This window comes from Pseudoalteromonas sp. CNC9-20, from assembly GCF_022347875.1.
GTDB classification, from domain to species: domain Bacteria; phylum Pseudomonadota; class Gammaproteobacteria; order Enterobacterales; family Alteromonadaceae; genus Pseudoalteromonas; species Pseudoalteromonas ruthenica.
In genome coordinates this window covers 173,015-230,685 of the sequence record NZ_JAKRFS010000003.1, presented here as the reverse complement: position 1 = coordinate 230,685, position 57,671 = coordinate 173,015, and the positions used below count along the sequence as shown (strand labels likewise).

Annotated in this window: 54 protein-coding genes and 1 tRNA gene (2 of these 55 running past the window's edge); 11 read left to right on the top strand and 44 right to left on the bottom strand. The window is 45.2% G+C overall.

The genetic code is table 11. The annotated features are described in order from the left end of the window. The 3 genes from MHM89_RS08210 to MHM89_RS08200 all read right to left on the bottom strand — a co-directional run. A protein-coding gene (locus MHM89_RS08210) for a class II aldolase/adducin family protein (protein ID WP_239408730.1) crosses the window boundary here: on the bottom strand, window positions 1-8 show its 5' end (the start). Its footprint begins 760 nt before the window's first position; 8 of the gene's 768 nt are visible here — the first part of the coding sequence; its start codon is at window positions 6-8; its stop codon lies off the left edge, out of view. A 120-nt stretch (window positions 9-128) separates the two neighbouring features. Continuing rightward, window positions 129-452, bottom strand: a complete 324-nt coding sequence (locus MHM89_RS08205) for a cytochrome c (RefSeq protein ID WP_045980550.1) — start codon at window positions 450-452, stop codon at window positions 129-131. A 131-nt stretch (window positions 453-583) separates the two neighbouring features. Then, the gene (locus MHM89_RS08200; RefSeq protein WP_045980549.1) at window positions 584-1,126 is read right to left on the bottom strand and encodes a DUF2058 domain-containing protein; all 543 of its coding nucleotides are present in this window, start codon (window positions 1,124-1,126) and stop codon (window positions 584-586) included. A gap of 169 nt (window positions 1,127-1,295) precedes the next feature. On the opposite strand from MHM89_RS08200, the gene MHM89_RS08195 reads away from it, so the two are divergent. Further along, complete coding sequence (locus MHM89_RS08195) at window positions 1,296-2,438, top strand: MFS transporter (RefSeq protein WP_239408573.1); 1,143 nt, start codon at window positions 1,296-1,298, stop codon at window positions 2,436-2,438. Here the strand turns inward: MHM89_RS08195 and MHM89_RS08190 are convergent. Continuing rightward, window positions 2,384-2,917, bottom strand: a complete 534-nt coding sequence (locus MHM89_RS08190) for a prolyl-tRNA synthetase associated domain-containing protein (protein ID WP_045980547.1) — start codon at window positions 2,915-2,917, stop codon at window positions 2,384-2,386. The two genes, MHM89_RS08195 and MHM89_RS08190, sit on opposite strands and share 55 nt — an antisense overlap. Then, window positions 2,917-3,309 (bottom strand): hypothetical protein, encoded by a 393-nt coding sequence (locus MHM89_RS08185; protein ID WP_053910070.1) that lies wholly within the window; start codon window positions 3,307-3,309, stop codon window positions 2,917-2,919. Before MHM89_RS08185 ends, MHM89_RS08190 begins: the two co-directional genes overlap by 1 nt. 212 nt (window positions 3,310-3,521) lie before the next feature. Between MHM89_RS08185 and MHM89_RS08180 the strand changes: the two genes are divergently transcribed. Next, window positions 3,522-3,597, top strand: a tRNA-Ala gene (locus MHM89_RS08180). Between the two features lie 454 nt (window positions 3,598-4,051). Here the strand turns inward: MHM89_RS08180 and MHM89_RS08175 are convergent. The 4 genes from MHM89_RS08175 to MHM89_RS08160 form a co-directional block, all read right to left on the bottom strand. Continuing rightward, on the bottom strand, window positions 4,052-5,962 hold the full coding sequence (locus tag MHM89_RS08175) for an acyltransferase family protein (RefSeq protein ID WP_239408572.1): 1,911 nt from the start codon (window positions 5,960-5,962) through the stop codon (window positions 4,052-4,054). Window positions 5,963-6,185: 223 nt separating this feature from the next. Further along, a complete protein-coding gene (locus tag MHM89_RS08170) occupies window positions 6,186-6,782 on the bottom strand; it encodes a response regulator transcription factor (protein WP_138548560.1) in 597 nt (198 codons plus the stop codon). 10 nt (window positions 6,783-6,792) lie between these two features. Continuing rightward, complete coding sequence (locus MHM89_RS08165) at window positions 6,793-7,872, bottom strand: sensor histidine kinase (RefSeq protein ID WP_239408571.1); 1,080 nt, start codon at window positions 7,870-7,872, stop codon at window positions 6,793-6,795. A gap of 116 nt (window positions 7,873-7,988) precedes the next feature. After that, window positions 7,989-8,687, bottom strand: a complete 699-nt coding sequence (locus MHM89_RS08160; RefSeq protein WP_239408570.1) for a tetratricopeptide repeat protein — start codon at window positions 8,685-8,687, stop codon at window positions 7,989-7,991. Window positions 8,688-8,841: 154 nt separating this feature from the next. Here MHM89_RS08160 and MHM89_RS08155 point away from each other — a divergent pair, with 154 nt between their 5' ends. The 3 genes from MHM89_RS08155 (at window position 8,842) to MHM89_RS08145 (ending at window position 11,794) form a co-directional block, all read left to right on the top strand. After that, window positions 8,842-9,705: a DMT family transporter gene (locus MHM89_RS08155; RefSeq protein ID WP_022946043.1), complete on the top strand. Its 864-nt coding sequence runs from the start codon at window positions 8,842-8,844 to the stop codon at window positions 9,703-9,705. Window positions 9,706-9,772: 67 nt separating this feature from the next. After that, complete coding sequence (locus MHM89_RS08150) at window positions 9,773-10,471, top strand: glycerophosphodiester phosphodiesterase family protein (protein ID WP_022946042.1); 699 nt, start codon at window positions 9,773-9,775, stop codon at window positions 10,469-10,471. A 102-nt stretch (window positions 10,472-10,573) separates the two neighbouring features. After that, complete coding sequence (locus MHM89_RS08145; RefSeq protein ID WP_022946041.1) at window positions 10,574-11,794, top strand: methyl-accepting chemotaxis protein; 1,221 nt, start codon at window positions 10,574-10,576, stop codon at window positions 11,792-11,794. 57 nt (window positions 11,795-11,851) lie between these two features. Here the strand turns inward: MHM89_RS08145 and MHM89_RS08140 are convergent, their stop codons facing one another. Genes MHM89_RS08140 through putP form a run of 3 tightly spaced genes read right to left on the bottom strand, consistent with a single transcriptional unit; the run spans window position 11,852 to window position 15,722 of the window. Beyond that, complete coding sequence (locus MHM89_RS08140; RefSeq protein WP_022946040.1) at window positions 11,852-13,099, bottom strand: glutamate-5-semialdehyde dehydrogenase; 1,248 nt, start codon at window positions 13,097-13,099, stop codon at window positions 11,852-11,854. Next, window positions 13,096-14,202 carry a glutamate 5-kinase gene (proB, locus tag MHM89_RS08135; RefSeq protein ID WP_022946039.1) on the bottom strand — a complete coding sequence of 369 codons (1,107 nt, stop codon included), beginning with the start codon at window positions 14,200-14,202 and terminating at the stop codon, window positions 13,096-13,098. The genes MHM89_RS08140 and proB overlap by 4 nt, the downstream gene beginning before the upstream one ends. Before the next feature lie 23 nt (window positions 14,203-14,225). After that, a complete protein-coding gene (gene putP, locus MHM89_RS08130; RefSeq protein WP_045980355.1) occupies window positions 14,226-15,722 on the bottom strand; it encodes a sodium/proline symporter PutP in 1,497 nt (498 codons plus the stop codon). Window positions 15,723-16,293: 571 nt separating this feature from the next. Here putP and MHM89_RS08125 point away from each other — a divergent pair. Further along, complete coding sequence (locus MHM89_RS08125; protein WP_022946037.1) at window positions 16,294-18,147, top strand: sodium:proton antiporter; 1,854 nt, start codon at window positions 16,294-16,296, stop codon at window positions 18,145-18,147. 41 nt (window positions 18,148-18,188) lie between these two features. Here the strand turns inward: MHM89_RS08125 and rpmG are convergent, their stop codons facing one another. The 3 genes from rpmG to radC all read right to left on the bottom strand — a co-directional run bounded on the left by rpmG (window position 18,189) and on the right by radC (window position 19,491). Further along, complete coding sequence (gene rpmG / locus MHM89_RS08120) at window positions 18,189-18,344, bottom strand: 50S ribosomal protein L33 (protein WP_022946036.1); 156 nt, start codon at window positions 18,342-18,344, stop codon at window positions 18,189-18,191. A gap of 12 nt (window positions 18,345-18,356) precedes the next feature. Then, window positions 18,357-18,593, bottom strand: coding sequence for a 50S ribosomal protein L28 (gene rpmB / locus MHM89_RS08115; RefSeq protein WP_022946035.1), 237 nt, complete (start codon window positions 18,591-18,593; stop codon window positions 18,357-18,359). A 223-nt stretch (window positions 18,594-18,816) separates the two neighbouring features. Then, entirely contained in the window at window positions 18,817-19,491 is a 675-nt protein-coding gene (gene radC / locus MHM89_RS08110; RefSeq protein ID WP_022946034.1) for a DNA repair protein RadC, read from the bottom strand. A 105-nt stretch (window positions 19,492-19,596) separates the two neighbouring features. On the opposite strand from radC, the gene coaBC reads away from it, so the two are divergent. Next, window positions 19,597-20,784 (top strand): bifunctional phosphopantothenoylcysteine decarboxylase/phosphopantothenate--cysteine ligase CoaBC, encoded by a 1,188-nt coding sequence (gene coaBC, locus MHM89_RS08105; protein ID WP_239408569.1) that lies wholly within the window; start codon window positions 19,597-19,599, stop codon window positions 20,782-20,784. A 94-nt stretch (window positions 20,785-20,878) separates the two neighbouring features. After that, complete coding sequence (slmA, locus tag MHM89_RS08100; RefSeq protein ID WP_022946032.1) at window positions 20,879-21,466, top strand: nucleoid occlusion factor SlmA; 588 nt, start codon at window positions 20,879-20,881, stop codon at window positions 21,464-21,466. 801 nt (window positions 21,467-22,267) lie between these two features. On the opposite strand, the gene zapE is transcribed toward slmA, so the two are convergent. Continuing rightward, a complete protein-coding gene (zapE, locus tag MHM89_RS08095) occupies window positions 22,268-23,374 on the bottom strand; it encodes a cell division protein ZapE (RefSeq protein WP_239408568.1) in 1,107 nt (368 codons plus the stop codon). Window positions 23,375-23,443: 69 nt separating this feature from the next. On the opposite strand from zapE, the gene rsuA reads away from it, so the two are divergent. From rsuA to MHM89_RS08080, 3 genes are all read left to right on the top strand, one after another. Beyond that, window positions 23,444-24,145, top strand: coding sequence for a 16S rRNA pseudouridine(516) synthase RsuA (gene rsuA / locus MHM89_RS08090; RefSeq protein ID WP_138508553.1), 702 nt, complete (start codon window positions 23,444-23,446; stop codon window positions 24,143-24,145). 127 nt (window positions 24,146-24,272) lie between these two features. Then, the gene (locus tag MHM89_RS08085; RefSeq protein WP_239408567.1) at window positions 24,273-25,904 is read left to right on the top strand and encodes a methyl-accepting chemotaxis protein; all 1,632 of its coding nucleotides are present in this window, start codon (window positions 24,273-24,275) and stop codon (window positions 25,902-25,904) included. Between the two features lie 96 nt (window positions 25,905-26,000). Continuing rightward, complete coding sequence (locus MHM89_RS08080) at window positions 26,001-27,359, top strand: MBL fold metallo-hydrolase (RefSeq protein ID WP_239408729.1); 1,359 nt, start codon at window positions 26,001-26,003, stop codon at window positions 27,357-27,359. A gap of 134 nt (window positions 27,360-27,493) precedes the next feature. Here the strand turns inward: MHM89_RS08080 and galE are convergent, their stop codons facing one another. From galE to MHM89_RS07940, 28 genes are all read right to left on the bottom strand, one after another. Continuing rightward, window positions 27,494-28,510, bottom strand: a complete 1,017-nt coding sequence (gene galE / locus MHM89_RS08075; RefSeq protein WP_235419235.1) for a UDP-glucose 4-epimerase GalE — start codon at window positions 28,508-28,510, stop codon at window positions 27,494-27,496. A 15-nt stretch (window positions 28,511-28,525) separates the two neighbouring features. After that, window positions 28,526-29,401 carry a UTP--glucose-1-phosphate uridylyltransferase GalU gene (galU, locus tag MHM89_RS08070; RefSeq protein ID WP_235419234.1) on the bottom strand — a complete coding sequence of 292 codons (876 nt, stop codon included), beginning with the start codon at window positions 29,399-29,401 and terminating at the stop codon, window positions 28,526-28,528. A 12-nt stretch (window positions 29,402-29,413) separates the two neighbouring features. Continuing rightward, entirely contained in the window at window positions 29,414-30,418 is a 1,005-nt protein-coding gene (locus MHM89_RS08065; protein WP_138548567.1) for an NAD-dependent epimerase, read from the bottom strand. Between the two features lie 12 nt (window positions 30,419-30,430). Then, window positions 30,431-31,597, bottom strand: coding sequence for a nucleotide sugar dehydrogenase (locus MHM89_RS08060; protein WP_239408566.1), 1,167 nt, complete (start codon window positions 31,595-31,597; stop codon window positions 30,431-30,433). Between the two features lie 3 nt (window positions 31,598-31,600). Beyond that, window positions 31,601-32,881, bottom strand: a complete 1,281-nt coding sequence (locus MHM89_RS08055) for a hypothetical protein (RefSeq protein WP_138548569.1) — start codon at window positions 32,879-32,881, stop codon at window positions 31,601-31,603. After that, on the bottom strand, window positions 32,874-33,578 hold the full coding sequence (locus MHM89_RS08050; RefSeq protein WP_239408565.1) for a WecB/TagA/CpsF family glycosyltransferase: 705 nt from the start codon (window positions 33,576-33,578) through the stop codon (window positions 32,874-32,876). The genes MHM89_RS08055 and MHM89_RS08050 overlap by 8 nt, the downstream gene beginning before the upstream one ends. Continuing rightward, the gene (locus tag MHM89_RS08045) at window positions 33,575-34,687 is read right to left on the bottom strand and encodes a glycosyltransferase (protein ID WP_239408564.1); all 1,113 of its coding nucleotides are present in this window, start codon (window positions 34,685-34,687) and stop codon (window positions 33,575-33,577) included. Before MHM89_RS08045 ends, MHM89_RS08050 begins: the two co-directional genes overlap by 4 nt. Continuing rightward, a complete protein-coding gene (locus tag MHM89_RS18910) occupies window positions 34,687-35,739 on the bottom strand; it encodes a glycosyltransferase family 4 protein (protein WP_239408563.1) in 1,053 nt (350 codons plus the stop codon). The genes MHM89_RS08045 and MHM89_RS18910 overlap by 1 nt, the downstream gene beginning before the upstream one ends. Next, window positions 35,732-36,796, bottom strand: a complete 1,065-nt coding sequence (locus MHM89_RS08035) for a polysaccharide pyruvyl transferase family protein (RefSeq protein WP_239408562.1) — start codon at window positions 36,794-36,796, stop codon at window positions 35,732-35,734. Before MHM89_RS08035 ends, MHM89_RS18910 begins: the two co-directional genes overlap by 8 nt. Before the next feature lie 13 nt (window positions 36,797-36,809). Next, window positions 36,810-38,246 carry a lipopolysaccharide biosynthesis protein gene (locus MHM89_RS08030; RefSeq protein WP_239408561.1) on the bottom strand — a complete coding sequence of 479 codons (1,437 nt, stop codon included), beginning with the start codon at window positions 38,244-38,246 and terminating at the stop codon, window positions 36,810-36,812. A 133-nt stretch (window positions 38,247-38,379) separates the two neighbouring features. Beyond that, entirely contained in the window at window positions 38,380-39,432 is a 1,053-nt protein-coding gene (wecA, locus tag MHM89_RS08025) for a UDP-N-acetylglucosamine--undecaprenyl-phosphate N-acetylglucosaminephosphotransferase (protein WP_138548575.1), read from the bottom strand. Between the two features lie 4 nt (window positions 39,433-39,436). Next, a complete protein-coding gene (locus MHM89_RS08020; RefSeq protein ID WP_138548576.1) occupies window positions 39,437-40,369 on the bottom strand; it encodes a Wzz/FepE/Etk N-terminal domain-containing protein in 933 nt (310 codons plus the stop codon). Window positions 40,370-40,808: 439 nt separating this feature from the next. Continuing rightward, on the bottom strand, window positions 40,809-42,845 hold the full coding sequence (locus MHM89_RS08015; RefSeq protein ID WP_235419228.1) for a secretin N-terminal domain-containing protein: 2,037 nt from the start codon (window positions 42,843-42,845) through the stop codon (window positions 40,809-40,811). Further along, window positions 42,835-43,323: a hypothetical protein gene (locus MHM89_RS08010; protein ID WP_138548578.1), complete on the bottom strand. Its 489-nt coding sequence runs from the start codon at window positions 43,321-43,323 to the stop codon at window positions 42,835-42,837. The genes MHM89_RS08015 and MHM89_RS08010 overlap by 11 nt, the downstream gene beginning before the upstream one ends. Beyond that, a complete protein-coding gene (locus MHM89_RS08005) occupies window positions 43,320-43,862 on the bottom strand; it encodes a hypothetical protein (RefSeq protein WP_235419227.1) in 543 nt (180 codons plus the stop codon). Before MHM89_RS08005 ends, MHM89_RS08010 begins: the two co-directional genes overlap by 4 nt. Continuing rightward, on the bottom strand, window positions 43,859-44,818 hold the full coding sequence (locus MHM89_RS08000) for a hypothetical protein (protein WP_138548580.1): 960 nt from the start codon (window positions 44,816-44,818) through the stop codon (window positions 43,859-43,861). The genes MHM89_RS08005 and MHM89_RS08000 overlap by 4 nt, the downstream gene beginning before the upstream one ends. 3 nt (window positions 44,819-44,821) lie before the next feature. Beyond that, window positions 44,822-45,664: a type II secretion system protein GspK gene (locus tag MHM89_RS07995; RefSeq protein ID WP_239408560.1), complete on the bottom strand. Its 843-nt coding sequence runs from the start codon at window positions 45,662-45,664 to the stop codon at window positions 44,822-44,824. Further along, the gene (locus MHM89_RS07990; RefSeq protein ID WP_239408559.1) at window positions 45,648-46,349 is read right to left on the bottom strand and encodes a prepilin-type N-terminal cleavage/methylation domain-containing protein; all 702 of its coding nucleotides are present in this window, start codon (window positions 46,347-46,349) and stop codon (window positions 45,648-45,650) included. Before MHM89_RS07990 ends, MHM89_RS07995 begins: the two co-directional genes overlap by 17 nt. Then, window positions 46,330-46,749, bottom strand: coding sequence for a prepilin-type N-terminal cleavage/methylation domain-containing protein (locus tag MHM89_RS07985; RefSeq protein WP_239408558.1), 420 nt, complete (start codon window positions 46,747-46,749; stop codon window positions 46,330-46,332). The genes MHM89_RS07990 and MHM89_RS07985 overlap by 20 nt, the downstream gene beginning before the upstream one ends. Next, entirely contained in the window at window positions 46,730-47,143 is a 414-nt protein-coding gene (locus MHM89_RS07980) for a prepilin-type N-terminal cleavage/methylation domain-containing protein (RefSeq protein ID WP_138548584.1), read from the bottom strand. Before MHM89_RS07980 ends, MHM89_RS07985 begins: the two co-directional genes overlap by 20 nt. After that, window positions 47,127-48,317 carry a type II secretion system F family protein gene (locus MHM89_RS07975; protein ID WP_138588573.1) on the bottom strand — a complete coding sequence of 397 codons (1,191 nt, stop codon included), beginning with the start codon at window positions 48,315-48,317 and terminating at the stop codon, window positions 47,127-47,129. The genes MHM89_RS07980 and MHM89_RS07975 overlap by 17 nt, the downstream gene beginning before the upstream one ends. After that, window positions 48,314-49,981, bottom strand: a complete 1,668-nt coding sequence (locus MHM89_RS07970) for a GspE/PulE family protein (RefSeq protein WP_138548586.1) — start codon at window positions 49,979-49,981, stop codon at window positions 48,314-48,316. The genes MHM89_RS07975 and MHM89_RS07970 overlap by 4 nt, the downstream gene beginning before the upstream one ends. Beyond that, window positions 49,962-50,366, bottom strand: coding sequence for a type II secretion system major pseudopilin GspG (gspG, locus tag MHM89_RS07965; protein WP_138548587.1), 405 nt, complete (start codon window positions 50,364-50,366; stop codon window positions 49,962-49,964). The genes MHM89_RS07970 and gspG overlap by 20 nt, the downstream gene beginning before the upstream one ends. Before the next feature lie 94 nt (window positions 50,367-50,460). Beyond that, window positions 50,461-51,171: a thioredoxin domain-containing protein gene (locus MHM89_RS07960; RefSeq protein ID WP_239408557.1), complete on the bottom strand. Its 711-nt coding sequence runs from the start codon at window positions 51,169-51,171 to the stop codon at window positions 50,461-50,463. Between the two features lie 76 nt (window positions 51,172-51,247). Next, a complete protein-coding gene (locus tag MHM89_RS07955; protein ID WP_239408556.1) occupies window positions 51,248-53,059 on the bottom strand; it encodes a hypothetical protein in 1,812 nt (603 codons plus the stop codon). A gap of 268 nt (window positions 53,060-53,327) precedes the next feature. Next, window positions 53,328-56,006 carry an SLBB domain-containing protein gene (locus tag MHM89_RS07950; RefSeq protein WP_239408555.1) on the bottom strand — a complete coding sequence of 893 codons (2,679 nt, stop codon included), beginning with the start codon at window positions 56,004-56,006 and terminating at the stop codon, window positions 53,328-53,330. A gap of 117 nt (window positions 56,007-56,123) precedes the next feature. Then, window positions 56,124-56,900, bottom strand: a complete 777-nt coding sequence (locus MHM89_RS07945; RefSeq protein WP_022945994.1) for a DUF481 domain-containing protein — start codon at window positions 56,898-56,900, stop codon at window positions 56,124-56,126. 20 nt (window positions 56,901-56,920) lie between these two features. Beyond that, window positions 56,921-57,671: the 3' portion of a mechanosensitive ion channel domain-containing protein gene (locus MHM89_RS07940; protein WP_022945993.1), read on the bottom strand. 71 nt of this gene lie beyond the right edge of the window; the window shows 751 of its 822 coding nt (coding positions 72-822); its start codon lies beyond the right edge, outside the window — the gene reads right to left on this strand; it ends in the stop codon at window positions 56,921-56,923.

Sequence of the window (57,671 nt, the reverse complement as noted above, 5' to 3'; positions counted from 1 at the left end):
GTCGGGATCACACTCATGAGTTACTCCACTTAAAATAGATGTATAGAAGTCTAAACACTTCTAGGGTGTCATTCAATAAAAAAAGCCACCGCAGGCAAACCTACGATGGCTTTTTTAAAATAATGACCTTATTTTACGTTGGCAAGGTATTCGGCAATGGCTTCAAACTCCGCATCACTGATGTTCATTACCATGGCTTTCATCGCCGCCGACATGCCATTGTTGCGCTTGCCAGACTTAATATCTTTCATTTGCGCTACCATATACTCTTTGTTCTGCCCTGCTAGTTTAGGATACAAAGGCATGATCGGTGCTTTACCATCGGCGCCGTGGCAAGTGTGGCAGTTTTTCTCAGTGTAGAGCGCTTTGCCATCGGCAGCATGAACATTCATAGTTAATGCCGATAATGCTAAAGCACCAGTTCCCACAAGGACTTTTGTTAGTTTTTTCATAGTAGTTACTCTTATGTTGACGGTAGATAAAATGTTAACAATGAGTGTAGACCCATGTTCTTAAACCTAGCAACTAAGAATTAACCTACACTGAGTGCCACCGACTACTGTACTCGTGCCGTCGCCTTTGACTACCAGATTAGATCATCAGGTACTTCGTAGTCTGCGTACGGATCGTCCTCGTCTTTTTGGTCGTCCTCATTTTCCACATGGAAAACAATATATTTTTCATCGACCTCGGCTATTTTACGAGCAGGCTCATCTTGCAGCACATAAAACTGGCCTTCTAATACGCAAATGGCTAAGCGCCCTTTTGCCAGCGCCTGCTGGGTTTGTGCATTAACATCGATTTCTTTAATTTTATTGTCGTAGGTGAAGTTGAAAGTAAGCTCACCGCGAATCTCATCTTGATTGTGATGTTCAAGAATTTGTTTTACCCGTGCAACCTGCTCTCGCTCTTTAAGCTCCTGTTTACGCTGCTCATTTAGCTGATTAGCTTTTTCTTGCTGCGCTTGTTTGGTTTGCTCAATGTGCTTTTGCAAATCACTTTGGTCGCTAGTGGCGCCTTTTTTCTTCTTTTTCTTTTGTGCTTTACGCTTTTCCGACTTGGCCAGTTTAGCTTTGTGCTCGTTGGTTAGCCCGGCTTTAAGAAGCTGATCTTGTAATGACCCCATATCTATCACTTGTAAAATACAAACCGAATAGGGTTATTTTACTCATCCTTCACGGAAATGACAGTAACAGAAGTGATTGCGAGAAACTTTGACTAAGCGCAAGCCAAGGTTTGCCCCTGAACTTATGATACACTGATGCTGCAGCTACTCATTTTATGTACTTGGGTTTATGTCTTATTGGTTGTTACTGACCTGCTCGGTCTTTACTTTTTTTATTCTTTACGCCGTACAACCCCTTTTGGCGCTGTTCGCACAGTATTATCAAGTATCCCCAGCCACTGCTGGCTCGCTCATGACCCTGACCATGGCCCCTTTGGCCATTGCTCCTTTACTTTATGGTGTCATTCTCAACCGCCGCAACCTATACCGGGTGCTCCAAGTAGTGATGGTCACGCTCGCCTTAACCAACGCCTTGGTACCACTCACCGAGCAATTTTGGCAGTTGCAAGCGCTGCGATTAATTCAAGGTTTGGCACTGCCCGCCGCACTCACCGCGATGACGGCCAGTATTGCGATACGCTACCAAGGCGCTGAAGTGAGCAAAAAAATGAGTGGTTATATTGGCAGTACCATTGCTGGTGGCTTTTTAGGTCGCGCCTTAGCAGCTGGATTCGCTGAGTATCTCAGCTGGCAAAGCTTTTTTTGGCTTAATTCACTGTTGTTGTTGGCACTCGCTGCATGCATTCGCGCCCATCGGGCGCCCATACGCCAAGCCCATACACCACTGCGGGGTAACCTTAGCGCACTGTTAAATACGCGCATACTTACGCTTTACGCCAGTGTTTTTTGTATGTTTTTCTGTTTTGCAGCGCTGTTGAATTATTTGCCCTTTATTTTGCGCAGTACCTACGCCATGACCAATACCAAAAATATTGGTTTAGTTTATAGCGGTTACCTATTAGGAGCGTTAACGACCTTTGTTACTCCCTATTTGCAAAAACGCTGTGCGAATATTTTCAGTTTATTGGCCACGGTATTTTTAGGCTACAGCGCCACCATTGCGCTGATGTTTTGGCATAGTTTGCCGGTTTTCCTCGTTGCCTTTACCTGTTTTTGTGCATCGATGTTTATTATTCATGCCACCGCGGCTCCGCTAGTAAACCGCCTCAGCAGCGCCAGCGCCAGCCTCACCAATGGAGTGTATGTGTCTTTTTACTACAGCGGCGGCGCACTGGGCTCGTTTGTTCCTGGGTTGTTGTATCAAACCTACGGTGAGCGTGCTTTTTTAGGGTGTTTACTACTTGTGTGTCTATGTGGCTACTTACTCATCGCCGTGCCACAACGTTTGGGGACCGACAAAACCTGCACTTGATGCTGCCAATGCCTGAACAGACGCAGTAAGTCCTGCTTGGCCACCAGCCAAGTATAACGATTGTCAAAAGGATGGCAGTGATAAAGCGTACCAGGTGGAGTGTTCTGCCAAATGGCCTCATCTAGCCATAATTCGACCTGATTTTCAGGGTCATTCATCAATGCCAACATTGATACACACCCGGGGTGTACGCCTAAGTAACGCTGTAACCGCTCATTCGATGCAAAGCCAAGACGCGATACTTGCTGCGCTTTAGAAAGCGCTTTGAGATCCACCTGCGCGTCATGGGCGGTGATCAGTAAAAAATGCCGGCGGCCATAGTTGTCTCGTAAAAATAGATTTTTTAGCCTCACTCCAGGGCGCTCTAAGGCAATGTTGTCGGCCGCTTGTGCCGTGGCTAAGGGCGGGTGAGAGAGCTTCTCACAAGTAATATCCAAAGCCGTAAAAAGCGCCTCCAGCGCTGCAATAGCTCGACTCATTACAGGCACTCACCGCGCAACTGCACACTTAAATCACGCCATAGCACTTGTGTTATTTCATAGTCACCGGGGCAATACTGGCGCTCATCGAGCTCTTTTTTTAGGGCTGCGGCACCTTGATCTTCAAGTTGCAGTTTCAGCACCCGCGATTCTTCGAAGTACTCCTTTTCAGCATAACGTTCAAACTCACGGCGAGTAATGGGTTCATCCGGGTCGAGCATTTCTCTGCGGCTGGCTTTGACGGTAATAACATAGGCGAATATTTTCTGCCCTTGCTCTGTGGTTTTGCCGTAAAACTGCTGTGACTGCACCTCATATTCGGGTTCATCATAAGATGATGAGCAGGCCGTTAAAGCACAATAAAACAAGGCCACCGTGATTAATTTATACATGATAAAGACATTCTTATTATTAACTTTCCCTACTGTATCAAAGCCCCCGTGCTTTGGGGAGCGTATTGTCGCAAAGTGACAGCCCGCACCTTAGTGCGTGCATCTGATAAAGATAATGTTTAGGTTTGCGTGATTTTTTTGATGCGGTACTTGACCTTGAAAGTAAAATTAATAAAATACCAAACGTCTTAACGGACAAGCCACTTTTTAGTGGGGCTATAGCTCAGCTGGGAGAGCGCCTGCCTTGCACGCAGGAGGTCAGCAGTTCGATCCTGCTTAGCTCCACCATTTCCTTTCTTTTTTATTACTTTTATAGTCTGGCATCCAAGCCTATCCCCCGGCTCGGTATCCTTACCTCGCGTTCAAAACTAAAAAAGCAGTACTTTTTTCGAGCGTTTTTCACCCTGCTTAGCTCCACCATTTCCTTTCTTTTTTATTACTTTTATAGTCTGGCATCCAAGCCCATCCCCCGGCTCGGTATCCTTACCTCGCGTTCAAAACTAAAAAAGCAGTACTTTTTTCGAGCGTTTTTCACCCTGCTTAGCTCCACCATTTCCTTTCTTTTTTATTACTCTTATAGTCTGGCATCCAAGCCCATCCCCCGGCTCGGTATCCTTACCTCACGTTCAAAAAAAAGCCACCCAATAAAGATGGATGGCTTGGAAAGCGATTCATTTCTCAATGCATATAAATATCAGTAAAACCCCAGACAAAAACCTAGCGTTTTTGATCGAAAAGCCCTCTAAAGTACGCCATCAGCTAGGAATTTTCCGTAGGCTGCATACGCTCTAGATGTAAGATGGGCATTATCCCAAATAAGAGGCTCTCGCTTTTCATCAAACAAGTGACAAGTTTCCTTCTGATAATCACAGAAGAAGTGCTTCTTATCTATCCACTTGATAGTTCCTTGCTGCTTCACTGCACTTTTAAGCTTGTCACTAATACGCACACGATCCCATCGTTGATACTTATATGTGATTTCTGGCAGTTTCTGAAGATCCATATCAGAGCGCCAAGCTTTTATAGATAAAGATGCTAAGTCAGTAAAAAGAATTGAACCCACCAAAGTAACTTCCTTTTGATAAGAACTCTCAATATATCGCGCCAAATCAAACCCTGCTTGGTATGTACTTTCCTGCCACTTAGCTGTGATAACTACATTTGTAGCTTGTTTTAACAGTTCACCTGCAATTACGTCCTTATTCTTACATTTTATGCCAAGTTCACCTTCCATATCTGCCGCAATGAAGTCAGCCATACACTCGTCGTCTAAATAGATGTAGCGAACTTGCCAGTGACTAGCGATGGTTGACATCGACATATACGCATCATTTCCAAAAGAATCTCCTAGCAGTAGAATTTTAGAACACCCGTCCTCACAGTCGAATGGCTGATCGCTAGGAAAATAACGCTCTCTAAGCTTCAAGATACGAGTACGCTCTAATTCGACATCAACGAGCATTTCCATACCAGCGCTTTCTAGCTTATTTACATAGAAACTTCTGAAGCCATTTGTTTTATGAATCAGCAGACCCACGGAGCTAAACAATAATAAGCATACCGACGAAGTGGCGATCAGCCTAAAAGGCTTAATATTGCGATACTTTCTTATTGGCTTTTCCACATACAAATATGAAGCAATTGATAGCAAAAAAACAGGAAGGATAAGCATCAGCTTATAGTAAATTTTCTCATCAACCAGATTGTCGAAATATATATCAATTGAGGAGAAAAGAGGGTTATGAAATAAGTATAACCCGTAACTTATTAACCCTATTTTAACAAGAACAGTATTACTAAGAATTTTTTTACAGAAATATGTATGACCACTAATAGTAATGAGAATTGCTGACGCGAGCACTGGAACTAGCGTAAAAAGGCTAGGATGTAGAGTTTTTTTATCAAAGAAAAAGAAACTGGCAATTATTATTACTAGACAAGCAATCGCTATAATCTCTAAGTTCTTGCTATTGCGTTTACTATCAAGGTATTTAGAAAACGCATTACAAGACATAAAAAACGCGCAAATTGAACCGGCGATCAACTCCCAGGCTCTCGTATGTATTGAGTAAAATGTTAGGTTAGGTGATGTGACCGCGCCTGAGTGTGCGAAATAAAGACTGAATGAAGCAATTAGAAAAAAGGAAGTAATAATCATACGTCTTGACTTGGATAGCATGATCATCAGTAAGGGGAAAATTAGATAAAACTGCTCTTCAACTGCTAAGCTCCAAGTATGCAATAGCGGAGCGTTATTGTTAAATTGGTTGAAGTAGTCTGTTTCTAAATAAAAGAAATAGTTAGATAGGAAAAAGCTAACTGCAACAATACTTTGCCCCACATCCTTTATCTGCGATGGTATTAAAAAGAAAAAAGCTAGGGGAAGGGTAATTAATATCGTAATAAAAAGAGGAGGAAGAATTCTCTTCGCGCGTCTTTCATAAAAGCTATATAAGGAGAAGCTGCCATTATCCAACTCTCTCATTATTATTGAAGTAATTAAGAAACCACTAATAACAAAAAAAACATCAACACCAATGAAGCCCCCACTAATAGCAGAAACCCCAGCATGATATATAATTACCGACATGACGGAAATAGCCCTCAGGCCATCTATTTCAGGTCTATACTTCAAAACTTCACTTCTATTCAAGAAAATACCAACTGGGAAAGGTAACGTTTTAGAAGTTAATTTTCAACCTATTTAAAAACCGTAAATATTTAAAAAACAACAATTATAAAAGAAAATAAATAACAATTTATAAACATAAAAATAATATCAAGAAGCATCACTCTGAAAGACCACATGATGATTATCGACTATAAAAAAGTACTTTGAAGAAAATGGGGAAAACAATTGGTGTGTACAATTTTTATCACAACCATCCTTTTTGTCTGGCGATACGCGCTGCATCACTGCGATTGGAGGCATTTAACTTACTAATCGCTTCACTGAGATAATTGCGTACCGTGCCTTCGCTTAAATAGAGCTGCGCGGCAATATCACTGGTTTTTAGCCCCTCTTCGGTGAGCTTAAGTGCGGCACTCTCTTTACGACTTAGGGGGTTATTATCCTCCAGCGCTAACAATGCCAACTCTGGGTCGATAACCTTTTGCCCTTGATGGACTTTCTTTAATGCATCGATTAGATAATCACTGGACGCTTCTTTGAGAATAAATCCGCGTACACCCGCATCCAGTGCGCGGCGAATATAACCAGATTTAGAAAATGTTGTCATAATCACGATTTGGATACCTTCATGGGTGACTTGCTCGGCCAGCTCCAAGCCACTCATATTGGGCATTTCGATATCGCTGAGTAGTAAATCAGCCCGTACTTCAGTCAATAATGTGAGCGCTGATTGGCCGTCACTGGCTTCACCAACCACTTTAATAAAAGGGTCTAAATTTAGTAAAGCAACAATGGCATTACGCACTAGCGCCTGATCTTCTATAACAACAACGCGTATCATCGCCGCCCCCTTATTTTAAAAATGTGCATGTTAAACGCACGCCTTGCTCAGTGTTGATATCGAGTTCACCACCTAACTGCTCACAGCGTGTTTGAATGCCCTTAAGTCCGTTGCCAAAAGAGACGTTCGTTTCTTTGCCATTATCGAACATACTCGCTTGCCAATAGCTATCAGTCTCTTTGAACTCAACCCCAAAGTGAGTCGCCTTGCTATGGCGTATAACATTAGTTGCCGCTTCTTTGCAGATAAAGCACAGTGCACTCTCAATCGTACTCGGCAAACGTGGCACCGGCCCAACATGGCATTGAATGTTCTGGCTTTGCAAATTTTTAGTAATGGTTTCTAACACTCCACCTAGGCCCATTTGCTTCATCCCCGCCACCGCCTGGCGCACTTCGCTGAGTAAGTCCCGAGCCAACTGACTTACCTCGTTGATCTCGACGCTGGCTCGCTCACTTTCTTTGGCATCAAGCATTTTTTGCGCGAGCTCTGATTTTAAGGCAATACTTGATAGCGAATGCCCTAGTAAGTCATGGAGATCGCGAGCGATGCGCTCACGCTCAGCCACCGCGCCAATATGCTCAATTTGTTGCTCGCTACGTGCTTTAGCTCGTGCATGCTGACGCTCGCGGCGCTCAAAGACACCAAAAAAGAAAATACCAATACTGACTACCACCGCCGGAAGCAAGTAATAACCGAGCTGCGCCGGGGCAAAGACCACGCCACTTAGGGTCGCGCCCAGTAAAATAATCACTAACGCAGCTTTCCCTTGCCAGCCAATAAAGTGAAAACCACATAAAAACGCGATAAAACCAAATAATGCCTGGCTTCCAGGGGTGATAGCCGTTGCTGCAATACACAGCACCAGCATGGCAATCACACAGGCAACCAGCTTGCTCCCTTTAACCCGAAGAGCGAAGCCATACAGCCCGACAAAAACAATGTAAGCGACGATGGCTAACGCGATCTGTGCCGACGAAAAATAATCGCTCGCCATGATTAAAGGTAAAAAGTAAAAACTTGAGAAAATCAGTGGCATCCAGTTCCAAAAAGGCTTCTGGTTTTGTGCGATAGTGTAGGAGTAAAGCATATAACGGTTTTCCTGTGGCCTTTAACTCATAGAGCGACCATGACGCTGTTGAGCTAGTAAATAACAAGCGGCGGTGGTTATCAATACCACCGCGCTGATGGGCTTGTGCTCATAATTTACTGATTTTTAGCGATGAGCATTTTCGCCCAGCCATAATCAGGGTTCACTTGCAGCGCCTGCTGCCAGTCGGCTAAGGCTTGCTCGCCATGGCCAAGCTCCTTTTGTGTTAGCCCACGCCATGTGTAGGTCTCTGCCTCTCCCCACCCATAGCGAGTGTCCTGTTGCTGAGAGAACAATAACACTGCTTTATTAAAATCACGCAAGGCCTGTTGTTTTGAACCGCCAAACATGGACGGGGTGTTATAAGCACTAACACCTTTTATAAGGTGTACACGCGGACTATTAGGTGCAAGACGTTCTGCTTGGGACAATAACTTACCAGCTTTAGGCCCGTAGTACGCCCCTTTGAGAGGGTTAAAGGTGATTTTGAAGCCATACACTTGGGCTAGCAAAGCTTTGGCCTCGCCTAATTCGGTATCTGACAAAGGCTCAGCGAGAAGTTGCTCTAAGCTCTGCTGCGCCATCTCCAGGCTTTGCTGCGCCGCCTGCTGTTGTGCTTGCAAGTACTGACTCATACTCAAGCGGTAATAGGCCAAGCCTTGCTCGTAACCCTGGGCTGATTGACTATGTAAGCGTAGCTCTTGTATATCTAGAGTGGCTGCTGCTTGCTCAATGTGTTGCACATCGGTTGAGCTGGCAAAGGTCGAGGTGGTCACGGCGCTGGTAAGTGCCAAAGCGATAATGGTTATTTTCATGATGTCTCTCCTGTTGTTTGGACATCTTTATCATTGCTTATTTACCATCCGCTGCGCAGTCACCTTTGTCATCAATAGCAGATGACATTTGTCAGCACCTGCTTTGTTATATAGCTCATGGTATGCTGGCAAAAAAAACAGCCTTTGACGCGCTATGAGCTCTCACAAACAAAGCTTATTCTTTTTGCATACAGCGGTTCTACTGTTTGGTGGCACCGCCTTATTCGCCAAGTTAATTCACCTGCCAGCGTTAGATATCACTGTATATCGCACCGCAATCGCAGCCTTTGCCTTAGTTATCATGCTCGGTGCAATGCGCCAGCCCATCGCTCTAAGAAGCACCAAAGACTATCTAATAGCACTGGCACTCGGTGCCATCGTTGGCGTGCACTGGGTAACCTATTTTGCAGGAATGCAGCTAGCCGGGATCACCATCGGCATTATCGCGTTTTTTAGTTATCCGGTTCTAACCGTTATGATTGAACCGCTTTTTCATCGCGCTTTGCCCAAGCTTAAGGATATGATCAGTGCCATTGCCGTCAGTGTCGGAATTTACTTACTCATACCAGAAGCAACACTGGGAAATGATGTCACTTTGGGCATAGCGACCGGGGTGTTTTCTGCATTATGCTTTGCCCTTCGTAATATTTTGCAGCGCCAGTACTTCAACCACTATGGCGGCCCGCAAACCATGTTTTATCAAACCTTGGTCGCCAGTCTAATGCTATGTGCCTTTGTTGAGGTTCCCCCCATGGCCGTTACGCAGCGTGATATTGCTCTGCTGTTTTTGGTCGCCATTGTATTTACAGCCACTCCCCATGCATTGTTTGCCGCCTCGTTGCGCCAACTCAGTGCAACAACGGCTGGACTCATCTCTTGCTTACAGCCCCTCTATGCCACCATTTTGGCCTTTATTTTATTGCAAGAGCGCCCAGACATCGCCACGCTGATAGGCGGTATGCTGGTTGTCAGTGCTGCATTTTTTGAGACTTGGTCAGTATCTCGACAATCGCGATAAATGCCCTTGATAAATTGATTGCCATCAACAAAGATAGCAATGACCCTGCTAGACGGACTGATAAGAAATGAAAGTATTTGCTCATCGCGGTGCCAGCGGTAACTACCCGGAAAATACGCAAATCGCCATAGAAAGTGCCCTTTCTGTGGGCGTCGATGGTATAGAAGTCGACCTACAAAGCTGCCTTGATGACTATGTCATCATTCATGATACCTGGCTTGATAGAACCACCTCAGGTCAAGGCAAGGTCAATAAAACCCCTTTAGCAGAAATTCAACGTTATGATGCCGGCCAAGGACAGCGCGTGCCGGGGCTGCAAGACATGATCGACTGGATAGGGAATAAGACCTTACTAAACCTAGAACTTAAACACACATTCTCACTCGATAAGCTCGTTGCTACTCTAGAGCACAATGTACAACAGGGTTTATTACAGCGAGAGCAGCTTATTGTCTCTTCTTTTGATCACCATCAACTCGTATGGTTGAAGCAACATCTACCTTGGGTGAAAATTGGGGCGCTGACTTCCTCTATCCCGCTCAACTATGCTGAGTTTGCTCAACGCTTGCATGCGTATAGCTTGCACTTAGACAAAAACTTCGTAAACCACGAGTTTGTCGCCGATGCGAAACAGCGCGGGCTCGAGGTCTATGCTTATACTGTAGATAAGAAAGAAGATATTCTTGATATGCGAGCACTGGGAGTTGATGGCATTTTCACCAATTACCCATGCAATACTAAGATGATTTTAGCGAATGATGCCTAGCTAGGCGCTTACTTCATCGCTAAACACTTGAAAATCTTTTGCTTTATACAATACTGAGCATGTATACATTGACGTCTACTCAGGCAAACGGAGCCCTCATCAATGAGTTGGTTTATGCGCATGTACAATTATATTGAAGAAACATTTTTTTATACGCTAACTCGTAAGATTGTTGGCAACCTTAGCTTTTTGTTTGCTTTACAGTTACTTACTTTAGTTTGGCTGTACCGCGAACTGAGCGCTCAAGAACAAGGTTTGGCGCTGTTTGCGGTGATCTCGCTATTAGTCGTCGGTGGTTTTATTTTTACGGTGTTCTATATGCGCCATTTAATTGTGCGCCCTGTGCAAGCGATGCGCGATACGTTAGAGCAAATCAATCAACAGGATGCCAACTTAAATGCGCGATTACCCCAATTCACGTATGATGAATTTCGTGACTTATCAGAGCAATATAATAAGTTTGTACACCATCTAAGCGCCCTTTTAAATACCACCTATGAAGGTGCAGCCCAAGCTGCTGATAGCAATCAGCAGGTCAATTTATCCATGCAAAACACAGCTGAATTGGGAGCTCGACAATTACAATTTAGTAGTGAGATTGCAGCGAGCACCACGCAAGTCACGCATAGCCTAGAGCAAATCGTCGCCAATACGGATGCAGTGTTCAGCGACAACAGTGAGAACCTCACCTTTGTACGCACTTCATCTGAAGAGCTTAGCCAATTAGTATCGCAAATTCATAAGATCACGCAGCTATTAGGGCGATTTGCCGACACCGTTGCAGGCTTGAAAGAAAACTCAGAGAACATTCGCAGTATTTTGCAAATGGTCGAAGGGTTTGCCGATCAAACTAACCTGCTCGCCCTTAATGCAGCCATTGAAGCTGCTCGCGCCGGTGAAGCAGGCAGAGGCTTTGCTGTCGTTGCTGATGAGGTACGCTCACTGTCACTTAAAGTCAGTGATGCGACCCAGCAAATTAGCGACTTTATTAATAAAATGGGCACCTTGGTAAGCGATACTAACCAAGAGTCAGAGCAACTTATTGAGCACTCTTCAAGTGCTGAACAAGCAATCGGTAACACGGCTTCAGGCTTTAGTGAACTAGTGCAAGACTTTGAGAAAAACCAACAACAATTGCAGGATATTGTCGCAGCAGTGCATGAACTGGAGCAAACCCAGGCCAATACTCAGCAATCGGTGGAGCAAATTAAAACCTTAGGTGAAGACGCAAAAGCGCAAATAGACCAAGCCGCAGAGCAATGCGCGCGCTCAGAGCACCTAACTCGCACCACTCAAAGCGAGCTAGAGCGCTTCGTAAAATAACCTTCAAAGCATAAAAAAGCCCAGCACTAAGCTGGGCTTTTTAAATCTTAGTCGTGATTAGCTACGAATTTGTCCTTCACCATTCACTAAGTATTTTTCTGTGGTCAATGACTCTAGGCCCATAGGCCCGTAAGCGTGCAACTTAGTGGTTGCGATACCGATTTCAGCGCCTAGACCTAGCTGCGAACCATCAGAGAAACGTGAGGAGGCATTTACCATCACGACTGACGCATCAACACTGCGCTGGAACAAGTTGGCAGTTTGCTCGTCTTTGGTACAAATAACTTCGGTGTGGAAGCTACCAAAGCGATCAATATGCGCCACTGCAGCATCAAAGTCAGCAACGATACGTACCGCGATTTCAAGATCAAGGTACTCTTCACCAAATTCATCATCGCCAATGACATTCGCATTGCTGAAGAATTTCGCTGCTTGAGCATCAGCATTAACACGTACACCTTTTGCTTCAAGCTCTTTTGCCGCACGAGCTAAAAACGCCTCTGCCACCTCTTGGTGCACAACTAAGCCCTCTAGCGCGTTACACACACCGGTACGCTGAGTCTTACCGTTTAGCAACAGGTTCATCGCCACATCAAGGTCTGCATCTTTATCAACATACAGGTGACACACCCCTTTAAAGTGCTGAATAACCGGTACGGTACTGTTTTCAGTCACAAAATTAATCAGCCCTTCGCCACCGCGAGGAATAATCAAGTCAATGGTGTCACGCTGCTGCATAAGATCCATCAACAGGCCACGGTCTGGATCAGGGATCACTGAGATAAGCGCCGTCGGCAAGTTGTGTTTCTCAAGCACACTGTGCAGTACACTGGCAATGGCTTTACTTGACGCTAAAGCCTCTTTACCGCCACGCAAAATAACCGCATTACCTGATTTGAAGCACAGTGCGCCAGCATCCGCTGTTACGTTTGGACGGGCTTCATAAATCATGCAAATCACCCCAAGAGGCACTCGCATTTTATTGATTTTGATACCATTGGGGCGCTCACCCAATGAACGCAACTGACCTACTGGGTCATCGAGATCGGCAATGGTTTCAATGCCCACGGCCATATCTTCAATACGCTCATCGGTCAGCGTCAAACGGTCGACCATGGCTGCAGCTAAGTTGTTGTCTCGCGCATTAGCAAGATCTGATTCGTTTTCCGCCTTAATATGCTCTTTATTGGCACGCAGTGCCTCAGCCATTTCTTTAAGTACGTTGTTTTTACTCTCTGTATCAAGCAGAGCAAGCACCTTAGCGGCTTTTGCTGCTTGAGCTGAAATATCCTTAACTAAACTCATGATTTCTCCAATACTGCAATGTCTTCGTCTGAAATAATCGGGCCGATGGAATCTTGTGCTTCATCGCTAAACTCACTGGTTTCATTCTCGGCAATAAAGTTCAGCAAACAGCTACTGTAGTTTGCTCGTGCCTTAGCCAGCTTAGTGCCGTCGTCGCTGCGCACCAAAATAGTGTCGCCAACGGAGAACTCGCCCCGAACCTCGATAATGCCTTGCGGGTTAATCTGCTCGGCGTTTTCATCTAATGGCTCGCTGAAGTCACCTTCAACAATCACCTCACCCTGCTCACTGGCGGTATGTGTACGCCAATGGACTGCCTCTTGCATTGGTTTTTCATACGGCAAGAAGATAGTGCCCGGGTTTTTACCTTCTAACAACAAGTTAAAGGTCTGCTCTTTAAAGCCATTTAGAATAAATGTGGTAATACCATGGGAAGTGGCTTTTTCTGCCGCCTCGATTTTGGTTTTCATGCCGCCGGTGCCTACGGCACTGGTAGCACACCCAGCCATGGCGTAAATAGATTCATCAATTTCACTGATCTCAGGTAACAGTACAGCGTCGGTATGCAAGTTAGGATTCTTGTCATAAAGGCCATCCACATCTGAGAAAATCATTAATGCGTCGGCATCAGCAGCCGCTGCTACCATAGCTGATAAGTTGTCGTTATCACCTACTTTCAAATCATCAGTAGTCACCGTGTCATTTTCGTTGATGACAGGTAGAACACCGTGATCAAGCAAGGTAAAAATGGTGTCGCGTACACTGGTGTAACGCTCACGGTCACGTAAATCACCGTGCGTTAGCAGAATCTGTGCTGATGGGAAATCAAAAAAGCGATCCCATGTTGCCATCATCTCCATTTGCCCAGCGGCTGCCATTGCTTTTTTAAGTGCTACAGAGCGCGGCTTATCCTCTGGGAATAAGTGTGAGCCCGCAGCCACAGAGCCTGATGACACCAAAATAACTTCAATACCTTGGGCGCGGCAACGAACAATAAACTGAGCTATGGTGAGTAAATAGCGTGAACTACAGCCATTTTGCTCGGGTGCAATTAAGGCACTGCCTACTTTGAGTACGATGCGTTGCCATTTAAAATTTTGCATTGCGATTACTTTCCTTACTAGCTTTAGCTAAGTTGCTCAAGTTTTTGCTCAGTTGCATGAAAAGTTTCTTTCACCTCGGCTGAAGGTGCCTGAGAAAGCTTACTCACCACAACGATTGCAAGTGAACTTGCGATAAATCCGGGAACAATTTCGTAAATAACACTGCTTAGCGTGCCCCCGTCACTAAGCACTGGTGCAAATATCCAGAATAAAACAGTTGCTGCGCCGACAACGATTCCGGCGAGCGCGCCTTGATGGGTTATTTTCGACCAACACAGGCTAAATAATACTAATGGGCCAAATGCGGCACCGAAACCAGCCCAGGCATTACTGACCAATGACAAAATGCTATTAGATTTGTCCAGTGCCAGTAAGGTAGCAACGAGTGCCACGGCGAAAACCCCTATCCGGCCGATTTTTACTAAGGTTTTTTGCTCTACCTCAGTTTTTGAAAAAGCACGGTATACGTCCTCGGTCAGCGAGCTTGATGACACCAACAACTGTGATGAGATGGTGCTCATGATCGCCGCCAAAATCGCGGCAAGTAAAAAGCCGCTAATCAGAGGGTGGAACAAAATTTCCGAAAAAATAACGAAAATTGTCTCTGGGTCAGCCACTTGCAAACCAAATTTGTTGGCATAAGCAACCCCAACTAAGCCTGTTCCTAGCGAACCTAAAATGGTGACTGTCATCCAGCTCATACCAATATTACGCGCCGTTTTAATATCTTTTACCGAGCGAATCGCCATAAAGCGCACAATGATATGAGGCTGGCCAAAATAACCTAATCCCCAAGCCAAGCTTGATACTATGCCCAGCAAGGTGATGCTCTGCCAAGATTCGCTAAAACTTGGAATTGATTGCTGCGCAAAATTAAGCATATCGGCACTGCCATTAAACTGCATGTAAGCCACAATCGGCACGAGTATTAATGCCACAAACATAATGCAGCCTTGGACAAAGTCGGTCATGCTCACGGCTAAAAAGCCACCTAATAAAGTGTAGGCCACAACCACCGAAACGGTAATGATTAAGCCAAGGTGGTAGCTTAAACCGAATGCCGATTCAAACAGCTTCCCGCCTGCAACTAACCCTGCCGAGGTATAGAGCGTAAAGAACAAGATGATCACTGCCGCTGAAATCACGCGAATCGGCCCTTTGCTCATATTAAAACGCTTATCGAAGAAGTCCGGTAGCGTCAGTGCATCATCGGCCATTTCTGTGTACACCCGCAGGCGCGGTGCAACTAATAAATAATTGGCCAGTGCACCTAAAACCAAGCCCAGTGCAATCCACACGGTGTCGAAACCAGTTAAGAACATGGCTCCTGGCAAGCCCATTAGCATCCAACCACTCATATCCGATGCTCCTGCAGACAAGGCAGTCACATGAGGGCTCACTTGACGGCCACCTAGAATGTAACCAGAAATATCACTTGTGGAATTGCGATAAGCGAACAAGCCAATGCCAAGCATGGCTAAAAAATACAATGCGAGAGAGAGATATGTATAAAAATGCATTCCTTATCCTGTTTGGCCACCCTAGGTGGACTTTGTTTTGGGCAATAAAAAGCGTCGCGATATAACAACTGGGGCGACGCTAAATTTTGCTTACGGCTTTACCTACCCAACGCTAACAAGCACAGGCATCAAGCTGTTCCAAAACCAATTAAAAGGAAAGCACTAACAGTTGTGGTTTACACTGTGATAACAGCGGTTGCATACGACGAGGCAGGCTAAAAACCACAATTAATTAGCACTCTAATAATTTGTCTACGAACGTTATTATGCGGATTTAGATATAAAAATCAAGGTCAAAACTTAGCCATAGCCAGTATTCATGCTATTTATAGCGCATTGAAATAGTCCCTAAGCGCGTAAAAATGCACTCTAGCGATGAATACATAAAATTTTGACCTATTATGAATTTTTAGTGATCTAAGGCTCTTCTTTACTTAAAAAGTAATCAGCTTCGCTATATCACACGTTAAAAGGTGGGTAGTTATGCGTGTTTGACTGATGCAGCAAAACGTTGTCATCACGCTCTGCTTATCTCATACTGAGTTTTCATGGACAGATAATAAGGGTCTTTATGTCAGCAATTTATATTGCAGGAATTGCTTTATGTAGTGTTATTGCGCAATGGCTCGCCTGGGCCTTCCGTGTTCCCGCTATTTTATTTCTTTTACTCACTGGCTTATTACTTGGGCCAACCACCTCGTTACTCGAGCCCGACGAACTCCTTGGCGACTTACTGTTTCCAGTGGTGTCCTTATCGGTGGCGATTATTCTTTTTGAGGGCGCGCTCACGCTCCACTTTAGGGAGCTAAAGGGCATTGGTAAGGTGGTGCGCAACCTGTGCTCCATAGGCATGCTCATAACCTGTCTGGTAGTCAGCTTAAGTGCTTATTGGTTGCTTGAGCTCGATTGGCGTGTCGCAGCAGTGCTAGGCGCAGTATTGGTCGTTACCGGGCCCACGGTTATCGCGCCCCTACTTAACGCCATGCGCCCCACTCAAGACATTGACCGAGTACTACGCTGGGAAGGCATTGTGATTGACCCCATCGGTGCGCTCTTCGCTGTGTTAGTGTTCGAGGCGGTGATGTTAGTGGGGCAAAGCGATGTGTTTAGTCACACCTTAGGGGCATTGGTCACCACGCTGAGTGTGGGCTTTTCGCTCGGTGCTGCCGCAGGATGGTTAACAACGCAATTGATTCGTCGCGAATGGCTCCCTTATGAGCTGCATAAGTTTGGTATTCTTGCGCTAGTGCTTATCAGCTTTACCGTCTCGAATCATCTCAGTCATGAGTCTGGGCTGCTAGCGGTGACGGTATTCGGTATTTGGCTTGCGAACCAAGACGATTTGGAAATTGACTCGGTGCTTGAATTTAAAGAAGACCTGTCGATGATTCTTATCTCCAGCTTGTTTATTTTGCTGGCAGCACGCCTCAAGCTTGAAGATTTACTGGCTCTGGATGCACAAGTCTTTATCTTTTTAGCCATTGTGCTGTTTGTCGCTCGACCACTGAATATTTTAATTTCTACTTATGGCAGTGACTTGCCCGTCAAATCACGGCTGATACTGGCATGGATTGCGCCTCGCGGTATTGTTGCCGCCGCTGTCGGCTCGGTGTTTGCGCTCAGTATGGCCGATGCCGGTATTGTGGATGCCAATAAAATGGTGCCCTTAATCTTCACGGTGATAATTGTCACTGTGGTTTTAAATAGCCTCACCGCCATCCCATTAGCAAAAATGCTCGGGGTCCGCCAACCTGCTCCCTCGACCTTACTCATCATTGGTGCGAACCACGTTGCCAGAGCTATAGCCTGTGGTCTAAAAGAGCAAGATATCGATGTGCACCTCTCCGATCCGGCATGGGAAAACTGTAAAATGGCCCGTATGGATGGTTTGCCCTGCTATTATGGTAATCCGCAATCGGAACATGCGGAGCGGTATCTGCCACTAACAAGCATCAGTAAGGTGTTGGCACTGTCACCTAACCGCCATCACAACGCATTAGGGGTGCAATACTTTAGCCACTTATTTAGCGAAAACCGAGTATTCTCACTCAAATCATCACAAAACCACGCGAAAGCCAATAAAGACAGTGCTACTTTCCTCTCTCGACAAATTCTATTTGGCGAGAATGGTTCTTATGCCAAGCTCAGTAGCCTGATAGCCAAAGGCGGTAAGGTCAGTGCGACTCGATTAAGTGATGAATTTGACTGGCAACAATATCAAGAAGTAAATAGCGAAGCGATTCCGCTGTTTATTATTGGTAACGAAAAAGTGGTTCGCATTATTACCGCGCAAATGGAGAATCCACCAGCCAGTGGTGAGAAGGTTGTTGCTCTGCAGCCACCAAAAATGTCGATGGTGAAAGATGCACAGCAAAACCCACCGACCAAGAACCCGCAATTACAGCCAACAAAAAACCCGACATAAAGTCGGGTTTTCAAATTTGGAAGCGTACGCTTAAAATCAGATTACTTGATTTTTGCTTCTTTGAAAATCACGTGCTTACGAGCTTTAGGGTCGTATTTTTTGATTTCCATTTTTTCAGGCATGTTACGCTTGTTTTTGTCGGTAGTGTAGAAAAAACCAGTACCGGCAGTTGAAACTAGACGAATCTTATCGCGCATGACTCAGGCTCCTTAAACTTTTTCGCCGCGAGCACGGATATCAGTCAGTACCGCGTCGATGCCTTTTTTGTCGATGATACGCATACCTTTAGTAGTAGTGCGTAGTGATACAAAGCGTTTTTCGCTTTCAACCCAAAAACGGTGAGTTTGTAGGTTAGGTAGGAAACGACGCTTAGTCGCGTTGCGCGCGTGTGAGCGGTGGTTACCTACCACTGGGCGCTTACCTGTAACTTGACAGACTTTAGACATGTCTATTTATCTCCAATAACTTCGCTCGAGCTTAATTTTCCCTTACGGCCTTTTTGTATACTGCCCCGGGATAAATCGAAGGGCGCTCTTTATACAGCATAGACAGGCAAAGATCAAGAAACCTGATCTCAGAATCAGCTCATATGTAAATTTGATAGCGGCTAATTATAAAGATCAACGCAGCAAAGGGAAAGCAAAAACTGCATTTAAATTGCACAAATAGCTACAGTAGGCCACGCTCGGCAAAAGAGACCGCGTGGCAACCGCCTATCACTAAATGATCGAGCACACGAATATCCACCAAACCAAGAGCTTGTATTAGCTTGCGGGTAATGACTTCATCGGCCTGGCTCGGCTCGGCGATACCGCTGGGATGATTATGCGCAAAAATAACGGCAGCGGCATTATGCTTGAGTGCTGCTTTGACCACTTCTCTGGGGTATACCGACGCTGCATCTATGGTGCCTTGAAACAACGTTTCTGTGCTTATTAAACGGTGTTGGGCATCAACAAACAACACTAAAAAGACTTCCCGTTGCAGCCCTTTTAATTCTAACTTGAGATAATCTTGCACCGCTTGTGGTGAGTCAAAGCTGAGCGCTCGTTCCAAACTTGTTTGTAAATATCGCCGCGCCAACTCAATTGCCGCCTGCAATTGCGTATACTTAGCGGTGCCCATACCTTTAAAACGGCAGAAATGGTCATGTTCAGCAGCCAACAAAGTATGCAGCCCTTGGCTTTGGCTGAGTATCTGTTGGGCTAGGTCAATAGCATTGCAACCGGCAATGCCCGTTCTAAAAAAGATAGCGAGTAATTCGGCATCACTCAGTGCCCCGGCACCCTGAGTAAGTAATTTCTCCCTAGGCCGTTGCTGGGCTGGCAAGTCAGTGAGTCGCATGGGCATTCCTTGGCTTTTGCGCTTATGAACCTTCCTCAACTATAGTGCAATAGCGGCACATCTGGTATCTTCTAAGCTGTCACACAAGCGATATTGTCTATTGTTATGCAAAATAAAAAGGTGGTCCTTGGGATCAGTGGCGGCATCGCCGCATACAAATGTGCAGAGCTAACCCGACGGCTGAAAGAACGCGGTTGTGAGGTCAAAGTGGTTATGACCGACAGCGCTAAGCATTTTATCACCCCGCTCACGATGCAAGCGGTATCAGGAGAAATTGTTTCTGATTCACTGCTCGATCCTCAGGCCGAAGCAGCGATGGGCCATATTGAGTTTGCCAAATGGGCCGACTTGATTCTCGTTGCCCCAGCTACTGCCAATATCATTGCCAAAATGGCGGCTGGTATTGCCGATGACCTACTCACTACTTTATTGCTGGCCACCCCAGCTAAAGTTGCTATCGCTCCCGCCATGAACCAGCAAATGTATGCTCATGCGGCAACGCAAGCGAACTTAGCCACCTTAGCACAGCGAGACATTGCCATTTGGGGCCCAGGTGCGGGCGAGCAAGCCTGTGGTGACGTAGGAGCCGGGCGTATGCTCGAGCCCAACGAGCTTGTTGAGTTAGTGTGTGCCCCTACAGTACAGCCATTATTAGCGGGGAAAACCCTCACCATCACCGCTGGCCCCACCCGTGAAGCGCTCGACCCAGTGCGTTACATTTCTAACCACAGCTCAGGTAAAATGGGCTATGCCTTAGCCGCTGCAGGGGTGGCAATGGGAGCAACAGTGAATCTGATTTCCGGCCCGGTTAATTTACCAACGCCTGTCGGAGTCACGCGCATTGATGTACAAAGCGCACAACAAATGCACCAACAAGCACTCGCTTTGGCACCAAGCTCCGATATTTTTATTGGCTGCGCTGCCGTGGCCGATTATCGTGCTGCTGATATCGCCAAGCAGAAAATGAAAAAGCAAGGCGATGAACTCACCCTCACACTAGTGAAAAACCCGGATATTATTGCTGATGTTGCTGCGCTGCCTGAGAATAGGCCGTTTACTGTTGGTTTTGCTGCGGAAACACAAGATGTCGCCGCCTATGCACAGGGTAAATTAAAGAATAAAAAGCTAGATATGATTTGCGCTAATGATGTTTCGGTACAAGGGCAAGGGTTTAACAGCGATAATAATGCCCTGACCTTATTTAGTCATGACAGCACACAAAGCATTGCGCTTATGAAAAAAGATAAGTTAGCACTTACTGTCATCGAAGCAATTGCCACAAAGTTAGTGTAAAGGTCGCAAAAGACTGGAAAGGGACCTCACAAAGCATTAATATGGCGTTCATAATAAAGGTCAGTGACCACCAAAGTTGTTAAAAAGGAACGCCATGGCTGCCTCACGTCGCACTAACCGTAAAGAGCAGATTTTACAATCACTCGCGCAAATGCTGGAAACTAGTCCCGGTCAGCGTATCACTACCGCCAAATTGGCCGCCGAAGTAGGCGTTTCAGAAGCAGCTCTCTATCGCCACTTTCCTAGCAAAGCGCGTATGTTCGAGGGATTAATTGAGTTTATTGAAGACACCTTGCTGTCTCGCATTAACTTAATCTTAGAGAACGAGAAAGAAACGCAAAGCCGTGTCTACAACATTTTGATGCTACTGCTAGCGTTTGCAGAAAAGAACCCTGGGATTACTCGAATTCTCACTGGTGATGCACTGCAAGGCGAAAACGAACGATTACGTGAACGCATTCAGAGTCTATTTGAAAAGCTAGAAACCCAGTTCAAACAGGTTTTACGTGAACGTAAATTGCGTGAGGGTAAGGCCTTTGCAAGTGACGAGGGAACCTTAGCAAACCTTTTCCTAGCGTTTGTTGAAGGGAAAATGAACCAGTTTGTACGCTCTAATTTCACGATTAAACCCAGTGGCCAATTTGATAAGCAGTGGCAAGAGCTACAGAAAATTTGGTTGTAGATCAGGCTTTAGCCTGACAACCGAAATCAATCTAACACCCGCGCAAGGCGAAAAGCCTTGCCTACAACAACCAATTACACACCCGTTGTAGGTCGGGCTTTAGCCTGACACTCAAAATCAACCTAACACCCGCGCAAGGCTAAAAGCCTTGCCTACAACAACCAATTACACACCCGTTGTAGGTCGGGCTTTAGCCTGACACTCAAAATCAACCTAACACCCGCGCAAGGCTAAAAGCCTTGCCTACAACAACCAACTACACACCCGTTGTGGGTCGGGCTTTAGCCTGACAATCGACATCAATCTAACAGCTGAGCAAGGCTAAAAGCCTTGCCTACAACAAACTACACACCCGTTGTAGGTCAGGCTTTAGCCTGACAATGGAAATCGACCTAATACCTGAGCAAGGCTAAAAGCCTTGCCTACAACAAACTACACACCCGTTGTAGGTCAGGCTTTAGCCTGACAATGGAAACCGGCCTCACACCTGCGCAAGGCAAAAAGCCTTGCCTACACCAACCAACTACACACCCGTTGTAGGTCAGGCTTTAGCCTGACAATCGACATCAACCTAATACCTGTGCAAGGCAAGAAGCCTTGCCTACAAAAACTAAACTACACACTGGTTGTAGGTAGGGCTTTAGCCTGACAATCGACATCAGCCTAACGCCTGCGCAAGGCTAAAAGCCTTGCCTACAACAAACTACACACCCGTTGTGGGTCAGGCTTTAGCCTGACAATGTAAACCGGGCTCACACCCGCGCAAGGCTAAAAGCCTTGCCTACATCATTAATGGCTTGGTCAAGACCAACGTTGCATTTCAATTAAGCGCGACTGGGTACGCGCAAACTCAAAAGCTAAACGCTCTCCTTGATAAAGTGACTCCAGCTCCACCTCTGCAGTGATAACTAGCAACTTATGGTTGTCATAAAATTCATCAACCAAAGCAATAAAGCGCCGCGCTTCATCGTCATACTGAGCCTGGCGCTGTGGGACCTGATCGCGGATGTAACCATCTTCTGTGCCTTGGGCTACATGTGCGCTGTGCATCGCGACTCCCATAGCTGGGACTTTGTCCACATAAAGCACCTGCAGTTGCTGGGCCAGCTCCATATAATCTGCACTGGCACGGCCATCACCACACAAGGCAAAGAAATCAATCATGGCCGCATCGCTGGCATAGGCCATAAAATGCATGCTTCGTCGGTTTATCTCTCGTATGCAAGGCTCAACAGATCGGCGTTGTTGCTGCTTAAACAGCCCATTCAACACGTCTGGGCCATAAGCGAGATAGTAACGAAAGCCAGCAAACCCTTGCAGCCGGTAATCTTGCTCACCGCTGACATCACAGACATGGCAATGCGCCTCGAGTAAGGCGATGGTAGGTTCAAAGCGCGCTCGCTGTAACCCATTGCGATACAACTGTTGCGGATGGCAATTACTGGTTGCTACCAAGACCATACCTTGGGCAAACAAAGCCTCGAATAGCCTAGCCATAATCATGGCGTCACCGATATCGCTTACGAAAAACTCATCAAAACACAGCACATCGGTACTTCTGGCATACTCCTTTGCCAACTGACGCATAGGATTCTTCACCCCCTGCAACTGCCCCAAACGTTGATGTACAAAAGCCATAAAGTGATGAAAGTGTAAACGTTGCTTTTTATCACTATTGAGATGCTGGAAGAATAAGTCCATCAGCATTGATTTGCCCCGCCCTACCGGGCCATATAAATATACCCCGGTCGTGACTTTAGGGCGACGCCAAAAGCACTGAGACGATGAACGCTGCTCAAGTTCCTGCGCTAAACGCGCAAGCTCCTCGACCGCCCGTTGTTGCGCATCATCAACTGCAAGTATTTGCGCATCAATTTGCTGTTGGTACTGTGAGAGGATTTTATTCACGGTGGCTGTTTTCGCTGAGACGCATAAGCTATACTCGCGCCATTGTAGCGAAATTAAAGCCTCGACCCAATGAAGTTTCCTTGCCGTTTAGATAAGTTCATTAGCCACGTTACCCAGTTACCACGTACCAAAACCAAGGCCGTGATCAAAGCCAAGCGGGTATGTGTAGGTGGTGAGATGACCACACAGCAAAACACCGCTATTGATGAAAACACCGTGGTTACTCTAGACGGTGAACAGTTACATTATTTGGGCAAGCGCTACTTTATGCTTAATAAGCCCGAAGGCTATGTATGTGCTAATAGTGACGATTTACATGCTACGGTGCTCGATTTAATGGATGAGCCCAACTTGCAGGAATTGCATGTTGCTGGGCGTTTGGATATCGATACCACTGGCCTTGTGCTGCTGAGTAATGATGGTCAGTGGACACATCAAATAACTAGCCCAAAAAAGCAAAAATACAAAACTTATGTGGTGGAGTTAGGGCAACCTATTAGCGAACACGCGGCGCATGAACTTGAACAAGGGGTGCAGCTACATGGCGAACGTGAACTCACTCGCCCAGCCAAAGTTGAGGTATTAGCCCCCTATCAAATTCGGTTGCATATTGTTGAGGGTAAATACCATCAGGTGAAGCGCATGCTAGCCGCCGTTGGCAACGAAGTGGTCGCACTGCACCGAGAGGCCATAGCCGGTGTTACTCTTGATGACGCGCTTGCCCCAGGGGAGTACCGAGCATTAAGCGAAGATGAAGTAAACCTTTGTTGAGCGTACCTACCAAACATACACTCAAAAAAAATTCAACAGAAAAAAGTCTGTTTTTGCGGCTTTTGCCTTAAAAAGCCGCTGAAAAAGTGATAAGTGTAACAAACCGCTTATCGACTTGGAGCTTGCTGTGTTCGCAACGTTCTCTTTACGTAGCAAAATTATTGCTTTTGCTGTCACCCTATTTATTGCCCTTATTGCCGTCGCTTTGCTAGGTTTGCAAGCCTTGCGTCATGCCAGTGAAAACGACAATATTGCCCGTATTAATCAACTGATGAAAAGCACCGTCAATGTGGTTGAGGAGCTCGAAACCTTAGCGGCTCAGGGTGAGCTTAGTGACGCGCAAGCACAAGCTTACGCCAGCACCATATTACAAAATAATACTTACCATGATTCTGAGTATGTGTATGTAGTCAGCAGCGGTCTCAACTTTGTTGCCGCACCGCATGATCCGCAATTGCACGGTACCAGCTTTAATGACTTCAAAGATGCCCAAGGCAACAGCATTGGTGCCATGGTGGAGCGCTTAGTTGGTAGCAAAACGGGTAAGATCATCACCTACCACTGGACTTCTGAGCGCGATGGTGAAGTCGTTGATTTAACCTCAGTTGTACAAAAAACGCCTCGTTGGGGTTGGTATATTGGTACCGGCATCAGTTACAAAGAAGTCGATCAGCGTTACTGGAGCACCGCCAGCTGGTTACTCGGTTTATCGCTTATCATCGCGGTATTACTCACCCTCGCCTTAGCTAAGTTTGGTTTAGCACTGACCAATGCCTTAGGCGCTGAATTAAGCTCAGTAAAAGATATCGTAACGCAAGTATCACGCGGGCGTTTGAACAATACTATCGCCCATCAAGAGCACAACAAAGATAGCATTATTGGTAGCATGGCCTACATGCAACAAGGATTGCAGGGAGTGGTAACAGGCATAAAAGAAGTCGCAGACACCTTGCAGCAGCAAAGCGTGGACTCAGACAAACGCTCGGTTGAGCTGGAGCGCTTAACGCAATCATTACAGCAAGACACTGCCATTGTGGCCTCAGCGATTACCCAGCTCACCGCCTCAGCGCAAAGTGTGGTCGACCTGGCCGAGCAATCAGCTTATGCCGTTGGCGAAGCAGAGCAGCAAGGCCAAGCTGCTAACGCGTTAACAGAGGAGGCTGTTGACACCATTTCCCTTTTAGAGAAACAAATTGACAGCGCTGGTAATAATATTCAGCTACTCGATGACGAAGTCAATAATATCGCCAATGTGCTCGGGGTTATTCAAGGTATTGCCGAACAAACAAACCTACTGGCGCTGAATGCGGCCATTGAAGCTGCTCGCGCGGGCGAGCAAGGCCGAGGTTTTGCAGTGGTCGCGGATGAAGTTAGGCAACTCGCGCAGCGCACCCAAAGTAGCACCGAAGAAATCCACAGCATGATCACTAATCTACAAAGTGCTACCAGCGAGGCTAAACAGTCGGTACAAATGAGCATTGAGACCAGTGAACAAACCGTGAGTAAATCGCAACGAGTGCGCACCGAGTTAGTGCATATCGCCCAGTCGTTGAGTACCCTAGCCGGTATGAGCCAAGAAATAGCCAGTGCCGCGAGAGAGCAGCTCGGGGCAGGTGAAGATACTGCAAATCGCGTGGTGGTGATCTCTGATACCGCCACGAACACAGCGCAGGTATCAAAACAGGCGCATGTGGCCAGCGAAAGCATGCGTGCACTCACTGAGCAATTAGAGCAACAAACGCAAAAATTTGAAACCTAAAACCTTGCACCTCGAAGGGCTGATGTTCTCGGCACTTAAGTGCTACAGTGAAGGCATAAGCAGCGAATAAAAGCGATATGATCAGCAATGGATGAGGTGCAAATACGCCATCATGGCGCGGTAAACGGTGTTACTGGCTCTTGCCATGAACTTCAGGTGAGTAAGGCACAGTCGGTGCTTGTAGATTGTGGGTTGTTTCAGGGTGCCGAGGCCAAGCCAAGTTTGGCCATCGACTTTGATATAAGTGCCGTGACTGCGGTTATCATCACGCACTGTCATATTGATCATGTCGGCCGCCTCCCTTATTTACTTGCAGCGGGATTCACTGGCCCTATTTATGCTTCACAGGCGACATCGGCATTACTGCCTTTGGTCATTGAAGATGCGCTCAAACTTGGTGTCACTCAAGAGCAAGAGTTAGTGGCCACCTGTATTCGTTTGCTTAAACGCCAATTGGTAGGCGTTGATTTTAAGCACTGGTATGATTTACCCAACACCGATTGTCGCTTTCGACTGCAACGCGCGGGCCATATTCTTGGTTCAGCCTATGTGGAAATTGATTTGCCGCATAACGAGACCCGCCACCGCGTGGTGTTCTCGGGCGATCTTGGAGCCCCTTACACTCCGTTACTACCAGCGCCGAAAGCGCCCTATAAGGCCGATACTTTGGTTATTGAGTCCACCTATGGCGATAGCCTCCATCATGGCCGTAAACAACGTACACAGCAACTTAAAGCCGTGATTGAACGCGCGGTGTCAGATAACGGCGTGGTGCTTATTCCAGCCTTTAGCATTGGCCGCACACAGGAATTACTATACGAGCTTGAACAGATTATACACAGCGCTAAAAAGCACTCTTTCTGGCAAGATATCGAAGTGATTATTGACTCTCCCATGGCAGCAAATTTCACCCGAGAGTATCGGCGCTTTAAGTCATTATGGGATAAAGAAGCCAAAGCAAGAGTTGCTAAAGGTCGCCACCCTCTCGATTTCGATAACATAGTGACAATAGATACTCACCAACAGCATGTGCAGCTACTACAATATCTTAAGCAAAGACAAAAGCCCGCAATTGTCATTGCTGCTAGCGGCATGTGCAGTGGCGGGCGTATAGTTAACTACCTCGTTGAGTTTTTACCAGAGCCCACGACCGATGTCATTTTTGTTGGCTACCAAGGTGCAGGCACGCCAGGGCGAGCTATTCAAAAATATGGCCCGCAAGGAGGCTATGTTGAACTAAATGAGCAACGCATTGATATCAATGCACATATCCATACCATCAGTGGTTACAGTGCTCACGCCGATCAGGCTGGGCTGATACGCTTTGTTACCGGCATGCGTAAAAAACCTCAGCATATTAAGATTGTTCATGGCGATAATGAGGCCAAACAAGCGTTGGCAGAACAGCTCAGAAGTAAGCTTGCGCAGCAAACCAAGGTAGAAATAGCCACCTAATACCTGTGCAAGGCTGAAGCCTTGCCTACAACAACCAAATCACACACCGGTTGTGGGTCAGGCTTGAGCCTGACTATCTAAATAAACCTGACAATCAAGGTCGATAAAAAAAGGAGCTAAACGCTCCTTCTTTATTAATCTTGATACCCATCCGGGTTTTTGCTTTGCCAACGCCACGTATCTTGCATCATCTGCTCAATACCTCGCTGTGCATGCCAGCCAAGCTCATCAGCGGCTTTTTGAGCGCTGGCGTAACAGGCAGCAATATCACCGTCGCGCCGTGGTGCAATTTCGTATGGCACGGCTTTATCGGCGGCTTGCTCAAAGGCTTTCACCATTTCCAAAACCGAGTAGCCATTACCTGTGCCCAAGTTATAGATGTGCACACCGCTATGCAGTCGCAGCCAATCCAAAGCTTTTAGGTGACCAATAGCAAGATCAACAACATGGATATAATCACGCACTCCGGTGCCATCTTTGGTGTTGTAGTCATCACCAAAAACTGCCAATTGCTTGAGCTTACCTACCGCCACTTGAGAAATATAAGGCAATAAATTGTTTGGGATACCATTGGGGTCTTCGCCTATTTGCCCACTATGGTGCGCACCCACCGGATTAAAATAACGTAAAATAGCGAACCGCCAACGCTCATCCGATTGCGCCACATCCTGCATGATTTGTTCAACCATTAACTTTGACGTGCCGTATGGGTTGGTCGTCCCTCCCACAGGTGCCGATTCCTTAATGGGCAGAGTCTCAGGGTCACCATAAACGGTCGCCGATGAGCTGAATACTAAGGAAAACACACCGGCATCGCGCATGGCCGCAATTAACGTCAATGAACCTTGTACGTTATTTTGGTAATACAGCGTAGGCTTAGCAACAGATTCACCCACGGCTTTCAAACCCGCGAAGTGCACAACGCTATCAATATCATGGTTCTTAAATACGCTATCAAGTGCGCCTTTATCACACACATCACCTTTCACAAAGGTGACAGGCTTGTCGGCGAGCGCTTCAACGCGACGTAGCGACTCTCTGGAGGCGTTACTCAGGTTATCAAAAACCACCACCTCACTTCCTTGATTTAGCAGTTCCAACACGGTGTGAGAACCAATATAGCCGGCACCACCTGTCACTAAAATTGCCATTTTAACTCCTTCGCTTTAAATACTCTTGAGGTGTTCCGAGAAGTCCGCACCTAACTCAGGGTGTTGCTGGGCATAGCGTACAAACGCCTTCAAATATCCCAACTTGTCGCCGCAGTCATGTGAAATGCCACTCATGCGAAATGCCTCGACCGCCTCTTGAGCTATCAGCATATCAATGGCATCGGTCAATTGTATTTCACCACCGGCACCAATAGGTGTCTTTCTTAGCAGTGGCCAAATATTGTGAGACAGTACATAGCGACCTACAACCGCGAGATTAGACGGTGCGTCTTCGACTTTAGGCTTTTCTACCATAGACTTGATGACTGCACTCTGACCAGGTTCAATTTGCTCGCCATTAATATCAGCAATACCGTACTTACTAACGTCTTGTTGCGCTACGGCCTCAAGCATAATTTGACTGGTTTGCGTATCCTTAAAACGGGCAATCATTGCCGCTAAGTTTTCACTGGTTTGGTCGGCACTGTATTCGTCTAAGATGACATCCGGAAGAATAACCGCAAAAGGCGCATCACCCACCACTGGCTCAGCACACATAATGGCATGCCCCAAGCCTTTGGCCTCGCCCTGGCGTACGTGCATAACAGTTACATCTTCGGGGCAAATTGAGCGCACTTCATCCAAGAGTTGGCGCTTAACACGCTTTTCGAGTGTCGCTTCTAACTCAAAGCTGGTGTCAAAATGGTTTTCGATGGCGTTTTTTGACGAATGCGTAACCAAGACTATTTCTTTAATTCCTGCACGCACACATTCATTGACGATATATTGAATAAGCGGCTTGTCTACCAACGGCAACATTTCTTTTGGAATGGCTTTCGTTGCCGGTAACATACGGGTGCCCAAACCTGCTACGGGGATGACGGCTTTCATATGAATCCTTCTTTATACTTTGTAGTAATCTTTAAACCACGCCACCAACTCTGCGACGCCCTCAGCTACAGAAACTTTTGGCTTATAACCTGTGGCAGTAAACAAGTCGGCTGTATCTGCATAAGTTCGATATACATCACCAGGTTGCATACCTCGGAAGTTTTTCTTTGCTTCCAAGCCAAGCTCTGACTCAATCGCTTTAACAAAGTCCATTAAGTTTATCGGTTGCCCATGGCCAATGTTATATACCGCATAAGGAGCTGAACTAGAAGCCGGAGAGCCACTTTCGACGGTCCAACTATCATTACTTTGAGGGATAACATCGGCAATACGTACGACTCCCTCTACGATATCATCTATATGAGTAAAATCACGCCACATATCGCCATGGTTATTAATATCTATGGTATCCCCGGCAAGTATTTTCTTAGTGAAAATGTGAGGAGCCATATCTGGGCGCCCCCAAGAGCCATACACTGTAAAGAAACGCAGACCTGTCGTTGGTATTTGATATAAATGAGAATAGCTATGCGCCATTAATTCATTCGATTTCTTGGTCGCTGCGTATAAGGATACAGGGTGATCAACAGAGTCCGAAGTACTAAACGGTACTTTTTGATTCAAGCCATATACCGAGCTCGAGGAAGCATAGATAAGGTGTCCTACTTTAGTCTCTCTACACCCTTCTAAAATATTTAGATGGCCCACTAAGTTAGAGTCAGCATAAGCATGGGGATTTTCAATAGAGTAGCGCACACCCGCTTGGGCGGCTAAGTGAATCACTCGATCAAAACGGTGCTGTTGAAACAGCGCGAGTGTTGTATCCCGCTCACTTATATCCAGCTCTATAAACTCAAAAGCAGCATGGTTAATACGTTCTAAGCGGGCTTTTTTCAAGGAAACATCATAATAATCGTTAAGGTTGTCGATACCGACGACATTGTGTCCTTGAGCTGTAAGGCTCTCTACCACTGCACTACCTATAAAACCAGCAGCGCCAGTCACTAAATACTTCATTACTCTTTCCTCTTAATCAGAACCAAACAGGTCCCGAGTGTAAATTTTTTCCTCTACGTCCCTGATTTCGTCAACTACTCTATTGGCAACAATAACGTCACTTTGAGCCTTAAATGCTGCTAGACTTTCATAGACCTTTGAACCGAAAAACTCTTGCTCAGTTAATACCGGTTCATAAACAATCACCTCGACTCCTTTAGCTTTTAAACGCTTCATGATTCCTTGGATAGATGACGCCCTAAAGTTGTCAGACCCCGACTTCATTATTAATCGATAAATGCCTATAACACTAGGCTTACGGCTTAGTATTGCATCAGCTATAAAGTCTTTTCTGGTCGTGTTAGCGTCAACAATCGCACGAATGAGGTTGTTTGGCACATCTTTATAGTTGGCCAATAATTGCTTAGTATCTTTAGGTAAACAGTAACCACCATAGCCAAAAGAAGGGTTATTATAGTGATCCCCAATTCTTGGGTCCAAGCCCACCCCTTCTATTATTTGTCGGCTATCCAAGCCGTGCGCTTCTGCGTATGAATCTAGCTCATTGAAATAAGCGACTCGCATAGCTAAATAAGTATTTGAGAATAACTTAACCGCTTCTGCTTCTGTTGCATCAGTAAATAAAGTTGGAATATCTTTCTTTTCGGCACCTTGCGCCAGTAAGTCAGCAAACTCTTTGGCTCTTTGGCTGCGTTCACCAACAATAATTCTCGAAGGGTGCAAATTATCGTAAAGGGCCTTACCCTCACGAAGAAACTCTGGCGAGAACATTAAATTAGGACAGTTAAACTGCTCAATAATTCTACCAGTATAACCAACAGGTACAGTTGACTTAATCACCATCACAGCACTTGGATTAATCAATTGAACTTCGCGGATAACAGTCTCAACTGTTTCTGTATTAAAGTAATTTGTCTGCGGATCATAGTCTGTAGGCGTTGCGATAATGACATACTGCGCATCAGCAAAAGCTTGGTTTTTATCGCTCGTTGCGGTCAGCTTAAGTTCACGCTGCTGCAGAAACTCGCTGACATGCGCATCCTCAATAGGTGATTTTCTTTCATTAAGCATCGCGACTTTATGCTCATCCACATCAAAAGCAATAACGTCGTTGTGCTGAGCGAGTAAAACGGCATTTGAGATACCTACGTACCCTGCCCCTACTACTGTAATTTTCATTTTCTATATCTCTACTTTTTGATATGGAAGATTCTGTTTTTGGGTTCGACCAGTGGACTTAATATGATTTTGGAAACAACCAAATACCAGTCCTGTTAACGTCCAAAAGAAATAGGCATCTTTGTGTCCATCTAATGGCGAACTGGCTAAAGAATAAATTGAACCACCAATAGCCATCGCTAGATAACCAAATAGAACTGTTCTATCACTGCTGGAGAACTGGCTCAAATGCTGGTGTGCACGAACGACAAATCTGACAGCACAAAACACTAAAGAGGTGAGCAACGTTAAATAAAGTAATAACCCCACCACCCCATAATTGTATAAGTAGTAACCGTAACCATTTTCAATGACTATTGGCTGGATGGGGTACCCTAAAAGCAAATTTTGCTCAAGCGTGTGTGATATGAAAGCCAATTGGTTTAGCCTCGCCTGAGTAGATGCATCACTTCCTTGACCTGTGATTCCATTGATGAAGCGATAAATATTACCAAACTCTTCGAGGTTATAAATTACGTAAGTCACCAAGACCGCGAAAAGTATAGTCAAAAAGAACACTACACCATTTACTTTGTTTCTGATGCCGTACTTGTAAGCAAATGGGACTGCTACCAGAAAATTAATCGCGTATGCGAGATACGATGCTTTCGATTGGCCAGCTAATACCACGAGAGAGGTTAAGCAAAGCAAAAGATACGCTTTAAAGCCACCTACTCCATTAAATATAGATGCCAGGATAATGAAAAAGATTGGTAATATACAAAACCCTAGCGAGTAGGACCAAATAAATGGGCCGCCAATAGTTAGCCCCACATTCCCTTGAGTCGTTCTGTTGGTGATACCTATACTAAGAATAAGATCAGGTACTACAAACTGCGCGACAATAAAAACAAATACCAATAACAACACATAGAGTAACGCTTTTCGCAGCTCTGCTAAGCGAAGTGCATAACGCTTAGCTATATTGAAGGTAAATAGGAACACCATAAAATAAGCCATGTAGCGAAAGTGTGATGCTGCTATTTGCACATTGATAAAACCTAGCTTACTAACGACAGTGAGGTAGAAAATAAAAAATAAGCTAAATAAAAAAGCACAGAAGTAGGGAAACTCTATTTTCCGATACCCGAGAATAAAGAAACCTAGTAAAAATGGGTAAAGAACATACAGTATTTTTTGCCCTGCACCCAAAGACATCCCACCTAAAAAGGTCGGAAAAAAAGCGATCAGCGAGAAAATAAAAGCAATAAAGAATACATTCTGCTTTTTCATTTTCTCAACCACGTTTCAAGTCCTTAAAGAATAAAACCAAAAAAGCTAGATAGTACTTCACTACCCGCTTAATTACGTGTGACTCTTTAAAAAAACGATAAAGCCAACGTAAATTGTACTTATTAATCCAGTCTGGATAGTACTTCAGGTCTTTTGCTGAAGCGGTCTGCGATACAAACGCGCCACAAGTAAAGTAAACGGCTTGGTGTTGTTGATGAAGTGAAACAGCCACGCGCTCCTGTTTTATGTTTCCAAGTCCAAGCAAAACAATATCAGCCTGCGAGTTGGTTACAGCATGTATAATTTCTTCGTCGTCCTTGAAACCATCTACTTGTCCGGCCCACTGAACATGAGGGTAATGAGCCGTCATCTTCCTTCTAAAAACTTCCGGTTCACCGGGCTTGCCCCCAGCGACAAAAACACTCAACCCTTTTTCTTGCGCATGCTCAAAGACCAGCGGCGCCAAAGAGGTCATATCGAAAGACTGTCGGCGGAACTTAAAATCTGTTGGCAGAAAAGCATTGAGAATGGACACTAGATAGAACCCATCTGAGCTATATTTACAGTCTTTTATGGTTTCTAGTTGCTCACGCAGATAGAAATAGTTAAAAGGGTTTAAATAAATATACGCCCCAGATTCAAGCTTATCATTGGCGATAAGCTCAGGTATATCTACATAGTTTTTCTTAAGAAAATCAATAATACTCACAGCTTGGCATCTTTAAATAGTTTAATGTACTTATTGGCTGCATTATTAACGCTAAACTCCCATCCTCTCGCTTGCAAAGCCTGCTTGTCCCTACTTTGTTGCAACTCAGAGATGATGCCATCAGCGAAAGCTTGCGGGTCTTGCATAGGAACCAATGTCCCTAATGAGCCATCAAGGAGAATTTCCCGTGGTCCAGCAACACACTCTGTTGAGACTACCGGTTTGCCGATAGCTAAAGACTCGATCATGGCGTTGGGAAGCCCCTCCCACAATGAGGACATAACAAATAAGTCAGCCCTGCTAATGTATTTATAAGGATTATCAGTAAAGCCGACCAAATCCACGTTGTCATCGATACCTAGACGCTGAATTTGCGAACTCACCTGTTCTCTCAACTCACCATCACCTAAGATTAGCAATTTGAACGACCGCTCTGGATGCTTGGCTGTCAGCAACGCAAAGGCATCAAGCATAGTACCGTAGTCCTTTTGCACATTTAAGCGTCCAGCGGCAACTAACACTATGTTACCAGAGTCGAAAAAAGGGTGCTCTACGGGTTCTTGAGACAGTGTTAGTAAATTCTCTGAAACAACGGGATTATAAATAGTATGAGCTAGTTCGTCTAAACTTGAACTTAACTGAGCCACCGTCGCCCGCACATCATCAGACACACATAAAACCTTATCGGCTTTAGGGTAAAACTTTCTAATCCCTATCTCGCGAATTTTATTTCTTAGCCAGCTATAGGCGATAAGTTTCACAGGAACAGCTTGAATAACATACCAACGACAGGCTTTAGGTAGGGATGCTTTATGCTTGAGGGCTTGAATAAACTGTTGCCCCATACAGCATACCACTATATCTGGGCGCAATGCGGTTAACATTTCACCCAAAGCTTTAGTATGTTGACTTCCCGTAACACCATTTAGCGTATGATAAGAGACCCGTGTAGGGACCATGGCTTTATTTTCACCGCCAGGTTGGTTCACAATCAGGTGCACATTTAGTTCATCATTATGGTCGTTATCTTTGATACCCTGTAAGAGTCGCATTGTACGTCGTTGAACGCCACCGCCAAACAAGTCATCAAGATAGAATACTACGTTCATTATTTCGTTCCTAAAATCATATCGCGCAATTGAGCTACTGCGGCATTGGAGCTGAAGCATGTCTGCGCTTTCGCACTGATTGTCGCTCTCGTAACATTGTGGTCACGGCGAAAATTAAATACAGCATCTGCAAGCTCACTTGGCGCGTTTATCAACTGCCCTGTTTCGCCAGGCAAGATAGCTTCTTTCGCACCATATCGGTTATAACCAATCGACCAACAACCACAGCTACTGGCTTCCATAAACACCAAGCCAAGTGATTCTTGTAGGTTTGAGAGTAAAACAAATACGTCCGCCTGATTAAATGCATCAGCTAACTGAGCTTGACTAAGCCGGCCAAGAAATTGCACCTGTGACGTTAACCCCAAAGCTCGCACCTGCTCTTTAAGCTCTTGGAGATACGGGCCATCACCGGCAATATGCCATTGAAACTGCTCACCTTGCTGTTTTAGTTTTGCAAGCTCATGAGCAACTTCGCTAAAACCTTTTTCTTTAACTACTCGGCTGGCGGTAATAAAAGTAAAAGGGCGACTCATGTCTTTAGCTGATTGCGGAGCAAAGCAGTTTGTATCAATGCCGTTGCGGATAACCTGAATGTTATTGGCGAGCGCCGCTTTGTCATTCTCGTCTGTAATGCAGTCCAAGAGTTTGTGTTGCATATAATCAGACACAGCAACAACCTTTTTGGCGCTCACACACATTCGTATAAATGCGCGATGGTAACGACTATCATTGAGTAAAAACTCAGGTTCAGAGCCATGGAGATAGATAATGCAGCGCTTACAGCATCGGCCCTTAAACAGAGTGAGCCAGACTTTCTTGTAATACAAATCATTTAAAATGATCACATCAGAGCAAAGCGCATAAATTGCATAGAAAAAACCAATAACGCGGGCAATGAAAGGACTAAAGCTTACGGCTGCTGCGCTTTTTTTTATGTTCACTCCCCGAGCCTGAAGACCCGTGTACACTGTGTGCGCAACAACACCGGCTCCTCCCAGCATAGGAGGTTGCTCATGACTCAACATAAACACCTGGGCTGACTTACTCACTCTCAGCCCCAAGCAACTTAGTTACTTCACGTAATTGCAGCTTTAAGTCAGCTGCATTTTGCTGTGTGTACAAGCCAAGAAAGTTTTCTATTTTTTTAGAAATAATCCAAGGTTCAATAGTCGCCCCTTCTATTTTCCCCAAAATAAGCGAGTGCATTCGTGCGGAATAGACCGTTTTCGCACGAGACAATTCGATGCGATAGTCAGCCAAAGGCAATACCCCATCAATTAAACGTATATTATCTTTTAGCGTACTATTGTTCAGTAGTTGATATAAATCACGGTTGCATTGCGCATCACTCAACGTAGTTGATGCTAAAACGATAGTCATACCTGGTTGGTACATCGATAAGACTTGGTTGTACCACGTATCTAAATAGTTTTTGTAATTTGCTATCTTTGGCGTATCAACCTCATGGCAATAGCGCGTGTAAACAGCGAAGTCAGTCATCCCAACTAGGATATTTTTTCGCTCACTATCACTGGCCAATGGCTGCAACCCAAAAGCTAAATCGGGGCAAAAGCTCGCTTCGACATCAAAGTGTTGCTTTAACTTAGTAACCGACTGGTACTCGCGCACGTAAATTTTTTCTGCGCACTTTAACGCTTGCTTTATAAGCCATGTCTCACTTGCGTAGAAGTGTTCGCCGCAACCTACCCCTAATAAATATAAAGGGATTTTTCTCTTGCGCGCATACCTTGCCCAAGCATACAAAGCAGGTGGGAATGAGGCACCTGAGAGAATCAATTGACCACCGCCAATAATAATTCCGTCATAATCCTTGCTACAGGCCTGTTTTATCCTGCCTTTATGCTTTAATAACCACATAAGCAGGTAGAAAGGCTTAAAGCTAAACAGCAACTTACGCAGCTTCTGCGATAATGACAGAGATGTCGTCGTGGTATTCACTGGCACCTGATGCACATGCGTCGTAGAAAAAGGCTCGCTATTAAACTGACAATCAGACTCAGTTAATAACTCTTTTAACCCTTCATTTATCGCGTGGTCACCAATATTATCGGACCCATTTTCGTTAACGAGTAAAAACTTTTTCAACTTATAACCTCTATTACGTGCGCTTTGCTTTATTGAGCATTTCTAACGTCTGTACGCCAGCTTTTAACCTAAACACCATAGCTAGCACTACATAAATAGCGACAGCCGCACAACCCAATACAATGAGCTCTAACAACGCATTCAAAGACAAATAATATTGCGCTGCCCACACACTCACCCCGGTGATCGTGGCAATGATTAAGTTGGGTAGGAAATCAGACAATTGCTCCAACAGCGGATAATTCACCAAACGATTAGCAAACAGGACACTGGGAAAATAAACCACATACTGGCTAGCAAGTTGACCAAACAGAATAGCAATTACACCATGCTCATAAGTCACATATAAAGCCACCAAGCCAAGTACAACCTTGCTCAGTTCCAAATATAAAAACCAGTCACTACGACCTTTCACCTTCATAATGTTAACGTTGATTGAAATCAACGGAATCATCATGCTAGTAATACACATTATTTGTAGATAGGGTACCGCAGGCAGCCATTTAGCGGGGAGTAACACCTCGAATACTAGACTTGCTAAAGCACATAAAGTCACTAACACAGGGAACACAATAAAAGTCATGATCGACATGATCCGTTGATACCCTCTTTTCAACCGCTCATTATCACCTTGGATCGAGGAAAGTGCTGGGAAGGTAACGGTCTGAATCGACGTAATAAGCTGTGATATCAGCAACTCTCTAACCCTATCGGCAAAGAAGTATAACCCTGCCACAGCGGCACTAAGCACTTTCGCAACGACCATAATAGTGAAGTTCTTATAAAAAGTGTCTAGCAAACTTGAGAGTAGAATTTTATAACCGTAGTTATAAATTTCCTGTAGGGATTGCCAAGAAAAATCAGCGCTTGGACGCCACTCACTTTGCCACCATAAAAATGCAGCAATCAAAATTGCACTCAGTAACATTTGTGCAATCAACGCCCATACGCCAAACCCCAGATAAGCAAGAGCGACCGCACTTGCTCCAGAGATCACTAGCGCTGGAAAATTGGCTTTCAAAATACGGTTAAACTGCATATTCCGAGACAACATAGCCATCTGGACAACATGCAACGAATTGAAGATTAAAAGTAGCGAACTGACTCTAATCATCAACACCAATTCAGGCCGTTCATAAAAATCCGCAACCCATGGCGCGCACAGGTACAGCACCACGACCACCACCAACGCAAAGCACAAGTTGGCAAAGAAGGCCGTGTTTGTGTCTGCTTGGGTAAGGTGTTCTTTTCGAATGAGAGCCGAGCGAAACCCAGATTCCATAAGCGTCTGTCCGAGCGTCAGAAATAGCGCCATCATAGCCACTAGCCCATATTCATCTGGCGTAAGAAAGTAAGCCAGTACCAGTGTAACCAGTACTGAGATACCACGCCGGGCGAGCTGCTCAATAAAACTATATACCACGCTAAATAGCGTTTTCTTTTCTAACATCTAATCCGTATCACCGCTTATTCAAGGCAAAAAGTCCCATATCAGCTAGCCCTTAAAACAGTAAAAGCTGAGATTGACTCAGCTTCAACTAAAACAGCACCAAGGGGGACGCTACTTTTTCTCGGTTATTGACTCATGCTTGTTGCTCGCCCGCTTTGTCAAATACTTGGAAAGCGAACAGGTAACCAATGAATACTGTTAAAAACACACCAAATAACGCTAAATCACTAACAAAGTTAGACAATAAAAAGCCGCTGACCAAAAGTAATGAATAAAAGGTAACCAACAAGGCTAGCACTTGCTTATTCGAGAACCCACAGTGCATTAGAATGTGATGGGCATGATCTCGCCCTGGCTTCATCGGTGACTTTTTATTTTTTAAACGACGAATAATAACAGCCACCATGTCCATTAGCGGAAAGCCAACTATATACAAAGCGAGTACCGGCTTAAACGAGGCGGTAACCCCTTCATTATGTGGCTGAGTCCCTAAAACCAAGAACCAAACGACAGCGAGACCAATAAACATAGAGCCAGCATCGCCCATGAATATTTTCTTTTTCTGGAATGGATAAATACCAAAGTTAGCCAGCAAGAAAGGCGCTATCGCCGCTATGACGCCAACACAGATATAAAAGTAAGTCACATCACCCGACTGATAAAAGCTGTAACTTAGCCCAGCAAAGGCTACGATAGCGCAGCTCCCCAGCAGGCCGTCTATACCGTCTACCATGTTAAAGGCATTAATCGCAGCGATAATCGCTACGAAAGTAATAGGGATACCAGCCAATCCTAGGTAAACCTCTCCTAAACCGAACAGATCCCCAAGGCTTGATATATACCGATCAACACCAAAAATAAGAATCGAAGAGATTAAGAATTGCCCAATCAGTCGCGAGCGCACTGACAAGTCATACTTATCATCAAGCACGCCAATAAACACCATCAGCGATGAGGCTATCAAAAATAAATTGATACTTTGGCTGTTGCTGACAAACATTGTCACCGACACACAAATAGCCAAAAAGATACTCATTCCGCCAACGAGAGGAACATGACCATCATGGCGTTTTCTCGTGCAAGGTCTATCAAGCAGACCTAAAGTCGCAGCCAAACGCTTAAATGTCATCAATGATAAAAATGACACAAGCGTGCTGCTTAGCAGCAAAGTACTAATCCCAACCATACTATTAATCCTTGAAGTACCGTACGAGCGAAATGACAACACCAATTAAGCCGCCTAAAATCGCAAGCAAGACCACAATGAGTGGCCGCTTCGGTTCATATTTTTTCTCTTCGACAACGGCGGGATCTATCACTTTAAATACATACTCAGCGCGAACGCTCGCCAACATTTTTGTTTGCTGCTGCTTTTCAATCAATTGATAGAACACTGTGCGCATATCCGCGATCTTAGTGTCCTCTAACGCTCCATTGAGATAATCGATACTGTTTTGGGCTTCAGTGATATCCTTGGTTCGCATCGTCTTATTTAAAGAATTCACAAGTTTTTCAACTAAATCCTTCGCAACCGAGGGAGAGTAATGTTTAACCAACACTCTCACCAACCCGGATATTTTATCTTGCTCTACCACCAAATTATTTTTAATAAAATGGTCATGTACTTCGAGTAAGCTTGGCTCAGGTGTAAGCGGTGCAGAGACCTCTCTTAACCATGTTTTTGAGTCAGGATCGTACATTTTCTCATTATAAATAAGTGTGTCGGTACCTCGGTCCCAACCTTTTGTCGCCATTAAAATGGCTTTTAAATTATTTTTTTCGACAAAATCACCAATAAAACTTTTGCTCTGTAACACTTCAAGAGCAATGGTCGTTTTATCGGTACCGCCACTGTCTAAATTCATGCCAGCGAGAGTTGCTAACCCACCGAACTGGCCAGCTAATGCACTCATTCCGCCACCGGTATTTTCTTCTGCCGGAGCCAAGAGCACATCACTCTTATAAATATTGGGCAAACTGATAGCGTAAACTACGGCGAGAACTGCGGCGATAAAAGTGGTAACAATAATGATCCATTTACCTCGCCAGATAGCCTTGAACAAACCATCTAAACCTGCGCTATCTGCAGATTGATGGTACTCCCCTGCTTCCTGAACGGTCATGTTAAAAAGATACTCCTTACCCAAGACCAAGTGTCGATATTCAAAACCGCGATATTGTACAGCATTACAGTAGTATTACTCCAGCTATAAACAGCGTTGTTGTTGACGGATGCAACAATTTACCGTCATTTCGCACTACTTTTGTATCAAAACTAAGATTAACTTTGGCTGTCTCATTTTTATTCACAGCACCATGGATGCTAATTATGACATAGCTTTTTGCTAATTTTTGTTATCTTGTTGTTATCAAAAGAAACTATTGTTTAAAACACAATGTAAATCAGTGTATTACTGTATATAGAGTATCAGAATGCCGACAACTGCACTTATCAGACATGAACAAGCATAGAAGGCGTTTGCTAAAGAGGAAAGGTTGTACCGAACAATAGATGCAATCGCAATAACGCCTGAAGCACGGCTTCAGGCGTTATTGCGGTGATTACTTAATAATAATAGGTGTGCTGTAGAGTTCAGAAATAGCTTCGCTAAATTCGTCAACTTCAGAGGAGCTCTTGACTACTTTCGTTGTGATCAGCATCACTAATTCTGTGCGTGATAGGCTATCCACCTTACTGCGAAATAAGTTACCGAAAACAGGTATATCACCTAGAACGGGTACGCCGTTTTCCTTATCGCTTTTACGTTCTTGAATAAGTCCACCTAAGGCAATAGTTTGCCCATCTGCTGAAAGCACTTCAGTACTGATCGAACGGTTGGTAATCGTCGGTGAAGACGTACCGCCTAATTCGTTCGGTTTACCATCACTTACAGACATCGAAACAGATAATGTAACGACTCCTTGAGAGTTGATAATAGGCGTTATGGAAACATTCACACCCGTCGAACGATACTGAACTGAGTTCGACACAGAGCTATTGTCTCCAATATTCTCAACTGTTTGCGTAATAATAGGTATTTGGTCACCAGAACTAATCGTTGCCGATTCACCGTCACGAACGATGAAGTAAGGGCGAGAGATCACCCTGGCATCGTCTTGAGAGTCTTTCCATTGCAAATTAGCTTGCCAGTTCCCAGAGATCACACTCCCCACTAGCGAGCCGGTGCTTGACGTTAAGTTCAGTGATGCGACTTCATCGCCCATCCCTGTATTTTTATAAAGCCAATCAATACCAGAGGACATTTCATCGGTCAAAGTGACTTCTAAAATAGTTACATCTAAAATCACCTGCCCTGGCAATACGTCCATTTTCTCTAGTAAATTCTCAACCAAACGGTACTCATCTTTAGTGGTGTAGAATATCAGCGCGTTTTGCTGTTTATCTAAGCTAAAGCGTAGCGATTGCTCCGCCGAGGTGCCATTGGTCGAGCGCCCTGAGGCGCTGTCACTTTGCTGCTCATTTGCTCGTGAACGAGGGGCACCTGTGGTGTTATTTTGTAGTAGGTGCTGCATTGACTCGAGCATATCCTCTGCTTTGGCATACTTTGGCTTATAAACAAAGTACTGGCGTTCGTCACCTGCCAATGGAGCATCGATTTTCTTAGCCCAATAAGCGATACGTTCAATGGTTTGCTCATTTGATGCATAAGCGACAAAGGAGTTAATACGCGCTAACGATACAAAAGACACATCACCATCACTGCTGCCAACCCGTAAACCATCTTGTTCAAGAAGTTCTTTAATCTGCTCAACGCCTTCTTCAGGGGCAATATGGGCAAATTCGAAGAGCCGTATTTCACGACCATAGGCTCTTGGCACATCAAGCATGTTGATAATTTTCAGAGCGCGTACCACTTCCGTGCGTTCACCCTCTAAAATAATCAGCTTTTGCAGTGAATTGACTGTCACTTTTGCAGTCGACAACTTGCTAAGAATATTACTTACATTACGGCTGCTACTAAATACGTAAGGAACAATATGGGTAATGGCACCGGCTACTTGTGGGATATCTTCTTCACTGTTACCAATACCAAGTGCAATGGCGTTTTTCTTATCGCTGCCTTTGGCGGGAGAGAAGTACAAGATGTTGTCTTTGCGATAACTAGAAATGCCGCTCTCCTGCAGTGTTTTTATCACCACATTGTAAAATTCTGGGCGTTCAAGTTTATCTGAGATATTCAGAGTAATGGTATCTTGGGAAGCCGCCAGTTCAGGCGCTAGAACATAATTAATTCCCAATAGCTCGCCGAAAGTCTTAGCAATAAACTCTTTCGCTATCATTTCATCCGTGCTGAATGAAATAGGTTCGCCACTAAGCTCTGGCGCCTCTTGAGCCGTTTCCTCGAGCTTGGTTATACCACCCCAATCATCGACACTTTCAGAGCGAAACAGTGCCTCTTCCTGGGTTTGTTGCTGTTCACTGCGAGTCTTTTCTTTGCTATCGCGCTCACCGTTAATTATCGACTTTTCAACACGTAACTTTTTTGAGCGAAGGTCTGGTCCTTGATGACTTGCACAACCATATAGCAGTGCTATCAACATAAGAAAACTAGCATTTCTGATGGGCTTAAACGCCATTATTTACTTCTCCACCTTCTTTTGAATTCTGCACACGAATAGAGGCTGACTTATACATTTTCACAACAAATGACTCTTGGTCATGTTCAAATAACACCTGTGTCGGTTTGATCTCGACAACGGTAAAATGCTCGAGCTGCTCACCTGCGCTGAGGTTAAACATAGTTTGCGTATCACCATCGGAGACCCTCACGCGAGCTTGTTGCTGCTCACCACTTTTATAGATGGCCACTAAGCTAACACGTAAGTCCTTAAACTCTGGTTCACTAGTTTGTTCTGCAACAATAGGCTCGTATTCAACCCCGAGCGTATTCGCTAATCGTTCCACATCGAGCTCTTCACTTTGCAGTAACTCTGGATTGAGCTCCAGCATCGATAGCTCTTTGTCGTTAGCTTGAGCGCCAAAATTTATCAGATATTGTGACGCCCACCAAACTAAGCCGATAATAACAGCGGCAAAAATTAATAAATTTCTCATGGCGTTTTGTACACTCTAATAAATTCGATATTGGCGGTCACTTTACCAAGTGTGGCTTTACGCTGAAAAAATGACACTTGGCGAACCCGATTACCCGCCTCGATATTTTCCAGTTCATCCAGCAAACTTAATACATGTGAGTAATCGCCATTGACATTAATGCGCCCTGTGTAGGCAGCAAAGTCGTCATTGATAGGTACACTGCGCGAGGGTGACTTATTATTCACTTTGACACCTGTTTTCTCTACCGCTGCATCCACTACTTTTAGCCATAATAACGCCGGGTCATCCTTCTCACCCACTTGTGGTAGGTTCCCGATCAGTTTTTCAAGCTGTTCTAGTTGCTGTTCTTTTTCTGCAACCTGAGATGCACTGGCAAGCGTTTGTTCTTGCTTAGCAACAAATTCGCTCGCTGATTGGCGCTGGCGGTGAACATCATCAAGCCAATCTAGCCAAGGAAACACGGCAAACTCCAAAGCCAGTAGCACCGCTATAGCTGCAATACCCCACTTTTTAATCGCGCTGTTTGAATCGCTCATAACCAATACACCTCAATCGTGAACGACTCTACGCCAGAGTTCTGCTTTACCACTGGGCGTGAAAACTTAGCCTCTTTCACTTGTTCCGAGGCGATGACTTGCTGCAACAAATTTGTCGCTGAGCTTTTCGTGCTACCTGACACTTGAACTCCATTGGTGCTAACTACAACGCGTTCCAAGATTACATCCTCACCTTCAAGATTGAGGTGGCTAAGTTTAGCCAGTACGTTAGGGCTCTTCTTAAGAAACTCGCCAAGCTCAGAATAAGAGGTCACCTTACGCTCAAAGTCATTTCGCTTGCTAAGTACTTCATCGATTTTCACCTGATTGGCTGCTTGCTGCTGCTCAAGCGATTGTAACGACCATTGTAGATACCCCGTCACCGACGCCAGCGTTAATGCGATAGCCGCAGCGCAACCGATAATCAAAGACTTTGTTGATAAGCGTTGAGTTGCTTTGCCTTTTTCTCCCGCAGCATCATATGTCAAACCAATCACGTCATGCAGTTTATATTCGCTAAAAGCCGCTGCAATTTGTTCTTGTGTATCACTGTGGGTCAAATCCAGCAAAGCAGTCGCGCCCTGCTCACTCGGGTAGTGTGGAATCAAAAACTTAACGTCTTGTGGGATCAATTCGAGCGTTTGTGTCGGCACCACAAAGTAATCAATAGTGAACTCTTTACTTGTCCACTGACTGAATCGCCATAAAAAAGCGCCTTCCATGGGCGGCAAGGTCGCTTTCTCTGCTTTTAGAATATTGACCAGCTCATTAACAGCAGAACGCGGATAGTTTTTTGATGTCGCCCAAAATAAATCTCTACTTAGTGCGCACGCCTGACCGATGCACAGCAGTGGCTTGTTAGTATTACTTTCAACAAGATTACGGTCTGCATCTAAGATATACCGATTATCGATAAAAGTACGGGCAGACCATAGCTGCTTCAAAGACGACTTCATACCTTAGCGCACCATTCCTTCATTAGTAGTGAAATAGGGTTTAAACGTTCCTTGCCCGCGATAAAGCACGAGGCGCTGTTTTAAAGCTGTATCGCCAGACGCGGAAATATCAATAATGTATCGACCACTGGGATAAATACTCGCACCTTCAGCCGTTTCTGAATTGCGCTGTTCGGGGTCAAAACCAAGGGAGGAGTATAAAGAGTCTGGGGTAAATTGTCGAACAATCGTGGCCGTTGAATACAGCCTTAACTTCCCTTGTAAGCGCGTAAATAATTGCTCATCATCGAGTACATAAGCCAATTCTTGCATGCTTTGAATTAGACCATTCTTAGGTAAGTAAGGGTAGTCATAGTCACCATTTTCGGCCCCGGCTAAACGCCTTAAACCATCTCTATCTTGCCAGTCATCAAGCCTATCCATGACCTCATCGATGGCCTCTCTTTCAAGCCCTTGGTTATAAAGAAGCTGTTTAAAGCCTTTTTCGTTAAAAGGCACTAAAGAAACAAGGCCGCTTATATCCTGTATTGATACTTCAAGCTCTTTATAAGCATAGGGTTTGCCATCAAAAGACTTAACTAGGTCAGTGCCGCCGACAATTTCACCATAACGATTACCTGGACCAAGAACACCTAAAGGGCTCGTCATTAAGCGAAAAACAACATCGGCTTGCGTCGATTGAATTTCCATACTGACCAGGGTGTTTTTGCGCACTAAACTAGCCATGCGCGCATCGTTTCGCCCTTTCCCTGACATAAATAACATCACTGCCGCCATGCTTGCCGATAGCATTAGCACCAATAACAAAGCAGCACCACGTTGCGACTGTTTATCCTTGAGACGCATTACTCACCCCTCGTTGAAATGGATTCACTTCTGGTAGTTGCAACATCCAACTAATTGGCTCTTGCGCTGCATCTGGCGTCAATGTTAAACGTATAAATAAGGGCAGCACTCCTCGCGAGCTACTGAGGTAACGCGAACTCCAGGCAGGCTCTGGACGCACAGAAACATTAAGGTATTCGGAGTAATAATTATCAAGTTGCAGCGCGTCGCGCCAGCCAAAGTACTCAAGCTCTGCATTATCGCCTTGGTATAATATTACCTGCTGCTGACAAAGACGCTCACGCAGCACATAGTTTTGTAATGATTGCGAGCCATAAGGTAATTCACAATATATAAACCCTTGTTCGCTTGCCAAAATTTGCGCAATCACCATATGCTCATCGAGTAACTTAGGCGTGGGAGATATAAAAGCGAAGCCATCCTTTTGACCCACAAAAAAGGGCACCCCTTCGCCTTTGTTATTAATAAAGAATAAGGGTTCGAGTGCACGTACCTGCTGATTGAGCATTTTGATCTTGCTGAGCTGACTTACATCACTGCGGTTTTGGTTGTCGTCTATTTGACCAAGTACAAAGCGATAACTGGTTACCGATAAAGCGATCACCATGGTAAAAATCACCATCGCAACCAGCACTTCAACTAAGGTAAAGCCGAGCAGGCTTTTTTTAAAAGCGCCAATAGACATCTCGGTACTCCAACAATGGGGTTTCTTGTGTTTCGATATACACCCTCACCTGATACAGCACGATATGGCCACTTTCTGGCGTATCACTTTGCCCTTCTGAGGAGATAAACCTTTGCGCAGGCTTCTGCTCCAGTTCGCTAACCTGCCACTGATAGTTACGCGCTTTGAAACGCCATTGACCTTGGGTTTGCTGCTGCTGAGTATACTCATAGGTGATTTGATCTTTGAGCAGCTCAGCGACTAACCCTAGCTCCACCGCCCGGTTTAGCCGGCCCTCATGTAACAAACTAGAGCGCATTACAAAGGTCATCGCACTGATAGCAATAAAAAGGATCAGCGAGGCAATCAATACCTCTATCAACGTCATGCCTTGCGCTTTGTTATAGCTCGAGTACTTCATATTCCAAACCTGAGCGAGTCAGTACTTCAACCTGTTGCGTAATAAAGTAGTTGTTGGTACTCAATGTAAAGGCGGTGGGCTTTAGCTCTAATATATTGAATTCAACACGCTTGAGCGCATCGGGAGATTGTTCAGCCGCCTTATCACTTTCACTTACATAAACAACAATACTGTTCTCGTTAACTTCAACATCCAGCGGCTGGCCACTGTATACCACATATTCTTTGGCAAAGGCTAACAACGAAGTTACTTGATTGCGCTCACTGTGGTAGCGCACTTGTTCCAGTTGGCGCCACATATCAGGCAGCACCACCGAACTCGCTGCGGCGATGAGCGCAAGTACAATCAATAATTCAATTAAAGTAAAACCACGGGGGCTAGAACGATACATCATTCATCGACACTATACTAAGCAGCATAATAATCACTACTGAGCCTACGATACCACCCATAATCAGAATCAATAATGGCTCTAGTAATGCCGTGAACTTGGTTAGCCACTGCTCAAAGTTACTACGCGAACGCCGTGCTATTTCTGCAAAAGAGCCAGCTAAAGTACCACTTTCTTCCCCGACAGAGATCAGGGAAATAGCAACATCATCATACATCTCCAAGCGCTCTAGCTCGTCGCTTAAGACTCCACCGGCACTCACTTTACTAACAACTGCGAGCAGTCGCTCTTTCAATACCGGATGGCTAACCGTATGCGCCGCCAGCGATAAGCTATCGGATAAACTCACACCACTTTCCAGCGTCAACTGTAATGCTGTAGAGAACTTTATCCGGTCAGAGTGTTTAACTATATGCTTTAGCAAGGGCAAAGAGGTTAAGGTTTTAAATAACCGCAAACGAATGGCCGGCTTTTGCATACCTAAGCTAATACCGCCACCAACTAATACTAGCCCTATGAGCATATGCCATTGGTATTGTTGCACCCAGGCAGAAACCGCTAGCAGTGTTTGCGTGTAGCTTGGTATATCACCGGTTCCCTCAAACATCGATGACATACTTGGGACAACAAAGTTAAAAATAGCCCAAATGGCCACCACACACACAATGAGGATAAACAGCGGATACGTTGAAGCCTGAATCACCTTCTTACGCAGTTCACTTTGGAACTGTAGGTTCTGGCTCAACCGTGAAAATACCCGTGGTAGATTACCGGTACTTTCACCTATTTTGACCATTTCCGCATACAGTGTTGAGAACACATGGGGGCGCTGCGCGATAGCATCGCTTAATACAAAGCCTTGCTTAATATCATTTAATACCGAAGCCCACACCGCCCCGATAGCTGAGCTTCGGTTTGAGCGGGCAAGCACACTGAGCGCTTTATCCACTTTTAGGCCATTGGCCAGCAAAGTTGAAAGTTGGCTAGTAGATTGCTCCAACTCGTTTAGGGTGACGCGCTTAGACGAGCTGGCCTGTTTTGCTTCGGAGATTTTTAGCACCAGCTTTTGTTGCTTTTTAAGCTCCTGCACAGCCGCTTGCTCGTTCACAGCGCTGATTTCACCTTGCTCTACTTGCCCATCTGCGCTGTATGCCTTGTATTTAAACAATACACTCACCCGGCAACCCTCATCACTTCATCTACCGTGGTAATCCCTTTAATTGCTTTAAGTAAGCCATCTTCTTTCAGCGAACGTAACTTGCGCTCTTTCATCATGGCATACAAGTTATCAAGTAAGTTCTCATCTTTAGCTAAGCGTTTAACTTCGGCATCACAGGGTAAATACTCAAGAAACGCTACTCGCCCTGCATAGCCGGTATGCTCACATTGTTCGCACCCCACCGCCTCGTAAAGCGGCACACGCTGTCCGTCGGTCATCGTTGTTAGGTTGTACTTTTCATACAGAATATCAGTTTCCTGCTCACTCATAGGTCGTTTACAGTGCGTGCATAAGGTTCTCGCCAAACGCTGCGCCATAATTGATACTAAGCCGGCATTAAGAAGATACTCTTGAATACCTAAATCCATTAAACGCGTATACGCCGAGGGCGCATCATTGGTGTGCACAGTACTAAATACTAAGTGCCCGGTGAGCGCCGACTGCAATGCGATTTTAGCGGTTTCGTTATCACGAATTTCACCGACCATGATCACATCCGGGTCTTGACGAACAATACTTCTTAATCCCGCTGAAAAATCAAAGCCGATATCGGCATTAACCTGAACTTGGTTAATCCCTGGGAGCTGATATTCAATCGGGTCTTCAAGGGTGATTATTTTTATCTTGGGATTATTAATTTGATTCAAGAAAGAATACAAAGACGTGGTCTTACCGGAACCGGTTGGGCCGGTCATTAACACCACACCCGAGGTACGTTTAAGGTCCTCGTCGATCATCGCTACTAAATCATCAGCATAACCTAAACGCTCTAAGTCAAACTTAACGGCGTTTTTGATTAGAAAACGCATAACCACACTTTCACCACTTCCTAAGGGCAAGGTTGAGCAACGAATGTCTAAATCTGTGGTGCCCGCCTTCATCTCAATTTTGCCATCTTGAGGGCGGCGTTTTTCTGCTATATCCATTGCTGAGAGGATTTTAATACGTGAGATAACGGCTAGCTGCAAATTAGCGGGAATAGGGTCTGCTTCTTTTAAAAGCCCGTCAATACGATATCGGGCACGGTAACGACCGTTAATGGGTTCAATATGTAAGTCCGATGCACCTAGTTTTACGCCTTTATTAATCAAGCTATTAACCAAGTTAACGGTGGGCGCGCCCAAGGCCAGCTCTTTTAACGCAGCGACATTGTCACCTGCGACACTAATTTCACTTTGATCATGTAAAAGCGCACGGCATTGCTCAGCGAGCAGTTCAAATTCTTTATAGCTGACAACTTCAAAGCGAACCTGATAATCACTTAGGCGCAGGTAATCTCGGGCTTCCTGGCTATGTGGGTTAGATAAGGCCACAACGAGCTGTTGGCCTTCTAAAGCAACCGGGGCAAAGCCCTGCTCTAGCAAAAATTCCACATTTAACTTGCGATAAGCACCCAGCTCCGACTCAGCCACACTGACCGAACCTTGAAACAGTGGGCATTGCAGCACACTGCAATAAAGCGTACTGAGTTGCTCATCATCAATCCAGCCAGAGTTTAATAAGATAGTCTCCAGGTGCTGGCTTGAGTCTTGTTGATAATCTAGCGCCTGCTCTAGGCGGGCAATATCAAGCAGTTCACTGTGCCTGATGTACTCTTCTACTTTAGAGTTCCACGTCTGCATCTTCGCCTTCACCGCCAGGTTTTCCATCTCGTCCAAGGCTTTTTAAAGTAAAAGACTCACGGCCATTTTCACTTGTTACTTCGTAGCTGTACTCATTACCCCAAGGGTCTGCCGGGATCGCTTTGGGAAAGTAAGGGCCATCCCACATTTTATGTGAGCTATTAACTAGGTCGTCCAGCGTTTTCGGGTAATAACCAATATCTAAACGGTACGAGTCTAACGCGGTGGCCATTACTTGCATCTGCGCCTTTGCGGTACCTTCACGAGCGGAATCCACTTTGCTGAACATACGCGGGGCAATAATTGACGCTAGCAGACCTAAAATAACCATTACAATAAGAAGCTCTACGAGCGTAAAGCCTCGTGAACGATGAACTGTTTTCATAGGAATTCTCAACGGTTTACTTACAAAAATAAGACAGGGTGCCGAAGCACCCTGCTGAATCTACCACAATAGGGGGCATTATCAAACTATGACATTAACGCAGAGCCTTAATGGCTGCGCTAAATTGCTCAACACTGCCTGCACCAACAATAATTTTATAGTCAGTGAGGGTGTTGCCGTCACGGCGACCCACAATAAATGAAGGTGTTGATTCTAGGCCCAGTGTTTTCGCCTCTAAAATAGAGTCACTCACTTTTTGATGAACACTCTTATCAGCACGACAACTATCGTAAGCCTCTTTGTCTAACTCAAATTCACTAATAATGGTGTCGATATCATCAGGAACAATGTTTGCGCCTAATTCGAATAGTTTTTCGCGCACCGGCTCATACTGGTCTTGTTGTGCTGCACAGCGCAGTAACACAGCTGCATAAGGGGCTTTAGGATGAACTTTGGATAGCGGTAACTCACGGGCTAAAAACGCCACCTCACCGCTGTCAATAAACGCTGCTTTTAACTCAGGAAACACATCTTGTTGGAATTTCTTACAAAATGGGCAATGTAAATCGGTGTACTCTAAAATAACAATCTCTGCTTCTTTATTGCCCAGCCACTGGCCATCTTTGGACAACGGCAGTACATCGGGGCGCACAAGCTCAGCCAAGCCAACGCGCACGGCCACTTCGCGTTGTACGCTTTTAAGCTCGTTGATTTCTTGTTTCAAGGCTTGTATTTCGTCATTTTGGTTCGACTGACAACCACTGAGCACCGCCGCCCCAAGTAATAATGACACAAGTCGTTTCATAGCTTCTTCCTTCTTAAAAAATAAAAAACCCCCGCCTAAGCGAGGGTTTTTTTAAACGTTAAAGCGAGTAATTAAATTACTGGCTCCACTCGTTTTGGTCAAGTACTGGCATTACACGGTCAACACCGCCAACGATGCGCTGTACAGATACACCGTGTACGCTGTCGCGTGGTGCAGTTACAGTGAACGTTAGAGTGTGACGGTTGGTGCTTGCACCAGCGTTAGAACCTAGGTCACCCGCGCCGAAACCGCCGTCAGCTGAAGTGTAGCCTTGCTGCGCTTCTGCTTCTGATACTAGCTCAGGTACGAAGTAAACTACTGAAGATTTAGCAGGTACAGTACCTAGCTGAACAGCAGTTACTTTACGGTTGTTTAGGTTACCGTTGTCTGATTCGCTGAATAGGTCAACAGTTACTTCTGCTGCTTCGTCGTGCTCGTTAGTTACACGTACGAAGTTACCTTCTGCGCTTACAGCGTAAGGTACTTTAAGTACTGCGCCGTTTACACCGATCTGGTGAGAAGTAACTTCTTCTTTACAGTGGTCAAGCTCAGTCGCTGTACCGAAGTCTAGCGTGTAAGTAGGCTTAACGTTGTAGTTGAAGTTCATTACACCGTACTCAGTTGCACCAGCAGGGATAGTGTTGGTAACTGTGTAGAATAGCTCGTTGTAGTCAGCGCCTACTAGGTTAGCAGGGATACCCGCTGGAGCAGCTTCTGCATCACCAGCTGTAGCTGGAGTGAATACGTCTACGGCTTCAGTGTCATATACTGTAGCAGTTGCTTCAGTAAGACCGAACTCACCTAGTAGAGTACCAGTTTCAACTTCTTCTTGAGTATCAAGAACACCAGTTGCAGCAGTGCGACCGTTCCAGATTGCCATTTTTACAGTTGCGCCTGGATCAGCAGATGCAATGAAAGCAGTCTCTAGGTGGTCATCAGCGTCAAGCGTGATAGCTTGGTCTAGGTCACCGCCAGCGCCGCCACGGTTATAGAATGCAGTTTTGTAAACAACTTCGTGTTGCTTAGCAACTAGCTGGTCAGCAGGAGTGGTTGCATTGTAAACAAATTCAGTACGCGCGATGATAGCGTTACCAGCTGAGTCTGAGCTTTCAGCGTTAACTTCTGCTTCTGCAGTAGTGCTGCCGTAGAAAGTGTAGAACTGTGGAGAGATATCAACAACTTTTTGAGCTGCAGATACACCACCGATGATGCTGTAACCAGTACCACCGTCAGTTACCGCTTCAGTAGCGCGGATGTTTACAACTTTGCTAGCGTTAGCAGTTGTACAAGTGTTGTTCTCAATCTTGATACCTACTGGGTCAAGGTCAGCTGCTGCTGCACCAGTTGATACGCGAGAGAATGCTAGACGAGTACCAGCACCGATAGTGATACCAGCTTTAGTGATGAAAGTGATAGTGTTAGTACCATCAACTGTACCATCTGAAGAAGCAACTGCGTCGAATGAACCATCAGCAGCTACGTCGTCATATTTAACTAGGTGGATTTGGTTTGCGTTGCCATCGAAGTTTGCACCTGATAGTTCCATAGTGATTTTAGTACCACCTGGGATATCAGTAGTAGGGATGTAAACGATGTGAAGGTCTGTATCTACACCGTCTAGTGCATCGAAGTCTACACCAAGCTCACCAGTAAGTTCGTAAGCGATCTTACCTTCAGCAGTTGGCTCAAGGTCAGCAGCAGTAGCTGCACCACGGTCAGCTTCAGCAACACAAGCAGCGCCGCCGTAGATATCAGCAAAACCTGCAACAGCTAGGCCGTCAGCACCCTTGTAAACTTCAAAACACGCTTCTGTACCAGCATACGCGTTGCCAGCTAGTACAGCTGCAACTGCAGCTGGAAGTAAAGCGACTTTATTAAAACGCTTCATTATATTTCTCCATGTATCCGGTGGACACTTTATGATTTCAGATTTTATTCACATGCTCTGTGCGCAGAGCGTAGCAAAAGTTAGATAATTTAAAGAGCCCGACCGACACTCCAGTTACTGCAGTATCAAATCCAGGCTCGAACATTATGATAAGAACTCAAGCGTAATTCAAGTCCCAATCACAAAATAAAGTTACGGATTTATTAACACACCCATAACTTTAGTTGTTGCCTATGCAAAACTGAACATATTATAGACAATCATGAACTTATAGCGAACTCAATGCAGCAACAGCAACACCCATTTGATACACAATTTGGGTTGCTTTGCTCCACAATGTTAAATTGTCCATATGTTCGTAATCCAGTGGTACCACGATTGTGTCGCCAGGCTTAATGCCAGTATCGCGATTAGACGCAAACCATGAGCCAGTATCGGGTTTTTGCACCGAACCGTTGGCGCGAATAATGTAAATACCGTCTTCGTCTGCCTTTTGTTTTAGACCACCGCTATTACGAATATAGTCATCGATAGAAAAGCCTGCGTTAAACATGGTTGATGTTGATACATGCACTTCCCCGATCACTGTTACAGTTTCCATACGCTTTGGAATAAACAGCGTATCTGCATTGCGCAACTCGATATTTTCACCACCTGCAACCACCTGGTCCATATCAATGACCATTCGCCCAAGGGCATCAGTCATGGATAGATCTTTAAGCAGATTATCCATATCGTCATAGGTGAGTTTGGCGCTACTTATCGAATTTTGGAAGCTACTTGAAGCCAAATCCCTACGTAGGTCTTCAGCTAACTTCTGTAGCATATCCTGTTCTTGCTCACGGAGGTACTCGCGGGTGAATATTGCACCTTGGGCAAAGGCGTACTGTGTTAAGCCGCCCGCTCGCTCAAGTACTTCTGCAAGCGTTTCGCCGGGGCGAATCGCATAAGCCCCTGGAAACTTAACCTCTCCCAACAAACGAACGGTTACGTTCTCTTGCCAGTTCGGTTTCGAGAATACCGTAACGGTATCCTTGCTCTGTAACGCTATACTATTCTTATCATCGGCAAGGCTTAATGACAAGTGTTTAATATTGCCTGAATTATCATTATCGGCACGTGTTACCTCAACTTTACCGACAAATGCCGACTCTTTTAGCCCGCCAGCAGCGGCTATCGCCTTCTCTACACTGGCTTGTTCCGGCATAGGATACACACCGGGGTAACGAACCTCACCATTGACATTGATCAAAGGTGCACCATTACGAGGTGAGCCTTGACGGTTTAGCTGTGACAGTAATGGCCCCAACATACGCTTACGACTAAAGACTGAATATTCACCATCTTCTAGCTCATGCGCTTTGCCTTTAAGAAGGTCGCGTACCGATAATGTTTCCTTTTCTTCTTTTTCAAATGACAAGTAGTCACTTTTTTCATCGATAAACTCGAAGAACTGCCGCGACTGATACTTATCCCACAGCGCTAAGCGCTCATTTTCAATGATTTGTTCTTTGGTGTAGGCCAACTGCTCCAGCGCGTCGATTTCATCTTCTCGGGATTCATAGCGGCTGAAGAATAATACTTTGTCTCTTGGTTGCAGAGCCACATCTTGCTGCTCGCCAGCAAGCAAGGCCAGCGGCGAAAACTGCAAAATACTGATACGCCCTGAAAGCTGGCTTTCACGAACAATAAGGGCATATTCACGGTCGGCAATTGGCAGTAAGTCATTATTAAGAGAGTGAATAAAGTCGCCGACATGCGCGCCTTTTTGCCATTGGTAATGGCCGGGGTGTGTCACCGCACCAATTAAGGTGATGGAGTTGGACAGCGACTGTGACGCTTGTGGCACACGCACTTCGTCACCATTTTGCAATTCGGTTTGCGCCCGTTGCTGAGCGTTAACAACAGAAATAACGCGACGTTCACCATTATTGCCATAACGTTTAATGGTGAGTTTGTTTTTCGCTGCATCGGCCTTCAAACCGCCACTCATACGCATAAGATCTTGAAAAGACTCTCCTTCAGAGAGCTCATAAATTGCCGGGCGATGAACTTCACCGCGTAAGGTCACACGCTTACTCGATGCAGGAACGAAAATAACGTCACCGGATTTAAGGGTATAGTCATCAGAGCTGTCACCACTGAGCAGTAAGTCATATAAGTCTAGTTCTGTGACTGTTTTACCCTTACGCTTGAGGGAGATGTGACGCAACGAGCCGATTTCAGTGATCCCTTCTGCAGCGATAAGGCCATTGAAAATGGTAGACATAGCAGGTAAAGAAAACGCCCCCGGCTTTTTCACTTCCCCAAGCACCATGACACGAATATCTTCAAGCTCGCCAATAGAGACAAATGCCTCACCACCGATCACTTCTCGCTCTATTTTATTCTTAAGTAGCTTTTTTGCCTCGTTGAAAGTAAGACCAACAACTTGAACAGGCGATAACCCTGGTAAAGCAAGACGACCATCGCGGTCAATTACCACTTCTTGAGAAAAGTTTTCTTTCCCGTAAAAAGTGACAACCAGTGAATCCCCGATATTAAGCGAGTAATCGTCTGGCACCGGCACATTTTGGTTTGCCATAAGCAGTGGCTGGCGGGTATCAAATTGGTCTTCTGGCGGGGCAAACAGCTCGTAACCAAAGGGCTTGAGCTCTTCAATCTCTGGCTTATATTTATCTTCTTCGTCTTCCTCTTCTTTGGGCTTCATAGGCAAGCTCTCGAAGGGGTTTTGTTCGTTTTTGCTCTGTTTTTGTTGTGTGCCTTGGCTAGTGAGCTCATCAATACTAATACCATATTGTTGTGCTATAGCTTCTTGTTGGGCACGAGGTAGCTTTTTAAATTGTTCGATTTGCTCTGGTGTTGGTGTTGGCATTTGCGAATTTGCCGACACTGACTGAACTGTTACCAACAGTAGCGTTACTAGTAAAAGTTTTAAGAACTTCACAACATCCCTTCCCGAGAATAGAAAAATAGAAGACAACCGCGGCATATTACCGGAATTTTGAGCGAAAAAAAACGGAAGATGGTGGTCTTCCGTTGTTATCTCGCGTTACTTGATTTGTTAAAAGTTATACACCAAGGTTAACGCGGTTTCGGTGTCAGTGTTTTCTTTGTCATCCGCAACATCGGAGTTATGAGTGACGTTAAAGCCCACTTTCATTTGCAAAGAGCCATTAATTTTAGTTAATAGCGCTGTTTCTGAACGGGTTTTAGTGTTGGTACTACCGTACTCCATCGCAACTAGCTGAGTAAATTTGGCACCCTCTGAGATTTGCCAAGTGTAATCAGCCTTTGCTAGAGCGATAACTTCACCTTCCCACTCGTCAGCCAGTAACTCACCGTCATCGCCTACTTCGGTGCTATCGTCTGGGTATTGGAAATACTTGTAACCCGGACCAATTTCCGCATTGAGCACCATGGTGTCAGTATCGAGCAAACGCAAACCGTAACCGCCAGAGACCACCGCTTCTTGGCGGTAAGCGCCAAAGTAGTCACTTAAATAGGAGCCGTACACGAATAAGTGCGCGTTTTCCTCGTTGAGCTTGTAGTTACCTTGCGCCGATGCAAAATACTTTTCGTTAGTGCGCTCAGTTACTTTAGTACCGTTGTCTTTCTCGACTTCGTCTTCTTTATAGATGCCGTCGAGCTTGTACTCGTTATTCCAGTTTTCAAGGTTGTGCTTTACGTTTAAAGCGCCCTTGAATGTAGTTGTTTCGGTATTACCACTGGTGATAATGGCACCTAGCTCAGCGTTGGCTTCCCAAGTCTTTTTTTCGCTAGCCACAGCGCTCGTTGCTACGCCTGCAGCAACGAGAACAGATAAATACTTCAATTTCATGTCAGCGCGGTTCCCCTAGTTTATTCGCTGGTTTTATGTAAATGCACATCCATTTGTGGATATGGAATACCGATGTCGTTGTCATCTAATGCAATTTTGATGTTTTCCATCAAATCAAAATACGTTGGCCAATAGTCAACGGTGTTTACCCAAGGGCGAACCACAAAGTTCACACTTGAATCAGCCAGTTCGTTCACGGCCACCGTGTATGCTGGCTCTTTTAACAGCCTTGATTCAGCATCAAGCACTGATTTTAAAACTTCTTTGGTCTTTTTAAGGTCGGCATCGTAGCTCACACCAATAACTAAGTCGATACGACGCGTTTTCTCACGTGAGTAGTTTACTATGGCGCCAGACATAATCGATGAATTAGGCATCACGATAATTTTATTATCTGGTGTATTGAGCTCGGTAGAGAAGATTTCAATTTTACGGACGCTTCCTGCTTTACCGCCTGCTTCGATGTAGTCACCTGATTTAAATGGACGCAAAATAATGATCAGCACACCCGAGGCAAAATTAGAAAGCGACCCTTGCAATGCCAGACCTACGGCCAAGCCCGCTGCACCTAGAATAGCGATAAAGGAAGTGGTCTCAACACCGACTTGTGATAGCGCCATTAAAATAGTGGCGATGAACACCAAAGCATAAATAATGTTGCCACAGAATGAGCCAACCGCTTTGTCTACCTTACGCTTGGCAAAACCTTTTTCAGTCAGCTTGCTACACCACTTAGCAAGGCGCATACCGACCAAAAAGACAATCAGTGCC

Coding starts and splice junctions, on each gene's coding strand:
- MHM89_RS08205 (WP_045980550.1), bottom strand. CDS start 452: ATGAAAAAACTAACAAAAGTCCTTGTGGGAACTGGTGCTTTAGCATTA.
- MHM89_RS08200 (WP_045980549.1), bottom strand. CDS start 1,126: ATGGGGTCATTACAAGATCAGCTTCTTAAAGCCGGGCTAACCAACGAG.
- MHM89_RS08195 (WP_239408573.1), top strand. CDS start 1,296: ATGTCTTATTGGTTGTTACTGACCTGCTCGGTCTTTACTTTTTTTATT.
- MHM89_RS08190 (WP_045980547.1), bottom strand. CDS start 2,917: ATGAGTCGAGCTATTGCAGCGCTGGAGGCGCTTTTTACGGCTTTGGAT.
- MHM89_RS08185 (WP_053910070.1), bottom strand. CDS start 3,309: ATGTATAAATTAATCACGGTGGCCTTGTTTTATTGTGCTTTAACGGCC.
- MHM89_RS08170 (WP_138548560.1), bottom strand. CDS start 6,782: ATGATACGCGTTGTTGTTATAGAAGATCAGGCGCTAGTGCGTAATGCC.
- MHM89_RS08165 (WP_239408571.1), bottom strand. CDS start 7,872: ATGCTTTACTCCTACACTATCGCACAAAACCAGAAGCCTTTTTGGAAC.
- MHM89_RS08160 (WP_239408570.1), bottom strand. CDS start 8,687: ATGAAAATAACCATTATCGCTTTGGCACTTACCAGCGCCGTGACCACC.
- MHM89_RS08155 (WP_022946043.1), top strand. CDS start 8,842: ATGAGCTCTCACAAACAAAGCTTATTCTTTTTGCATACAGCGGTTCTA.
- MHM89_RS08150 (WP_022946042.1), top strand. CDS start 9,773: ATGAAAGTATTTGCTCATCGCGGTGCCAGCGGTAACTACCCGGAAAAT.
- MHM89_RS08145 (WP_022946041.1), top strand. CDS start 10,574: ATGAGTTGGTTTATGCGCATGTACAATTATATTGAAGAAACATTTTTT.
- MHM89_RS08140 (WP_022946040.1), bottom strand. CDS start 13,099: ATGAGTTTAGTTAAGGATATTTCAGCTCAAGCAGCAAAAGCCGCTAAG.
- proB (WP_022946039.1), bottom strand. CDS start 14,202: ATGCAAAATTTTAAATGGCAACGCATCGTACTCAAAGTAGGCAGTGCC.
- putP (WP_045980355.1), bottom strand. CDS start 15,722: ATGCATTTTTATACATATCTCTCTCTCGCATTGTATTTTTTAGCCATG.
- MHM89_RS08125 (WP_022946037.1), top strand. CDS start 16,294: ATGTCAGCAATTTATATTGCAGGAATTGCTTTATGTAGTGTTATTGCG.
- rpmG (WP_022946036.1), bottom strand. CDS start 18,344: ATGCGCGATAAGATTCGTCTAGTTTCAACTGCCGGTACTGGTTTTTTC.
- rpmB (WP_022946035.1), bottom strand. CDS start 18,593: ATGTCTAAAGTCTGTCAAGTTACAGGTAAGCGCCCAGTGGTAGGTAAC.
- radC (WP_022946034.1), bottom strand. CDS start 19,491: ATGCGACTCACTGACTTGCCAGCCCAGCAACGGCCTAGGGAGAAATTA.
- coaBC (WP_239408569.1), top strand. CDS start 19,597: ATGCAAAATAAAAAGGTGGTCCTTGGGATCAGTGGCGGCATCGCCGCA.
- slmA (WP_022946032.1), top strand. CDS start 20,879: ATGGCTGCCTCACGTCGCACTAACCGTAAAGAGCAGATTTTACAATCA.
- rsuA (WP_138508553.1), top strand. CDS start 23,444: ATGAAGTTTCCTTGCCGTTTAGATAAGTTCATTAGCCACGTTACCCAG.
- galE (WP_235419235.1), bottom strand. CDS start 28,510: ATGGCAATTTTAGTGACAGGTGGTGCCGGCTATATTGGTTCTCACACC.
- galU (WP_235419234.1), bottom strand. CDS start 29,401: ATGAAAGCCGTCATCCCCGTAGCAGGTTTGGGCACCCGTATGTTACCG.
- MHM89_RS08065 (WP_138548567.1), bottom strand. CDS start 30,418: ATGAAGTATTTAGTGACTGGCGCTGCTGGTTTTATAGGTAGTGCAGTG.
- MHM89_RS08060 (WP_239408566.1), bottom strand. CDS start 31,597: ATGAAAATTACAGTAGTAGGGGCAGGGTACGTAGGTATCTCAAATGCC.
- MHM89_RS08045 (WP_239408564.1), bottom strand. CDS start 34,687: ATGAACGTAGTATTCTATCTTGATGACTTGTTTGGCGGTGGCGTTCAA.
- MHM89_RS08030 (WP_239408561.1), bottom strand. CDS start 38,246: ATGTTAGAAAAGAAAACGCTATTTAGCGTGGTATATAGTTTTATTGAG.
- wecA (WP_138548575.1), bottom strand. CDS start 39,432: ATGGTTGGGATTAGTACTTTGCTGCTAAGCAGCACGCTTGTGTCATTT.
- MHM89_RS08020 (WP_138548576.1), bottom strand. CDS start 40,369: ATGACCGTTCAGGAAGCAGGGGAGTACCATCAATCTGCAGATAGCGCA.
- MHM89_RS08015 (WP_235419228.1), bottom strand. CDS start 42,845: ATGGCGTTTAAGCCCATCAGAAATGCTAGTTTTCTTATGTTGATAGCA.
- MHM89_RS08010 (WP_138548578.1), bottom strand. CDS start 43,323: ATGAGAAATTTATTAATTTTTGCCGCTGTTATTATCGGCTTAGTTTGG.
- MHM89_RS08005 (WP_235419227.1), bottom strand. CDS start 43,862: ATGAGCGATTCAAACAGCGCGATTAAAAAGTGGGGTATTGCAGCTATA.
- MHM89_RS08000 (WP_138548580.1), bottom strand. CDS start 44,818: ATGAAGTCGTCTTTGAAGCAGCTATGGTCTGCCCGTACTTTTATCGAT.
- MHM89_RS07995 (WP_239408560.1), bottom strand. CDS start 45,664: ATGCGTCTCAAGGATAAACAGTCGCAACGTGGTGCTGCTTTGTTATTG.
- MHM89_RS07990 (WP_239408559.1), bottom strand. CDS start 46,349: ATGTCTATTGGCGCTTTTAAAAAAAGCCTGCTCGGCTTTACCTTAGTT.
- MHM89_RS07985 (WP_239408558.1), bottom strand. CDS start 46,749: ATGAAGTACTCGAGCTATAACAAAGCGCAAGGCATGACGTTGATAGAG.
- MHM89_RS07980 (WP_138548584.1), bottom strand. CDS start 47,143: ATGATGTATCGTTCTAGCCCCCGTGGTTTTACTTTAATTGAATTATTG.
- MHM89_RS07970 (WP_138548586.1), bottom strand. CDS start 49,981: ATGCAGACGTGGAACTCTAAAGTAGAAGAGTACATCAGGCACAGTGAA.
- gspG (WP_138548587.1), bottom strand. CDS start 50,366: ATGAAAACAGTTCATCGTTCACGAGGCTTTACGCTCGTAGAGCTTCTT.
- MHM89_RS07960 (WP_239408557.1), bottom strand. CDS start 51,171: ATGAAACGACTTGTGTCATTATTACTTGGGGCGGCGGTGCTCAGTGGT.
- MHM89_RS07955 (WP_239408556.1), bottom strand. CDS start 53,059: ATGAAGCGTTTTAATAAAGTCGCTTTACTTCCAGCTGCAGTTGCAGCT.
- MHM89_RS07945 (WP_022945994.1), bottom strand. CDS start 56,900: ATGAAATTGAAGTATTTATCTGTTCTCGTTGCTGCAGGCGTAGCAACG.